The organism is Nocardia sp. NPDC052001 (assembly GCF_040680615.1).
GTDB lineage: Bacteria > Actinomycetota > Actinomycetes > Mycobacteriales > Mycobacteriaceae > Nocardia.
In genome coordinates this window covers 807,004-864,674 of record NZ_JBFAXC010000003.1, presented here as the reverse complement: position 1 = coordinate 864,674, position 57,671 = coordinate 807,004, and the positions used below count along the sequence as shown (strand labels likewise).

Sequence of the window (57,671 nt, the reverse complement as noted above, 5' to 3'; positions counted from 1 at the left end):
GGCGAGCGCTCATACCGTATTCGGTGACCATGGCACGGGCGATCTTGGTGGCCTGGTCGATATCGGAGGAGGCGCCGGTGGTCGGCTCGTGGAACACCAGTTCCTCGGCCGCGCGACCACCCATGGCCATCACCAGGCGGGCGATCATCTCCGACCGGGTCATCAGGCCCTTGTCGTCCTCGGGCACCGTCATGGCATGACCGCCGGTGCGGCCGCGGGCCAGGATGGTGACCTTGTAGACGGGCTCGATATCCGGCATCGCCCACGCGGCCAGGGTGTGCCCGGCCTCGTGGTAGGCGGTGATCTTCTTCTCGTGCTCGCTGATGATGCGGGACTTGCGGCGCGGGCCGCCGATCACGCGATCGACCGATTCCTCCAGGGACGCACCGGTGATCACGGTGCCGTTCTCACGCGCGGTGAGCAGTGCGGCCTCGTTGATCACGTTGGCCAGGTCCGCGCCGGACATGCCGACGGTGCGCTTGGCCAGACCCTCGAGGTCGGCATCGGTCGCGATCGGCTTGCCCTGCGAGTGCACCCGCAGGATCTCGCGACGACCCGCGAGATCCGGATTGCTCACCGGGATCTGCCGGTCGAAACGACCCGGGCGCAAGAGCGCCGGATCCAGGATGTCCGGGCGGTTGGTAGCCGCGATGATGATGACGCCGGTGCGCTCACCGAAACCGTCCATCTCCACCAGCAGCTGATTCAGCGTCTGCTCACGCTCGTCGTGGCCACCGCCGAGGCCGGCGCCGCGCTGGCGGCCGACCGCGTCGATCTCGTCGACGAAAATGATGCAGGGGCTGTTCTGCTTGGCCTGATCGAACAGATCACGCACGCGGGAGGCGCCGACACCGACGAACATCTCCACGAAGTCCGAACCGGAGATGGTGAAGAACGGGACGCCCGCCTCACCCGCGACCGCGCGGGCCAGCAGCGTCTTACCGGTACCGGGCGGGCCGTACAGCAGTACGCCCTTGGGGATCTTCGCGCCGAGGGCCTGATAGCGGGCCGGGGCCTGCAGGAAGTCCTTGATCTCGTACAGCTCTTCGACGGCCTCGTCGGCACCTGCCACATCGGCGAAGGTGGTCTTGGGCATATCCTTCGACAGCTGTTTGGCCTTGGATTTGCCGAAGCCCATCATGCCGCCGCGGCCACCGCCCTGCATGCGGGACATCACGAAGATGAACAAGCCCAGCAGAATCACCATGGGCAGCATGAAGAGCAGGATCTGGCTGAGCCAGGAATCCTGTTTCACCGAGGTGTTGACCTTGGCGCCGGAATTCTGCGCGGCCTGGAAGATCTGCTGCGAGATCTCGCCACCGCCCGGATATTTGGCGATGATCTTCTTCTCGCCGCTGGTCGCATCATTGCCGTTCTTCAGCGTGATGCGCAGCTGCTGTTCTTTGTCGTCGATCTGAACGTTGTCGACATTGTCTTTGTTCTGCAGCTGGGAAAGCGCCACCGACGTGTCGACCTTCTGCCAGCCGCGCGTGTCATCACTGAAGATGCTGACCAGATAGATCACGAGCAGGAAGCCCGCGACTATGGCCAGGTTGCGGAACACATTCTTGCGGGTCATAGAGCGTCGGCCGGCGGCCAGTCCTTTCCGGGGGGTGTATCCGGTTTGCCTGCGATGCTTGTGGCGCGCCCGTTCCAGCGAACGGATGCGGACATGCCACGTTACCCCGTAGGGTCGAGTCGTTACATCGCGCAGTTCGGCAGCTAATGCAGTTCAACAGGTAAACGGCTAAAGAACGCGGGTGGTTCCCCGACCATCTGCGGCAACACGTCGGGACGGTCACCCCCTGGTGTCGGACCGAGTGGTCACAATGATGGCATGGTCGTCCCATCGTGAGCGACGACACAACAGAGCGCAGGGGGTATGGACATAGTCGAGCTACGGACACCCACAGCGATTGTGCGGCACGGCAACGGGCGACTGACGGTGCTGCGGCCGGGAACGGACGGCGAGCGCGTGCTCGACGTACCGGTCGCCGAACTCCTCAAGGTGCGGTTGAACCGGCGCGCGGATGACGCCGTCGTCATCGAGATCTATCTCCGCTATCCCACCCCCGTGCTCACCGGCGTGCCCGCCGACCGCACTCCCCTGCCGGTGCTCATCGCCGAACACGATGTGCCCGCCGCCACCGTCATCGTCGAGCGGATCAACAATCAGATCCTGGCCACCCAGCGCCTGGATGTGGCTTCCCCCGACCTGAATCCGCCCGCACCGTCCTGGGGCCGCACCGGTCCCGCCCGCGCCGATGTGGATCGCGCGGTACGCCGGATGGCGCCCAAGCGCGATGCCAAACCGGCCGTCGCCGCGCTGCACCGCTATGTCACCGCCGATGAGTATCTGCTGGAGGCCGCGCTCGTGAACGCGCAGCCGCCCGCCGCGAAAGGCGCTGGGCTGCTTGCGGTCAGCACCACCCGGCTGATGTTCATCTCGCTCGGCGCCGGTAAGCGGTTCGCGCATGAGCTACCCATCGCGGCCCTGCTGTGGGCGCGCACCACCGATGACAGCGCGGGCTCGGGCACCACGCCGGGCGAGTACGGCGTCGAGGTGAATGACGGCAATCTGTCCTGGCATTTCACCGGGACCGATCGCGCCGATACCGAAAGGGTCACCGGCGCACTGAATTTCGCGATCCAGCGGGAATCCGCCGACGGGGCAGCCGGTCCCGCCGATCCGGGCGTGCACAAGCTCTACTCCGAATGGGAGCTGCTCGTCGAGCGGCACTCGCTCGCCATGGTCGACGACGCGCAATTCCAGCGCTACGGCCGCGGCATCCTGCGGTCCCTGCCCGACTGAGAAGAATCCGGCCGAGGAAAAAGAGAACTGACCCGCCGTGCGGCGGGTCAGTCGATGGGCCTAATCCTCCGGCTGTTCCGGTTCCGCCTCGGGCTGGAGTTCGATGCGCCGCCACGGACTGGTCGGGCGCATCCACAGGCGCAGCAGTTCCATGCGCCGGTCCACCCCGCCGGATTTGAGTTCGGCGAGATCCTCACACGCCTGCCAGTAGGTCCACCCCGCGAGATAGGCATCGCCGAATTGCCGCCAGTTGCGGTATTTGCGCTGGGCCAGCGGCAGGGCGCGCATGAGGTAGTCCCAGGCCACATCGGCCTCGAAATAGCCTGCGGTGTAAGCCATCCGGCTGACCGCGACCACGCGGGCCAGATCCCACGCCTGGATATCGGTGGGCAGCGGGCGCACCAGATGTTCGGTCAGGCCGAGTTTGATGGCCTGGGACCAGATGTCGTAATCGCGTACCAGCGCTTCGGGATTCTCCATCCCGCGGAACGAGCCGACCTGGCGCAGGAACGCGCGATGCCGGTCGGCGCGCTCGCCGAAGCGGTCGCGTTCGGGGGAATTGATGCCCGCCATCACCAGTGGATGCACGAGCGCGTAGAGCGGTGAATGCATGCCTTCCAGGAGTTGCTCCATGGATGCCATGGCCTCGGTGCCGTCGGTGATGCCCCAGGCTCCGGTGAGGGTGTCGATGGCGAGTTCGCGGCGATCGCCGAGCGGATGCTCGCGTTCGGGTCCGAGCAGCAGTGCGTCGTGGAAGGCGTCCCAGCGGGCGGAGTAGAAACCGCCGAGCGCCAGAGCGCGAAGTTCGTCGTCGGAGACCTGTGCGCCGGACCAGTGGTCTTCCTCGCGCTGGTCGAGCTCCGGGTAGGGGAAAGTCGTCAGCGTTGGCACGTCGCGGGCGGGCATACCTCGATTCTTACTCATCGGTGTTGGAGTGGCCGAGTATTCGCCGATCGCGTGTGGCGGCTTTCTCGAGCCCGTCGGAGTGTGATTCCGGCGCAAGCCCCGGATTCTTCACCTGTCATGCTTTTAATTCCGGCATTACTCTCTCGGGCATGTGTAGAAATATCACCATCCTGCGCGGGCTGGAGCCCCCCGCGACGGACCAGGAAATCTACGCGGCCGCGCAGCAATTCGTCCGCAAGATCAGCGGCGTCTCGGGCTTGACGACCGCTACGAAACCGGCCGTGGACAAGGCGGTGGAGGCCATCGCGGCCGCCACCACGCAGCTGCTGGCGGAACTGCCGGATCGGCGGGTGCCGGTGGCGGCGGACAATGAGCCGCCGTTGCGCCGCATCGCCGCTCGTGAGGCCGCCGCCCGCGATGAGGACGCGAGCTAGAGCGGGCGGAGGGCGTCCGGTTCAGACGCCGTAGACGGCCACGCAGTCGAGCGCGATCTCCAGGCGCGGGCCGCGCCGGTCGATGGAGTGATCGAGTAGTTCTTCTATGCGCTGAATTCGGTAGCGCACGGTGTTCTTGTGTACGCCCAGTATTTTCGCGGCCGCGTCCGGACTGCGGCGGGCGCGTAAATAGGCGTGCAGCGTTTCGCGCAGGCGCGCCGATTGTGCGTCGGGTGCCGCGAGCGCGCCCAATTCCCTGTCGATGAGTGCCCGCATGGCGGTCTCGTCGGCTCCGGCCAGATAGGCCACCTCGACATCGGGATAGCGCACCACGGCAGGTAGCCCGGGCCGGGCGCGTTCGGCGACCTGCCGGGCGGCGATGGCCTCGCGGTGTCCGCCGCGGAATCCGGCGACCCCGGCGGCGGGCACCCCGGCGGCCACCCGGACGGCCGTTTCGACCGGCCAGGCGGCTCGTGCGGAGTCCGGGAGCTCATCGTCCAGGCCGATCCACGCCCACAGCGCCGCGGCCCCGGAGGGGACGGTCAGGACGCTGCCGTTGCCGAGGGCGCTGGCGCAGCGGGCGGCGACGCGGTCCAGCAGTCCGGCGATATCGTCCGAGCCGTCGGGCGGGGTGAGCGTGGTGTCCTCATCGGTCCACAGGACGAGGGCCAGATGTCGTTGGGCGAGCCGGTAGCCGAGCCGGGCGGAGGCGAGTTCGATATCGAGTTCGCCGCCGTCGAGCAGGGCGCGCACGATTTCGGCGCGCTGGTTGAGCGCGGCGCGCAGACCGCTCTCGCGCTCCTGCATATAGGTGTCGGTGAGCGCTTCGACCGAGGTGCTGATCCAGCGTGTGGAACGGTCGAAAAGCCTTAGCAGGACATCTCTTTCGATGTCCCGGGGCAGCTGTCCCTGACCGACGATCTCGGTCATGTAGTCGAGCAGCGCCTCCTGGCCGACGTGGTAGACGCGCAGCAGCAGCCGCACATCGTGGCCGCGCCGGGCGACGGTGCGAGCGAAGGCGTGCGCCTGTTCGGGCACCGGATAGTCGAACCGGTCCTGGGTGAGTCCGCTGAGCACCTCGTAGGCGTGCGCGCGGGTGCTGGCGGACAGATCGCGGCGCATATCCCGGTCGCGGAGTTCGGGAACGCGGGCGATGATCGCGCTGTCCAGGCGGGTAAGCACCTGTTCCAGGTTCTCGGTGCGCAGGTTTTCCGCGACGAAATCGGCGATCCACTGCCGGGTGGCCTCGCTGGTCTCGATAATTGCCACGGGTGGACCTTCCCCTTTGGTTCCAGAGCACAAATACGACCGGAATCCTTGAGCCCAGAAGCCAAGAATGTCCCGGCGAAATTGTGTCACGATCATAGTTCAGTGAGCTGTCGCACAGCTCACGGAGCCGAACCGGTTCGCAATGCAGCGCACGTGGGAGAGCACACCGTGACCAATACCGAGCCCGCCGCGGGTTCCGCCCGTAAGACCGCACCCCGTAAGGCCGCCGCCAACGGCACCGCCAAGAAGGCGGCCGCGAAACCGGCGGCCAAGGCCGAGCCCGCCGTCCCGGCGGAGCCCGCGGCCGTGGTCGCCGCCGCTCCGGAAGCCGCCGCGGCGGCGGAACCGGCTGCCGCACAGGTGATTCCGACCGAGCTCGAGGTGCGCAATCCCGCCACCGGCGAGGTCGCGGGCACGGTGCCGATCGATTCGGCGGCGACGGTGGCGGCCAAGGTGGCCGAACTGCGCCTGCATCAGCCCGAATGGGAGGCCATCGGCCCGGACGGGCGGAAGGAATGGCTGCTCAAACTCCAGGACTGGCTGGTCGACAATACCGACGCGCTCGCCGACATCCTGCAGTCCGAGACCGGTAAGGCGCGCATCGACGCGCTCATCGATCCCGCCTTCTCCATCGACCTGACCGGGTACTACGCCCGCCGGGCCGCGAAATTCCTTGCGGACGAACATCCTTCACCACACAGCCCGCTGGCCCGGGTGAAGTCGCTGACCCGGGTGTTCCGGCCGTATCCGGTGGTCGGTGTCATCACGCCGTGGAACTTCCCGCTCGCGATGCCGGTGATCGATGTGATTCCGGCGCTGGCCGCGGGTGCCGCCGTCATTCTGAAACCCTCCGAGGTGACGCCGCTTTCGGCGGTCGCGCTGGTGCGCGGCTGGCGTGAGATCGGTGCGCCGCCGGTGCTCGATATCGTCACGGGCGCGGGCGAGACCGGTGCGGCCGTCGTCGGCCATGTCGACTACGTGCAGTTCACCGGTTCCACCCCGACCGGCCGCAAGATCGCCGCGGCCTGCACCGAGCGGATGATTCCGTACAGCCTGGAGCTGGGCGGTAAGGATCCGGCCATCGTGCTCGCCGACGCCGATCTGGATCGCGCCGCGCACGGTATCGCCTTCGGCGGCCTGTTCAATGCCGGGCAGGTCTGCATCTCGGTCGAGCGCGTCTACGTGGAAGCGCCGGTCTACGACGAATTCCTGCAGAAGCTGACCGCCGCCGTCAAGGAGGTCCGGCAGGGCGTGGACGGCCGCGAACCCAAGTACGACATCGGCGCACTGGCCAACGAGGCGCAGGCCGGGATCGTGCAGCGGCATGTCGACGAGGCCGTGAAGGCGGGCGCGCGGGTGCTCACCGGCGGTCAGCGCACCGGTGTCGGCACGCTGTTCGAGCCGACCGTGCTCGCCGATGTCGATCACTCCATGAGCTGTATGACCGAGGAAACCTTCGGCCCGACGGTGCCGGTCATGAAGGTGGCCGATGAGGCGGAAGCCATTCGGCTGGCCAATGATTCGATCTACGGCCTGTCCGCGTCGGTGTGGAGCGGTGACAAGGATCGCGCGGAACGCATTGCGCGCCAGCTGAATGCGGGCGCGGTCAATATCAACGACGTATTCGCGAACATGTTCAGTTTCGCGCTGCCCATGGGCGGCTGGGGGCTGTCCGGCGTGGGTGCGCGCTGGGGTGGGGCGAACGGGGTGCGCAAGTACTGCCGGCAGCAGGCCATCACCAAGCCGATCCTGCCGACGCAGACCAAAGAGCTGCTGTGGTTCCCGTATTCGCCGACCAAGCTGGCGTTCTCGCTGGCCGCCATGCGGGCCGCGGGTGCGCGCGGACTGCGCCGGTTGAGCGTGCAGGCCGTGTTCGACACCGTGAAGGGGACCGGTAAATGACCGACTTCAGTGGGATCTCCGGCAAGGTCGTGGTGATCACCGGTGGTGCGCGCGGTATCGGGCTGGCCACCGCGACGGCGTTGCGGGCGCTCGGCGCGAAGATCGCCATCGGCGATATCGACGAGGTGAGCGTCAAGGAGTCCGGCGCCGCACGGGGTTTCGAGGTGTACGGGCGGCTCGATGTCACCGATCAGCAGTCGTTCGAGACCTTCCTCGATGACGTCGAGCGGGAGCTCGGGCCGATCGATGTGCTGATCAACAATGCCGGGATCATGCCCACCGGGCGACTGGTGGACGAGCCGGACGCGATCACCCGCCGCATTCTGGATATCAATGTGTACGGCGTGATCCTGGGTTCCAAGCTGGCGGTGGCGCGCATGCTGCCGCGCGGCAGGGGCCACGTCATCAATATCGCGTCGCTGGCCGGGGAGACCCATATTCCGGGTCTGGCCACCTACAACGCGAGCAAGCACGCGGTGCTCGGGTTCACCGACACCCTGCGCGAGGAGTACCGGGGCACCGGGGTGCGGTTCTCGTCGGTGCTGCCGACGCTCACCAAAACCGAACTGGGGTCCGGGGTTTCGACGCCGGCGCTGCTGCGCCCGGCCGAACCGGAGGAGATCGCGGACGCCATCACCCGGTTGATCGTGGAGCCGAAATCCAAGGTGCGGGTGACCACGGTGGCGGGTCTCATCTCGCAGGTGGTCGGGCTGCTGCCGGAGGCGCTGGGTGATGCGCTGGGGCGGGCGCTGGGTGCGCAGAGCGCGTTCCTGGACGATGTCGATTCCGGTGCGCGCAAGGCGTACGAATCACGGGTACGCGGTTAGTTTCACCGCGTGATGGAACTGAAACGGGTTGTGGCCGAGAGCAATTCGGCCGCAACCCGTTACCGTTTCCGCGTCGTGATCAGTGCACGGTGGCCAGCACGAAACGTTTTCCGGGATCGATCATCTTGGAAACCGTTGCGCCGTCGCCGTATTCGCCGAGCGCGGTCATATTCCAGCCCTGCGATGCGCGGGTCAGCATGCACATGAAAAGTCCGGTGCGGCGATCACCGCGGGAGAGTTCGAAACGCACCAGTTCCGCGCCGGAGAAATCGTCGACCAAACGGCAGAAGGCGCGCGCGATTTCGTCGAATTTCTGGCCCGAGTAGGAATTCACGGTGAAGAGCAGGGCGTACACGTCGGGGGGCAGCGCGGGCAGGTCGACCGTGATCACCTCGTCATCGCCCTCGCCCGCACCGGTGAGATTGTCGCCGGAATGCTTTATCGCGCCCTTGAACGCGGACAGCTTCACGAACCAGACCTTGCCCAATTCCTTGGCCTGCCGGTTGTAGGCGACCACCGAGGCGTCGAGGTCGATATCCTTGCCGCGCTTGGCCGGATCCCAGCCGAGCGCCATTTTCACGCGGGTGAGCGAGGGCGCGCCGGTCTTGGTGAGCGAGACGGTCTCGTTCTTGCTCAGGGACACTCGGCCCTTGTCGAGGCTGACGGTCGCCTCGCCGAATCTGGGCTGCGGCGGGGGTGTGAAGGACTGCGGCTGCGGCGCGTACGGCTGCTGCGGCGCACCCTGCTGGTACGGCGGCGGAGACTGATACGGATTCTGCTGCGACGGTGGGTAATACGACGGTGGCGGCGGATAGTTCGGCACGGGTGGCGGGTAATTCACCGTCGTCGGCGCGGGCGGCGGATAGTTGACCGGTGGTGGCGGGTACGCCTGCTGTGGTGCGGGCGCGTCATCGACGGTGATGCCGAAATCGGTGGCGATTCCGGCGAGCCCGTTCGCGTAGCCCTGGCCGACGGCGCGCACCTTCCAACTCCCCTGCCGCCGATAGATTTCCACGCCGATCAGCGCGGTCTCGGTGCTCAGATCGGTGGGTGTGAAACTGGCCAGGGTTCGCCCGGTCGGATCGGCGACGGTGATGGTGAGTCGTCCGGCGCGCCCCCAGTTGGGCGGTCCGGAACCGTCCAGGCTGGCGGTGACCACGATCCGGTCGATCTCGGCGGGCACCTGCCGGGTGGCGATCCGAATGCGGTTGGGCGGTTGGGCGGTGACGCCGGGACCGACCGGCTGGTTGTAGAAGATGAAATCGCTGTCGGATCGGACCTTGCCGGTGCCGGTGAGCAGCAGGGCCGCCACATCCACCGCGGTTGCCGCGCTGACCTCGACGACCACTTCGTCCGCGTTGATCGGCGCGTTCGCGCCCTTGGTCAATTCCATTGCCTGCCTTACCTCCCCGTTTCCACCACGGTAGCGCCGTATCGTCACCTGATGGACGACAACGGAGCGGTATTCATCGGACTGTCCACCCTGGACCTGGCGTACGCGGTGGACCGATATCCCGCCGAGGACAGCAAGACCCAGGCCGATGAATTGTTCCTGGGCGCGGGCGGTCCGGCCGCCAATGCCGCGATCGCCTACGCGCACCTGTCCGGCCGGGTGCCGACGCTGGTCACTGCGCTGGGCAAACATCCACTGGCGGAGCTCATCCGGGGCGATCTGCAACAGCACGGGGTCGGTGTCACCGATCTGACGCCGGACAGCGCGCAGCAGCCGCCGGTGTCCTCGATCATCGTGGCGACCGCGACGGCGACGCGAACCATCGTGTCGCTGGACGGTTCCCGCGTATACGCGCCATTCGACAGCGAGGCCGCGGAGCACCTGCACCGGGTATCGGTGGTACTGGTGGACGGGCACTATGCCGAACCGTCCCTGCGGATCGCGGCGGCGGCGCGCGAGCGGGGCATCCCGGTGGTGCTGGACGCGGGGCGCTGGCGGCCGGTGCACACCGAACTGCTGCCGCTGATCGATATCGCCATCTGTTCGGCGGCCTTCGCTCCGCCGGGCGTCGCTCCCGCCGAGCTCTTCGACCGGCTGCACGCGATCGGCCCGGCGTGGGTGGCCGTCACGCACGGCGCACACCCCATCACCTATTCCATGCCCGGGGAGCGCGGTGAAATCCCCATCGGCACAACGCATGCCGTGGATACCCTGGGCGCGGGCGATATCCTGCACGGCGCGTTCTGCCATTTCCATCAGCTCGGCGAACCGTTCCCGGCGGCACTGCGGCATGCGGCCGAGGTCGCCTCGCGCTCGTGCGTTTCCGTCGGTACCCGGGCCTGGATGGATCAGACGATGCGGTAGGCGCGGCCGAATTTGCGCAGCACCAGATCGGCGCTGGGGCGGGTGCCCTCGACCAGGCGGGCATTGAGCAGATCGCTCTCGGCGACCTTGGTGCGCGCGGCCTCGGGACTGCGGCCGCCGCGAATATGCCTGCGCACCAGGCGTTGTTCGATGACCGGGCGCGGGACGTCGAGGTACCAGGTGGCATCGAGCAGCGGCCGCACCGCGGACCAGCCGGGTGCGCCGTGATCGTTCAGCAGCAGGTAGTTGCCCTCGGTGACGATGATGCGCTGCCGGTCGAACACGACGCCGCCGGGTACCGGTTCGTGGATCTCGCGATCGTAGGTCGGCCACGGAACCGGTTGTCCGAGTGGGGTTTCGCGCAGTTCGCGCAGCCGGGCCACATATCCGGCGGCGTCGAAGGTATCGGGTTCGCCCTTGCGCGCGAGTTCGCCGAGCGCCCGCAATTGCGCATTGGTGAGGTGGAACCCGTCCATCGGCGCGACCTCCGCGATGGCGGTCCCCGCGGCCAGATTCAATTCATCGCGGACACCGCGCGCGAGGGTGGATTTGCCCGCACCGGGCGGTCCGGCTATCCCCAGGACGAACCGACCGGACTGTCCATCAGCGCGCTGCCTGATACGCGACGCCAGCTCCGCCAGGGAAGTTTCGACACTGCCGCGGGTCACGCCGCCAACCCTACGGAATCGACCCGAAAATCGTTGCCGCCTCGCCAGGTCGGCGGGCCGATCGATATCCGCCGCGTCCGCGATCGTTCGCGACGACCGTGCCGGATCCCCGGTTACCCGTCGCGCCCGGAATCGCCCGGCGCTCGGCCGCCCTTCGGAATCGCGCGCACCAGCGCCTGTAAATCGGCCTCGAGCAGCCGGAACAGCCAGTAGCTGAGCGCGAAGGCGAGCACGCCGCCCACACTCAGCCAGCGCACCGGGACGATCACCAATTCCAGGTCCTCGCGCGAGACGAAAGTGGCGGTCACGACACCGAGCAGCGGCACCGACGCGGCCGCCGCCAGATACACATTGCTGCGCCGCGCCAAACCGAGCAGCTGTCGCCGATCGGCCGGTCCCACCGCGCCCCGCACCAGCAACTGCGGATACAGCGCCCGCACCGAATACCCGGCGATCAGGAAAAACGGATACGCGAGAGCGATTGCGGCACACACCACCTGGGCCGTGAAGAAATGCAGGAAGGTATGCGGTGGCAGCCGCGCCCCGGACGCGGACAGCGCCAGCGGCCAGGCCACGCCCGCGATCACCCACATCAGGAACGGTATCCACACCGCGCGCTCACCGAGCAGCAGTGTGTCCGCGCGGGCGCGGGCCAGCGCCGCGGGCGAATACCGATGCCCGCGGGCGAGCCGATAGGTGACCGTCAGCGGCCGCCGCGCCAGCCACAGCAGCAGCAGCGCCGCGAGCGGGAACGCGATGGCATTGTTGACCAGCGCGACCGTGCCGAACCGCTGCTGATCGACCGCGGACAGCCGATCCACGATCAGGCTCTGATTCAGCCGGATGTTGTAGACGCTGGCCAGCGCGTTCGGCACGCCGACGCACAGCGCCGCGATCGGCACCGGCCAACTCCTGGCCCGCGACCGCCAGCTCCTCGGCGGCGGATCGACCAGGTCCCGGGCGCGCGCGTCCAGGCAGAGATCCAATTGCCCGGCCAGCTCGACGCCGTTCTGCCAGCGCCGATCCGGATCCGGGTCCAGGCATTCCAGCAGGACGCGGCGCAGCGTAGCCGGGGTGTCCGGGGGCAGTGTGGCCAATGCGGCGGGTTGCACGCCTGCGCGCCGCCGCGCCAGCATGGCCGTCACGACCTCGTGCCCGGGTATGCCGTCCGCCGCAGGATCATCGAATGGCGCGGCGCCGGTGAGCATTTCCCACAGCAGCACGCCGAGGGAGAAGATATCGCTGCGCGCGTCCGGCATCGGCGCGGCCGGATCCAGCCGTGCGGCAAGGGCTTCCGGTGATCGCCAGCGCAGACCCTCGGGCGAATCCGACGCCACCCCACCGGAACCCGGGATACCGGCGTTCCAATACAGCGGCCCCAGTGCGAAATCCGCGAGTTTGGGCACGCCCTCGGCCGTGAACAGCACGTTCTCCGGCCGAATATCGTGATGCAGCACCCCGTGCCGCTCGGCGTAGTCGAGCGCCGCCGCCAGCCGCCGCCCCACCCATGCCACGGTCTCCGGCCAGCTCAACGCCGAAATCTCGCGCCGCACACTGGAATCCGCGGGCCGAATCTCCCCGCGCGCCTCCATCGCGGCGTCGACCGCCCGCAACAGCAGCTCACCACCGGCCGCAGGACCGGGTTGCGCACGGAGCAGGCTGAGCACCCCCGCGGCATTGCCGCCCGGCAGGTACTGCATGTACAGCAGGCGCAGCGGATTGCCGTTGCCCGCGATGAGGCGCTGATCGTAGACGCGGACGATGTAGTGGTGGTCGAGTTGGGCGACGGTGGGGCTGTCGCTGTTCGCGCCGGACTCCACCCGCACCGCGACCAGTCGCTGCATGGAGCGCTGGCGGGCCAGGAACATGCGGCTGTGCGTCACCCCGCCGAGATCGGTGAGCAGATCGAAATCGTCCAGGCGGCGGCCGGTTTCGATGCCCGCGGGCAGTTCGGGCGGCGGGGCGGGGGCGATGCCGTCCGAGAAGCGGCGGCGGATCTCCCCCGCCACCTCCGGATATTCGGCGCTGAAGGTGTCGACGTCCAGCGGCCGGTACCGGCTGCGGACCAGGTATTCCTCGCACACCAGATCCGCGAATTCGGCGCTGCGCGTGACAGCCGGGAATTCGCTGCGATAGTCGGCGATGCGCTTCTCCATACCGGCGCGCCGCCAGCGCTGCCGCATATCCACCCGCACCAGCGCGGTGAGCACATCGAGTTGCAGTGCCTCACCGTCGGGAACGTAGCCGTCCAATTCCGGCGGTTCGAGGCGGTCGCCGCGCAAGGTGGATTCCCATTCGGCGGTGAAGCGGGAAACCGCCTGCGCCGGATGCTCGTTCACGATCCGGTACCCACGGGCTCCCCGGTATCGTGAACTCGGCGACCGGGCGCCACCACACGTTCCAGGGCTTGCAGATCCGCCTCCAGCGCACGAAACATGATGTATACGGCCACGAAGGCCAGGATGCCGCCCACGCTCAGCACCCGCACCGCGACGATGACGCGCGGAATGTCCTCGGGCGGCAGGAATGTCACACCCGCCACGGCCAACAGCGGCACCGACGCCGCCACCGCCAGATACGTGGTGCAGCGGTGCCCGAGCCGATGCAGCCATACCGCGTCCTCGCCGCTGATATCCCCGTGCCGCAGGAACATCGGATATATACAGCGCACCAGGAAGAAGGTCACCAGGAAGAACGGGTACGCGACCGCGATGGCCCCGCACACCACCAGCGACACCACGAAATGCACCATGCCGCGCGTCGGTATCTCACCGGTGGACAGGCGCAGCGCGACCGGGAAGGTGATCGCGCTGATCAGCCACAGCGAGAACACGATGAGCGAAATGCGTTCTCCGGCAAGGAGTACATCGGCTCTGGCGCTGCGCAGCGTGTCCGCGTCGTAGGTCTTGCCTTTGCGCAGGCCCCGCGGCACCCGGATCACTCTCCGGCACCGATAGATGATCAGCGCCGCCCCGAGCGGGAAGAACAGCACGTTCACCAGCGCGGTGATGAGGGTGAAGGTGTGCATGGCGGCATCGGACATGCTGCTGATGATCAGCGTGTTGTTGTGCACGATGTTGTACAGCGAGGACAGCACATTGGGGATCGCGATCGCCAGGACGACGATCGGGATCAGCCAGGGCCGCAGCCGCATGCGCCAGCTGTGCGGCGGCGGATCGACCAGATCCCGCGCGCGCTGATCCAGGCACATCTCCAATTGGCTTGCCAGTATCGTCCCGCTGCTCCAGCGGTCCTCGCGGTCGGGGGCCAGACAGGTGAGCAGCACGCGGCGCAGTGCGGCCGGGCAGTCGGCGGGCACGCGTTCCAGGGCAACCTGTTCCACACCGCCGCGCCGCCGGTCCAGCATGGCCTCCAGGGTGGTGTGGTCGCCGTGGCCGCCGGGTCCGGCGGTCGAGTCATCGAATGGTTTCGCACCGGTGAGCAATTCCCACAGCACCACGCCGAGCGAGAAGATATCGGCGCGGGTGTCGAGTTCGGCGGCCGAGCGGGCGCGGCCGGGATGGCACGCCTCCAGCTGTTCGGGCGACATGTACGACAGTGAGCCGCCGAAGTAGGCGACCGGGCTGGCGTCATCGAGATTGCGGCTGAAACTGATGTTGAAGTCGGCCAGTTTCGGCACGGCCTCGGCGGTGAGCAGCACGTTCGCGGGCTTCACATCCCGGTGCAGCACCCCGTGGCTGTCCGCGTAGTCGAGCGCCTCGGCGAGTCTGCGGCCGAGCCAGGCAACGGTTTCCGGCCAGCTCAGTCCGGCGAGCTCGTCGCGCACACTGGAATCGGTGGGCCGGATCTCGCCCTTCTCCTCCATGGCCGCGTCCACGGCGTCGAGCAGCAATTGCCCGCTGCGTTCGGCGACCGGGGTGGCGCGCACCCAGCGCAGCACCCCGAGCAGGGTGCCGCCCGGCAGGAACTGCATGTAGAGCAGCCGCATGCGCCGCCCGCTGCTGGTCCGGATGCCGGAAATGAGCCGCTGGTCGAAGACCCGCACGATGTAGTCGTGGTCCAGTTGCGCCAGGGTCTGCGGTTCGGTGCCGTGATCGGCGGATACCTTGACCGCGACCAGGCGTTGCAGGGAGCGCTGCCGGGCCAGGAATACGCGCGCGAACGCACCGCTGCCGAGGCTGGTGAGCAGATCGAAATCGTCTATGCGCTGGCCGATTTCGAGCCGGTCCAGCAGTTCACCGGTTTCGGGGGCGCTGAGTCCGCCGCCGGTGGCGCGGGTGCCGTCCATCGCCGCGGCCAGGGCGGACGGGTCCTGCTGGGTGAGTTCGCCCTGCTCGGGGACCCGGGTGGAATCACCGTCCAGCAGGCCGCCCGCGCGGGTGGAGTCGATATCGAGCGGTATGCCCGGATGTGTGGAATCGCTGTCGTCGAAGGGTGCGGCCCGGGTGGCGTCATCGCCATCGCGAATGAAGGTGGACTCACCGAAAGAGTCTGCGCCCCTGGTGAATTCGCCGAGGATGTCGGCGGCCCGGGTGAACTCGGCCGAGGGCACGTGGGTGGTGCCGCCGCGGGTGGAGTCGTCCCGGGCGGCCCGCCGGGTGCTCTGATCCTCGTCATCGGCATTGAGCAGTTCGCGCAACTCGTCGGCCTGGTGCGGATACTCACGCAGGCAGTCGCGCGGATCCACGCGTTCCCCGCTGTGCCTGCGGATGACGAACTCCTCGTACACCAGCCCGGCGGGCAGATCGGGCTCGGTGAGTTCGGGGAATTCGGCGCAGTACTCGGTGAGGCGTTTGCGCCGTTCCTGCGCCGGGACCGGCCCGCCGGGGCGGCGCAGCCAGCGATGACGCATATCGACCCGGATCAACTCCAGCAGCGCGTCCCGTCGCAGCGTGCTTGCGTCAGGCAGGAAAGCTGCGATATCCGGCGGCGTGGCAGCACTGCCCCACGCCGCGGTGAACGCCGCGACCACGGTGAATTCCGTTCCGGCCGAGTGACGGCCGGAGCGGCGCTCGGAACTTGAAACCATGTCCGCACCCATCTGGCTCGGCACGGATACCGTTCGAATCCGTACTGACGATCCATAGATGGGCGGTTTTCCGATACCGGAAAAATCCGCCACACCAGACACCATCATCCCTGAGCAATAGCCGGAATGATAACTTGCGGCTGAACAGCGGATCACCCGATTTCGAACTCGAAGCGACGGGGGAACACCAGCATGTACGACGAGGGAGCCGCGCTAGCGGTTGACGCAGCGGTGAACGAGGCAGTGGTGAACGACGATAAAGCCGATATGAAGCCGGAGCCGCACATCTGCGCGGCAGAACCCGAAACTCCCGAAATCCTTCCACCCTTGGATCTGACCACCGCGACCGGGATCGCCTCCGCCGTCCAGAACGGATCGGTGACGGCCGAGCAGATGGTGGACGATGTACTCGCGCGGATTCGCGCACAAGATCGAAAAGTGAACGCGTTCAGCGAGGTTCGCTTCGACGCCGCCCGTGCCGAAGCGCGCGCGCTGGCCGAGCGGCCCGATCTGGACGTATTGCCGCTGGCCGGGGTTCCGGTCGCGGTGAAGAACAATATCGACGTCACCGGCGAGGTCACCCGCGCCGGATCGCTGGCCGGGGACAATCGGCCCGCGACCGCGGACCATCCGGTGGTGCGCCGACTACGCTCGGCCGGCGCGGTCATCGTCGGCCTGACCACGGTTCCGGAGTTCGGACTCTGGGGCGTCACCGACACCCCCGAGCGCATTACCCGCAGTCCCTGGAATCCACGCTTCAGCGCGGGCGGCTCGTCCGGCGGTTCGGGCGCGGCGGTCGGCGCGGGCATGGTGACCATCGCGCACGGCAATGACGGCTTGGGCTCGGTGCGCATTCCGGCCGCCTGCTCCGGCGTGGTCGGCGTCAAACCCGGGCGCGGCCTGGTGCCCGCCGAGGTAGGACTCGATTCCTGGGGCGGCATGACCGAGAACGGCGTGCTGGCAACCACTGTCGCGGACGCGGCGCTCATGCTGTCGGTGCTCGCCGATCGGCCCGCGCTCGCCGAACTGGATCCGCCCAAGACACTGCGCATCGGCCTGGCCACCGCCGCGCCGACCCCGCTGTCCCGGGTGGATCGGGCCTGGGCGGGCGCCGCCGATATGGCCGCGGCCGCCGCCTCCACCGCCGGGCACACCATCGGGGTGTCCGAACTCCCCTATCAGGGCGCTACTTTCGCGCTCGCCCTGCGCTGGGTGGCCAATGCCGCGCGCGAGGCGGGCACGGTTCCGCATCCGGAACTGCTGCAGCGCCGCACCCGCACGCATATCGCGCTCGGCCGCTTCGTACTGAAATCGGGTCTGCTGCGCGCGTCCCAGGTGGATCGCATCGAGGCGCGCCTGCTCGACTACTTCGAACGCTATGACGTCGCCATCACCCCGACCCTGGCCACCCCGCCGCCCCGCGCACGCCGCTGGCATTCGCGGCCGTGGCTCGCCAATATCGTTGCCAGCGCCCGGTTCTCACCGTTCACACCGCTGTGGAATCTGGTCGGCTGGCCCGCCATCTCGGTGCCGATGGGGGTGCATCAGCGCACCGGCACCCCGCTGGCCGCGCAACTCATCGGCCCGCCGGGCAGCGAGAGCACACTGCTGAAACTGGCAGCGCAGCTCGAGGCCGCCTGCCCGTGGGAGCGCACCGCGCCGGGCAAGGAGTAGGCATAGGGGCGGATACGAAAAGGGCGGTCCCGGTGCGGGACCGCCCTTTTCGATATCGCTGCTCAGCGGCGGCGGCAATGCCTCCGACCCACTACCGCCGTCTGATACGAGCTATTGCGCGGCGACCGGTTCCCGGTCCGCGAATCCGCCTTCGAGCACGCGGGCGGCGAACTCGAGGATGGTCGGGCGGTCATCGTCGGCGCGCCAGGCCACGGCCAGTTCGCACGGCGCGAGTCCGGCGACGGGTCGCGCGGTCAGGCCGGGCCAGCGGTACATGGGCACATTGTTCTCGGCGAGCAGGCAGACACCGAGTCCGAGCGAGACCGCCTCCAGGCGCTCCTCGGCGGTGGCCGCTTCCGCGCCGATCTTGGCCTGGCGGCCGCCGCGGGCGTCCGCGCCGAGCCAGAAATCGCGTGCCGCACCGGCTTCGGCGGGCATGGCGATGAAGGATTCATCGGCGAGCGCGGCGAATTCGATGGTGTCCTGTCCGGCCAGCGGATGGTTCTCCGGCAGCAGTACCCAGCGTGGCTCGGTGCGCAGCACCTGCCATCGGTAGCGACCGGTGTCGGGTACGGGCAGCCACATGAGCGCCAGGTCCGCCTGTCGCCCGGCCAGGCCACTGGACGGGTCGGTCCAGGATGCGGAGTGCAGGGCGAGGCGATGCCCGCTGGCGCTCTCCAGATCGGTGATCAGGCCGCGGCCGATGGAGGATTGGATGCCGACGCGCAGCACCTCACCCGCCTCCTGCAACGCGACATTGGTGACTTCCCAGAGCTCGAGGATGCGGCGCGCACCCTCCAGCAGTTCCTTGCCCGCGACAGTCAGTGCGACACTGCGCTGATTGCGGTCGAACAGGACCACGTCGAGTTGACGCTCCAGCTGTCGAATCTGCCGGGACAGCGTGGGCTGCGCGATGTGCAGCCGCTGGGCGGCGTTGGTGAAATGCAGTTCCTCAGCGACGGCGACGAAATACCGCAGGTCGCGCAAATGCGGGTCCATAGCCCCTTGCTATCAGAATCGGTCTTGAATATCCAGCCGTATCCGACCCAAAAGTTTGAAACTGAGTCAGAAAACAGCCGTCAGGTTTGTTAAAGACAGCATAGGGCGCGCCCGAAACTTTCCGGTAACCGGCACCGCGAATTCCTGGCCATTCCCCCCGACACGCATGTCCGAAATTGATACAGACATGTGACCAGCAGTAACACGCACCACGCTACACACCCCCGCCGACCGGCGCGACTCGAGAGCTGACCCTCGGCAACAAGCCCCGGCAACCCGGCTCACCGCGTCCACGGTTCTAACGTGAGTTTCATCACAGAAGCAGCAAGACCGCCCGCCGAATCCGGCGAACGGTCTCCGTGCGAAGGCTCGTGTGACGCGGTTTACCCGCCGTAGACCTTCGGGTCCAGGGTGCCGATGTACGGCAAATCGCGGTACCGCTCGGCGTAATCCAGCCCGTAGCCGACCACGAACTCGTTCGGGATATCGAAACCGACCGCCATCACATCCACCTGGGTGCGCAACGCGTCCGGCTTGCGCAGCAGCGTCACCACCTCCAGCGAGGCCGGATTGCGGCTGGACAGATTGCGCAGCAGCCAGGACAGCGTCAGACCGGAGTCGATGATGTCCTCGACGATCAGCACATTGCGCCCGGCGATGTCCTTGTCCAGATCCTTCATGATCCGGACCACGCCCGAGGAGGAGGTGGAGGAGCCGTAGGAGGACACCGCCATGAACTCCATCTGGGTGGGCACGGTCAGCCGCTTGGCCAGATCCGTCATGAAGAAGATCGCGCCCTTGAGCACGCCCACCAGCAGCAGATCACCCTCGGGGGCACCGGCGGGATAACGTTTGGCGACCAATTCGGCGAGCTCTTGAACCTTGTCCGCGATCTCGTCTTCGCTGATCAGCACCGACGCGATGTCGTCCCCGTACACGTCCGCTGGTTTCCCTTCAGAGATGATGTCGACCCCGATCGGGTCCGCTGTGGGCCGAGCCCAGTATGAGCCTGCCACGTTCACGCGCGGCAACCAACCTGGTCCCGGTGACCGAACCACCGACCGCCACCCCGCCCTGACCGCGCCAGTCGGTGATCAGCGCCTCGACCGCTCGTAAATTGCTGTCCGTCAATGATTTTGCGCCGCCCGCGAGCAACCAGGCGCGAATGACGCGCCGCCGCAGCGCGGGGGCGACAGTGGCGAGCGTCTCGAGCCGCAACCCGTCGCCATCAATCTCGGATTTCAGCAACTCTTTGGCAATCGCATCCAGGGCGGTGCCGTCCTCCCGCAGCTGCGCCGCGGTCCGGGCCAGCGCGGGGGCGACTCCCCCGCCCAGCACCTCCTCCAGCAGCGGCAGCACCTCGGTGCGCAGCCGCACCCGGGTGAACTCGGGCGAGCTGTTGTGCGGGTCCTCCCAGGGCTCCAGCCCGAGATCCGCGCACAACTGCCGGGTGACGGCCCGCCGCACCCCGAGCAGCGGCCGCCCCCACGGTTCGGCGTACTCCGTCATCCCCTGAATCGACCGGCCACCGGACCCGCGAGCCAAACCCAGCAAGACCGTTTCAGCCTGATCATCGAGGGTGTGCCCGAGTAACACCGGCACACCCGGTCGGGCGTCGAACAGTCTCGCCTCGCCGAGCGCGGCGTAGCGGGCGCTGCGGGCCGCGGCTTCCAATCCGCCCTCGGTCCCCACCTCGACCGTCAGCACCCGTGCCGATCGGCACCCCAGATCCAATGCCACTGCCGCAGCCCCGGCCGCGACCTCGGCCGAACCATCCTGTAATCCGTGATCGACCACGTAGGCGTCCACGACATCCGCCTCGACGGCCGCGGCGGCGGTCAGCGCCAATGAGTCCGCGCCACCGGACAATCCGACCGCGACCACCCCGTCCGGGGCGTATGTCCCGAGCCAGTCCCGTACCGCATGACGCATTTCCAGCGCCGCACGCGTCTCGGGTAGCCGTGGATTCACGCCCCGATCGTCGCATGCGCGCGGGATCACCCGACCCGTCGCGGTCGAGGTCGCCGATCGGTCGGTGCGACCGGCTCAGCCCAGAACGCGGGTGACCCAGCGCTGCGGGTCACCGATCTCCTCGGTGCGCGGCAGCGTGTCGGCATCGGTCCAGATGTGGTTGAACCGATCCATGCCGACGGTGTTCACCACTTCGTCGACGAAGGCCTTGCCCCGAACATACTGCGCCACTTTGGCATCCATGCCCAGCAGCGCGCGGAGTAGTCGCTGCAGCGGATTGGCGGGCCGCTTGCGGCGCTGATCGAAGGCCGCGCGAATGCGCGCCACCGACGGGACCACGGCCGGGCCGACGGCGTCCATCACGTGGTCGGCGTGGCCCTCCAGCAGCGTGCCCAGCATGAGCAACCGGTCCAGGGCCTCGCGCTGCGGTTCGGCCTGGGTGGCGCGCAGCAGCCCGACCATGCCGCCCGCCGGATCCTCGATCCCGCGGCGGCGTTCCTTCACGGCCTCCACCAGGCGGCCGAGCATATCCGCCATCGGCTCCTCCCCGGCATCGCCGAGGATCTCCACATTGCGCTGCATGTATTCGGCGAGCCACGGCGCGGAGGAGAACTGCACCCGGTGCGTGACCTCGTGCAGGCACACCCAGAGCCGGAAGTCGCTGGGCGGCACGCCCAATGCGCGTTCCACCGCCATGATGTTCGGCGCGACCAGCAGCAGCGTGCCGTCCGGACCGCTGAACGGGTCGTACTGCCCCAGGATCGCGGTGGACAGGAACGCCAGCATGGCACCGGCCTGCACGCCCGCGGGCTTGCCGACGAATTTGCCCCTACCCCCGGCCTCGACGCCGGTTCCGGTGAGCTGTCCCATGGATTCGGCGGCGGCCGCGATCCAGCCCTTGCGGTCGACCACGCGCGCGTCCGGCACCGCCCGCCCGTCGATGAGCCCGCTCACCTCGCGCACCGGCCCCTCGGCCCGTTTGGAGGCCTCGGCGAGCTCGCGCACGGCCTGTTCGGCCGAATACCGGGAGGTGCGCGGCCCGGACGGCACCAGCGCGGCCCCGGTGCGGGCGGCCAGGCTCCAATCGACCGAACCGGTCAGCGTGGATTTGAGCCGTGACGGCTCTCGGGTGTCGATGCTCACCGGTGCCTGCCCATCGTCACGGCCGTCCGCGAATTCGATACGCGTGACGGCCTTCTCATCGGTACGACCTGTCTCTGCGCCCGGCCGATCGGCGGGGTGTTCGGGTCCGGTCATAGTCATCCACCCGTCAGGAGCAGCCACAGTTGCGCAGTGCGGCGGCGATGGCGTCCAAGGCGGGGCGACTCTGTTCGGGCAGCCGCTGATTGGACATCAGCGCGAAGGTCAGTACGCGCCCATCGCGATCCAGCACATATCCGACCAACGCGCTCGCGACGTCCAGAGTTCCGGTCTTGGCCCGCACCCAGCCCGCTCCGGCCCGGTCACGGCTGGTGTAGCGGTCGGCGAGCGAGCCGGTGGCCCCGGCCACGGGCAGATAGTCGAGCAGACCCGCGAGGGGATGGTCCGTGGTGTTCGCGGTCGCGGTGACGCCCGAATTGCCTTGTCCCTCGCCGCTACCCGGCAGTGCGGCCACGGTGACGATGCGGTCCAGCAGGCGCGGCGGAATGAGATCGTCCACCGACAGGCCGCTGGCATCGAGCAGGGTCAGGCCGCTGGTATCGAATCCGGCGGCGCGCAGGGTGGTGGCCATGGCGGTGACGGTGCCGGTGAACGACGCCTCCGAGCCCGCGGCGACCGCGATTTCGCGCCCGATGGTCTCGGCCAGCACGTCGTCGGAGTGAACCATCATGTCGCGCAGTCGATCTCGCAGCGGCGCGGACTGCACCGAGGCGACCTTGGTGGCTCCGGCGGCCGCCTTGCCCAGGCGCACCTTGCCCGGGTCGAGTCCCAGATCGCTCGCCAGCCTGCGACCCGCGTCCAGCGCGGGGGTCGCGGTGCGCGGCGAATACTCGACCAGCGGATTGAGCCGGCCGCCATCGATCATCACCGGATCGATGGGTGCGATGGAGCCGCCACCGATATCGGCCGGATCCCAGCCCTGCGCCATGGCCGACCCGGCGTACGCGGAGGTGTCCACCACGATGGTGTCCGGCTTCTGCCCGGACGACTTGATCTGTGCCACCAGATCCGAGAGCTTCGGCCCATTCGGGTAGTAGCCCTTGCCATCCGGCTGCGCGGTCAGCGTGGGATCGCCGCCGCCGACCAGCACCAGCTCATTGGCGGCCGCGCCCGTCACCACCTGCGTGGTCACCCGATGGTCCAGCGGCAGCGCCAGCAGTGCGGCGGCCGTGGTCAGCACCTTGGCGGTGGAGGCGGGAATCATCGGCTTGCCGGGATCGGTCGTCCACAGCACTTTGCCGCTGTCCGCGTCCGAGACCGAGGCCGCGAAAATCCCCAGATCCGGATTGCCGACCACGGGTGCGAGCGCGGCGGCCAAACCGTTCGCGCTCGGTGCCGGTGCGTCCGCCGGAGCGGGCGCCACCTGCGGTAGCGGCTGCACCGGTGACGGCGGGTCCGCGATCGTCAAGCCTCCGTGCCGGAATTCCTCCGTCCACGGTTTCAGCGTCAACACCACACCCGTGGCGATGCCGAGCACCACCACCAAGACCGATGCCACCAGGATCCAGGTCTTCCGACGCCGCTTGGCTTCCAGCCCACCGATGTTCTGCTTGTTCCGAGCCACCTGCCGCCGTCTCCCTGATACCCGTCCCTGCCGAACCCACGCCTCCGCGCATCACACTATCCTCGTTGCGCAGTCGTTCCCCCGAACGAGCTGGCGAGTCGGCAGCCATACCCGCACCGAAGAAGGAGATGACGTGGAGTTCGACGTCACCATCGAGATCCCCCGGGGTCAGCGCAACAAGTACGAGGTAGACCATGAGACCGGCCGGGTGCGGCTGGACCGCTACCTGTACACGCCGATGATGTACCCGGCCGACTACGGCTACATCGAGAACACCCTCGGCGGCGACGGCGATCCGCTGGATTGCATGGTGCTGCTGCCCGAGCCCGTGTTCCCGGGTGTGCTGGTCGAGGCCCGTCCGGTCGGCGTGCTCATCATGAGCGATGAGGCCGGCACCGACGAGAAGCTGGTCGCGGTCCCGAACAAGGACAAGCGCTGGGATCACATCCAGGACGTCGAGGACATCCCGGAGTTCCAGCGCAAGGAGATCGCGCACTTCTTCGAGCGCTACAAGGACCTGGAGCCCGGCAAGTGGGTCAAGGTCGAGGGCTGGGACAACCGCGCCAAGGCCGAAACCCTCGTCACCGAGGCGTACGCGCGCCTGAAGGAACAGGGCGGCCACTGATCTCGGTGCCGAATCATGCGGTGGGCGGTGCGGTTTCCGTGCCGCCCACCGTCATTCGCGGCGGGACTTCCCTCCCGTTCGGTTACGAGAGTTGTTATTTCCCTTGGAACTTCGGGGCGCGCTTCTCGAAGACGGCCTGAATCGCCTCGGTGAGATCGTGCGAGGGCAGGAACGCGGAGTTCCACGCCGAGACGTAGCGCAGTCCGTCGGCGACCTTGCCCGCCTTGGGCTGATCCAGCACATCCTTGATGCCCTGCACCACCAGCGGCGGGTTCTCGGCGATCTCGCGAGCCAGCGCGTACGCCGCGTCCAGCACCGCTTCCTGATCGGCGTAGACGTCGTTGATCAGCCCGATCTTCTCCGCCCGGGCCGCGTCGATGTCCTTACCGGTGTAGGCGAGTTCGCGCAGATGCCCCTCACCGATGATTCCGGGCAGCCGGTGCAGCGATCCGATATCCGCGACGATGGCGACCTTCGCCTCGCGCAGACTGAACTTGGCCTCCGCGCTGGCGAGCCGGATATCGGCCGCCGCGATCAGATCCAGCCCGCCGCCGATGCACCAGCCCGAGACGGCCGCGATGACCGGCTTGCGGCAGTCCGCCACCGCGGTGACCGAGGCCTGCATCTCGCGCACGTGGCGCAGGAAGTCGGTGCGCGGTCCCGCGAGCGCCTTATCGGCGAGCAGCGGCCCGAACAGCGGGCTCATGGCGGGCAGGTCCAGCCCGTAGGAGAAATGCTTACCCGACCCGGTGAGCACGACGGCCCGCACTTCCGGATCCGCGTCGAGCTCGCGGAAGATGAGCGGCAGTTCACGCCAGAAGTCCGGGCCCATGGCATTGCCTTTGCCGGGACCGGTCAGGGTGACGGTCGCGATGTGGTCCTTGCTTTCGACCTCGAAAGCCTTCCAGTCGGTCATCGGTCCAGCGTATCGGGGGTGCGGAGGGTCCGGGCGGGCGGTGTAAATCCTGTGCTAAATCTGCTGTCCCGCACTGGTTTCCGGGGGCTCGCGGACGGGACGATTAGCAGGGTCCGCAAGCCACACTCCGGGCTGGGAGTTTCCCGTGTTGATGCATCATGGAATCGGCCTCGACCGCTTCAATTCCTGTTCCCGCCAGCGCGCCGTACACGCCCTGTACGAATGCTGCAGCTGTGTCAGCTGGGCCGAGAAGATCGCCGACGGCCGCCCCTACCCCGGCTACGACGCTTTGCACACCGCCGTCGCGACGGGATTGCGCGCGCTCTCCGCGGCCGAATTGGAGCACGCCTTCGATTCGTGTGCGCGCGAAACGATTTCGGAGCACAGCGTCGCCGAGCTCCAGCGCGTCACCCGAGCACGCATCGAGCGAATGCTCGGCCCGGAAGAGGGCTATCCCGAATACTGATCCCCCGCACATCCACCGCAATCGCTCTACTCTGGTGCCATGCGCAGGTCCCTGCCACCGGTCGCTTCCAAAGTTTCCGACACACTGATTGCTCGCGGTCATCACGGGGTCATCCTCACCCAGCCGCAACCCACCCACACCGCGGCCGAGGCCGCCCAGGCGCTCGGCGTGGAGCTCGGCGCGATCACCAAATCGCTGCTGTTCCTGCTCGACGACGATCCGGTGCTGCTGCTGGTCTCCGGCGCGCACACGGTCGATCTGGATCGCACCGGGGAACGCCTGGAAGGCACGCTGACCCGGGCCCCGGCGGCCATGGTGCAGCAGGTGACGGGTCAGCCGGTGGGCGGGGTCGCCCCGGTCGGGCATCCGATCAACCTGCCCACGTACATCGATACCGCGCTCGCGCGGCACTCGGAATTATGGGCGGCGGGCGGGCATCCGAACACGGTATTCCGCACCACTTTTGGTGAGCTGGTTCGAATAACCGCTGGTCTGGCGATTGACGTCGATTGAGTGCCGGCGAATTTCCGCACCGGATGGAATATCCGGCGGGTCGTGGACGTAGGTTCGGAAGGTGACCGATTCTCCGACGCCTGGCGCCGAGCTCCATGTGCCCGACGACCTGAGCGGCATCACCGCCCAGCAGTATCGCGCCGCCATGCGCCACTATCCGGCCGGCGTCACCATCGTCACGCTGAAATCTCCGGACGGGCCGGTCGGTTTCACCGCGACCTCGTTCGCATCGCTGTCCGCGCAGCCGCCGCTCATCTCGTTCAATATCGCCGAGACCTCGTCCAGCATCGCGGCCATGTCGCAGGCGGAATCGGTGGTGGTGCACTTTCTGGGCGAGCATCAGAAGCATCTGGCGCAGCGGTTCAGTCGCAGCGCCGAGGAGCGATTCACCGACCGGTCGCTATGGACCACTCTCGAATCCGGCGAACCGGTATTGCACGGCACCCCGATCTGGGTGCGCGCGACCGTGCACCAGCTGATTCCGATCGGCGATCACACCCTGGTGATCGGCCTGGTCACGCGGGTGCACGACAACACCGAGGACGCGCCCGCCGTCGGCCCGCTGGTCTACTACAACGGCGTCTACCACCGCGCCGAGATCGCCGACTGACTCACGCCGCCGCGGAGGCGACGGTTCCGATCCCCAGCGCCGCCAGAATTCCGGCGCTCGCCTGCTCCAGCCGATCCCGCACCTTGGGCTTGCGCAGCAGTTCCACCGCGCGCGAGGCCGCCACCGCCAGCAGCACCATTTCGATTGCGGCGATGGATGATTCGATCGCGCCCAGGGTGAGCGTATTCGCGAACGTCACATGGGTGAGGAACTGCGGCAGCACCGCGAGATAGAAAAGCCCGACCTTCGGGTTGAAAATACAGGACAGCAACCCCGCGGCGAATGCCGAGCGAATCGATGACGCCCGTTCCTGCGACCCCCGCGCGGCCAGCTCCGACTCCGCGTCCGCGAGCCCCTTACGATGCGCCATGAGCGCCCGAATCCCCAAGTACAACAGGTAGATTCCGCCGATCACCTTCAGGCTGCGATAGGCCGTGGCCGACTGCTCCAGCAGCGCCGCCACCCCCGCCGCGACCACCACCGCCCAGACGATCCCGCCGAACGCCGAGCCGGCCGCCGCCGCGATCCCCGGACGCGGCCCGGCCATCGAAAAACGCAGCACCAGAAAGGTATCCGGGCCGGGGGTCAGGGCCAGCAGCACGCACAACCCGAGAAAGCTCAGCAGCAGGGGAATACTCACCCGTTCATGGCAACCCACCACGGGCCATGGCGCAAGTGTTTTCACCGCGCATGAGAAAGCCGCCGACGTTCCGGAGGAGAAACGTGCGGCGGCCCTCGGAGCGGCAGAGATTCAGTTCCGCGCGCTGAATTCCGCGCCCAGTTCGCGGAACACATCGGTGTTCATCGTGAACGCGAGGCGGGCCTCATCGAGCACGCGCTCGACATCGGCGCCCTCGATGGGCAGTCCGTCCAGGTTCTCCCGGTACTCGCGCTTGAACGCGGCCGGATTCGAGATGTCGTCGAAGACATAGAAGCGCACGCCATCGCCCTTCTTGGGCAGGTTCCACAGCTTCTCGGCGGTACCGCGAATGACCTGGCCGCCGGACAGATCACCCAGGTAGCGGGTGTAGTGATGCACCACGTAGCCGGCGGACCATTCGGTCGCGCACTCCTCGATGCGGGCGGCGTAGGCGGCGGTCGAGGGCAGCGGGGTCAGCTCATCGCGCCAGTTCGCGCCGCCGAGGTAGGCCAGATCGGCTTCGAGGGCGGCCAGGCGGGCCAGCCCCGGCTGTACGAACGGTCCCGCGACTGGATCGGAAGCCAGTGCGGCGGAATGCTTTTCGAGTGCTTCGTAGACGAACCAGAGCTGCGAGGTGTAGCGGTAGAAGGCTTCCACACCGAGCTCACCGGTGAGCAGATCGCGCATGAAGGTGGAGTGCTCGGCCTCGGCGTGCTGCTGTTCGGTCGCGCTGCGGATGAGCGTCGAGAACGGCGCGGCGGTGCTGGTGTCCAACATGGTCGAGCTCCTCGTTCGGTCGAAATCTACGTCTCGGGGCGCCCACCTTTGGATACCCTAACTTTCTCTCCGACCATACGCTTCAGCAACGATCTCGCGATTCGACCTTTTCGGCCCTCCCGATCCAACTTTCGGATGATTTTCTCGATGGGGTTGACAAGAACCGCGATCTTCTGCAAGCTCTTCAACCAGGTCATGAGTACCAGCGTCAAGCCCTGGCTAGCTGGTCGGCAACCCTCCTCCGCGGTGGGGTGCTCCAGGTGACGACCGGGCCGCCGCCCGACCGGGCGCGGCAAGCGCGGACTCTCGATCACTGTCTTCTTTGATCGCGTGTCCCTTGCCCGATGGGATTTCGTGATGACTGCTTTCGCCGACCAGACCTGTGCCGCCCTCGCCACCGTGTCCGGTTGTGAGCTCCAGGTGCCGCTCGTACAGGGCGGAACGATTCGCTACGCCAACTTCGACTATGCCGCCAGCGCACCGGCTTTGGCGCAGGTCACCGCCCGCGTACAGGATCTGCTGCCGTTCTACGCCAGCGTGCACCGGGGCGCGGGTTACGCCTCGCGCGTCTCCACCGACTGCTACGAATCCGCCCGCGGTTCGGTCGCCCACTTCCTCAACGCGGCCGACGATCAGGTCGTGGTCTTCACCCGCAACACCACCGATTCACTGAACCTGCTGGCCTCCTGCGTACCCGGTGACACCGTGGTGCTCGATTCCGAACACCACGCCAATTTCCTGCCGTGGACCCGCAACGGCCGCCGCGTGGTACCGATCGCGGACACCATCGAGGAGACCATTCAGCGCGTGGTCGCCGAACTGTGCACCAAACCCGCTGCGCTGCTTGCCATTACCGGTGCGTCCAATGTGACCGGGGAACTGCTTCCGCTGGAGCGGCTGGCCTGGATCGCGCACCAGTGCGGGACCCGGGTACTGGTGGACGCCGCCCAGCTGGCCCCGCACCGTCGCATCGATCTGGCGACCAGCGGTATCGACTACCTGGCCTTCTCCGGCCACAAGGCGTACGCCCCGTTCGGCGCGGGCGTGCTGGTCGGCCGCCGCGACTGGCTCGACGCCGCCGAGCCGTACCTCGCGGGGGGCGGCGCTGTCCGCTCGGTCACCGCCGACAGCGTGGAGTGGGCCCCCGCCCCGCAGCGCCACGAGGCCGGTTCCCCCAATGTGCTGGGCGTGGCCGCCCTGGCCGCCGCCTGTGACGCGCTGGCCGAACTCGACGAGACCACCCTGCTCGAGCATGAGCAGTACCTCACCCACCGCCTGCGCTACGGCCTGAAAACCGTTCCGGGCGTGCACTTCCTGCGCATCTGGCGGGACAGCACCGATGCCGTCGGCATCGTCGCCTTCACCGTCGACGGATTCGAACCCGGGCAGGTCGCGGCCTACCTTTCGGCCGAACACGGCATCGGCGTCCGCGACGGCCGCTTCTGTGCCCACCCCCTGCTGTCCCGCCTCGGCGTGGACGCCGCCGTGCGGGCCAGCATCGGCCTGGGCACCACCGCCGCCGATGTGGACCGCCTCGTCAATGCCATCGCCACGCTGGTCGAGAACGGTCCCGCCTGGGATTACGCCAAGACCGAAGGCCACTGGAACCCCACCCCGGAGACCCGTCCCTTCGGCAGTTCGGCCGACGGCGCGGCTCCCTGCGCGATCTAGAACACCAGGTAGCGCCGGGCGAGTTCTTCCACGAAGGGGTCGTCGTCGGCGACGGCCTCCAGGATGTCGAGATCGTCCCGCACCGAAACCTGGCGTCCGTCTTCCTGATCCGGGTCCGGCGGCCCGTCCTCATCGAGCTGCCGGATCAGTTTCGCGCGCACGCGCTCCTTCAGTGAATCACTCATAGCCAGAGCATGCCCGGTTTGCCCGAGGTAATTCGGCCAGGCACGCCGACCGATCACACCGGCGCGAGCCAGCTGCCCCACGGCGTATTGCGGACGACCGTATATAGGACAAGGAAAGCCAGCGTCACCCACAGGGCCACCCTGGGCAGCACCCGCGGTAGCGGCGGCGGACTCGTCCGCCCGCGGAACCCGCTCACCAGCCAGGTTCCCCACCACACCAGGAACCCCAGCAGCAATGGCACCAGCAGGATATTGCTGTGAATGGCGTCGAGCACCCGGCCGTCGGTGAGGTTGTGCAGCCCGCGCAACCCGCCGCAGCCGGGGCACCAGTACCCCGTCAATTCCTTGAACGGGCACAGCCCGTAGGACCCGGACTCATGCGGATCACGAAAGTGCAGTAGCGCCAGGCCGCCCGCCACCACGGCACCGCCGAGCAGCGGCAATCCGGCACTCAGCCACCTGGGGTGAGCAGCGGATTCGGCGTCGCGCGCCTGCACGGTTTCCACCAGACAACCGTAACCGGGCCCGCCCCAACCCGCCATATTCCGCACGACTTCGCACTCCCGGACAGCAGGATTCGCAATCCGGACCCGTGGGTATGCTTCCCCTGCAACGGTTTTCGATTCACGGGAGGTATGTCACATGCGCCAGCGCCAGGCCGACAGTGGCAGAATCGCCCGCGCGGCCGCCTCCGCGGGCATGCTCGCGCTCATCATCGTCGCCAAAGCGGGCAGCATGACCTTCGGCTACTCATTCCCCAACAGCCTGCTGATTCTGCTGGTGGTCGCGGCGATGGTCGGCGCATACCTGCTGTTCCAGCGCCGCGAGCGCCCCGGCTCATCGGGCACGAGCATCACTCCGTCTGCCACCCGGCACGCGGACAACCCGCATCCGGCCGCGGTTCCGCCTGGCACCCAACGGGTCACCGGCCCGGCCGCGACTCAGCAGGCTGCCGACCCCGCCGCCGCGGTGGCCACCGTCTCCGCACAGGCGCTGTTCCCGAATCATCGAGAGCCGCCCACCATGCCGGTGCACTACAGCGTCGCCACGCCGGATGATCCACCGACCGTCGGCATCGTCGGCACCCACGATGATCCGCCGACCGTGGGCCTCAGCGAATCGGTGCCCGTTCGCTGACCGGTGCGGTGAGCGCGCCCGCGAGCATATCGATGATCTCCGCCCAGGCATTCGCATCGCCCGCCGCGACCCGGCCCGATTCCACCGCCCGCTCATGATCGGCCAGCAGCGCGAACAGCATGGTCGGCAGCGCGCGCAGCCGGTGCACCCGCAATCGCGGTGCGAGCGTGGTCATTTCATCACCGAGCCGCTGCATGATCACCCGCACCGAGGTGCGCCGATCGCTCTCCAGGTTCGAGGCGTCGGTGACCGCGGGATGGGTGTGGATCTGTTCCAGGAAGCGGGCGTAATGATGGCTGCCCTCGCTCGCCCCGAGTTCGAACATCGGTACCACCAGCGCCTCCAATAGCGCGTGCACGCCCGCGCCCGCGCCGACCTGTTCCGCGAGCATTTCCAATCGCCGGACCTCGAGCGCGCCGAGTCGCAATTCCACGACGGCCTCGATGAGTCCGTCCCGCGAGCCGAAGTGGTACTGGATCGCCGAATTGTTCCGCTGCCCCGCGGCCGCCGCGATATCGCGCAGCGGTACCGCCTGCCCGCGCTCGGCGATCAATCGCTCGGCCGCGAAGATGATCCGCTCCCGCGCCTCGTTCACTCCCACAGGTGCAGAATAGCCGCCCACCAGCCGATAAAGAACTCATCCTTGACAGTTAAGCACTTGTTCTTAAAGCTCTGAGTGACTGCCATCACTCGATAGGACTGCACCCGATGATCCTGGACACCTTCCGACTGGACGGCCGCGTCGCCGTCGTCACCGGCGCCGGCCGCGGAATCGGCGCCGCGACCGCGCTCGCGCTGGCCGAAGCGGGCGCCGACGTCGCGCTCGCCGCCCGCACCCCCGCGCAACTCGAGGAAGTCGCCGGCAAGATCCGCGCCCTGGGCCGCCAGGCGGTGATCGTCCCCTGCGATCTGAACGATCTCGACACCGTCACCGCCTTCGCCGATACCGCCGCCGCCGAACTCGGCCGCCTCGATATCGTCGTCAACAATGTCGGCGGCACCATGCCGAACACCTTCGCCACCACCTCCCCGCAATTCCTGGAGGACGCCTTCCACTTCAATGTGTCCACCGCGCACGCCCTCACCCAGGCCGCGCTGCCGCACATGCTGAAGAACGACGGCGGTTCGGTGGTCAGCATCTCCTCGATGATGGGGCGCGCGCCCGGCCGCGGCTTCCTCGCCTACGGCACCGCCAAAGCCGCACTCGCGCACTGGACCCGGATGGCCGCCTCGGACCTGTCCCCGCGCGTGCGCGTGAACGCCATCGCCGTCGGCTCGGTCCTCACCTCCGCACTGGAAGTCGTTGCGCAGCAACCGGAAATCAAAGCCAAGATGGAGGGTGCGACCCCGCTGCGCCGCCTGGGTGAGCCCTGGGAGATCGCCGCCGCCATCGTCTTCCTCAGCTCACGGGCGGGCGGCTACATCACCGGCAAGATCCTCGAGGTCGACGGCGGTATCGAAGCCCCCAACCTCGAACTCGGCCTCCCCGACCTGTGAACCGGAGTCAGCCATGAAATACCGTGTCGTGCAATGGAGTACCGGCAATGTCGGCCGCCGCACGCTCCGCAATATCATCGCCCGCCCCGAACTCGATCTGGTCGGCGTATGGGTGTCCAGCGACGCCAAAGCCGGTAGGGACGCGGGCGAACTCGCGGGCCTGGACACCGAAACCGGTGTCCTCGCGACCACCGACGCGCAGGCTCTTATCGCCCTGAAACCGGACTGCATCGTGCACACCGCCATGGCCGACGACCGGCTCATGGAAGCGGTCGAGGACCTGAAGATGTTTCTGCGCGCGGGCATCAACGTGGTCTCCAGCAGCCCCGTCTTCCTCCAATTCCCTTACGGCACACTGCCGGACGAGGCCATCGACCCGATCATCGCCGCCGCGAACGAGGGCAATGCCTCGTTGTGGGTGAACGGCATCGATCCGGGCTGGGCCAATGACTGGCTCCCACTCCTGCTCTCCAGCGGTTCCGAGCGCATCGACGCCGTCATCTGCTCGGAGATCATGGACTACTCCACCTACGACAACCCCAAAGTCCTGTTCGACATCATGGGCTTCGGCAGCGCCCTCGACGATCTGCCCCTGCTGCTGCAACCCGGCGTCCTCACCCTCGCCTGGGGCAGCGTCATCCGCCAGCTCGCCTCCGCCCTCGACGTCGAATTGGATTCCGTCACACAGCATTACGAACGCCTCCCCGCCACCGACGAACTCCTCGTGGGCAAACGCGTCATCGCCCCCGGCACCGCCGCCGCCCTGCGCTTCCAAATCCACGGCGTCCGCGCGGGCCGCGAAATCCTCACCCTCGAACACGTCACCCGCCTGCACCCCGACCTGGCACCCGACTGGCCGCAACCGGCCGGAAAAGGCTGCTACCGAGTGGAAATCAAAGGCGACCCCGACTACCTCCTGGACCTGCAGCTCTACAGCAACGGCGACCACGCCGAAGCGGGCGTCGTCGGCACCGCCGCCCGCCTGGTCAGCGCCATCCCCGCCCTGATCAGCGCCCGCCCCGGCCTCCTCACCGCCATGGACCTCCCCCTGACCACCGGCCGCGGCCTGGTCTCCTGACCAACGCTCGGGCCCCTGACGCATCCGGTGCGTCCGGGGCCCGAGTGCGTCTAGCTGTACAAAGTCGCGATCCACGCACCCCGGCATCCGCGCGATGAGTTCCGGCCCTGCTCGAACGCCCACACCACGGCGACAACCCCTGCCAAAATCATGCGCTTCATACCTACCCCCGGATAGTTCGACTTCCGGACCCGCCAGACCGCGAATCCGAACACCGACGACGCTAACGACCCCGCACCCACCCGGCTCATACGCGATCCTTGAACCCGCAGCTCGAGGGCCGAAAACCGTTGTCCGGTTCGGACATTGCGCCACCCCGGCACACAGAAAAAGCCCCCGGCGCATATGCGTCGAGGGCTTTTTTTCGAGCCGCCTGGGGGAATCGAACCCCCGACCTTTTCATTACGAGTGAAGCGCTCTACCGACTGAGCTAAGGCGGCGTGCCTTCCGGCGGTGCGAGTCTATCGTCTGATGGCCGGAATCCGAAAATCGGTGGTCACGGTCACGCGGAGCGGGCGGCTATCAGGCCCGCGACCATGGCGGCTACGGCGAAGCGGGGCTTCACATTGGTTTCCAGGGCGTCGCGGCAATCCAGGACGGCTTGGATGGACAGGAGCAGGCCCTCGGGGCGGACGTCGGCGGCGAGGGCGCGGATCTGGTCGGCCATATCGGGATGTGTCAGCGTGACACCGGTTTTCGCGGTGGCGTTCGCCGCACCGAAGCGGACGGCGAGGGCGTCGCGGTACATACCGGCGACATCGATGAGCGCACGATCCAGGGCATCACGACCGGTTCGGGTGGCACGGGACTTCTGGCGCTTCTCCAGATCCTTGAGCGCGCCCGCGGAACCTCGGGTCGCCGAGGCCGCACCCTTACCGGTGCCGCCCGCACCCATCGCGGTCGCGAGGGCATCGCGTTCCTTCTCATCGCGGGCCGCGCTGACCTGCTTCGCCTCATCATCGGCGGACTTCACCAATTCATCGGCGGCGGTATAGGCCACACCGGGCCGCGCGGTGGCGGCGACCAGGGCCAGAGCCCGTTTGCGCCGGGCGCGCGCCTCCTCATCGGTGGCCAAACGCCGGGCCCGGCCGACATGACCGCCGCTGACCGAGGCGGCCCAGGCGGCGGCCTCGGGTGAGAGACCGTCCTGATCCCGCAGCACCACGGCGATGGAATCTACGGACGGCGTCGCCAAATGCACGTGGCGGCAGCGCGAACGCAGCGTGATGGAGATGTCCTCCGGATCCACCGACGGCGCGCACAACAGGAAGACCGTCCGCGCGGGCGGCTCTTCCACCACCTTGAGCAGCACGTTTCCGGCGGCCTCGGTCAAACGATCGGCATCCTCGACCACCACGACCTGCCAGCGACCGGTACTCGGCCGCCGCGAGGCGACCTGCACGATCTCGCGCATCTCCTTGGTGCCGATGCTCAAACCCTCCGGCACCACGCGCCGCACATCACCGTGCGTTCCGGCCATGGTGGTGGTGCAGGCATGACACCGCCCGCAACCCGGCGACTCCGGATCGGTGCACTGCAGGGCAGCCGCGAAACACAGCGCCGCCACCGACCGACCCGAACCGGGCGGACCGGTGAACAGCCACGAATGCGTCATGGCCGAGGCGGAAACGACCTGCCCGCCGCGAGCCGCCACCGCGGCGGTCCGCAGATCGGACTCGACCGCGTCCTGTCCCACCAGTCGATCGAAGACTCCTGCCACGCCGTACAGACTACTGTCGACCGCCGACAGCTCAGACCGCGCGCTGGTAGGTGGTGTTCGCACCGTCGAGCGCCTCGCGAATGATGTCGGCGTGCCCGGAATGCTGCGAGATCTCACGCAGAATGTGCAGCAGGATGTACCGGACCGTCAGCCAGACCCGCTCCGGAGCCCAAGGCGCGGTCGGGGTGGGGACCGAATCCTCGAGATTGGGTAGTTCGCGGATCAGCTTCGCGGTCTGCTCGGCCACCACATCCCATTCGGCGAGCAAGCCCTCGACCGTCTCGTCCGGACCCAGCTTGTACTCGGAATCCATTCCGGAGACATCGAATTCGGATTCCGGATCGCGCTCGACCAGGATCGTCGTCCAGTGCCGCTCGGTATTGATGATGTGGTGCAGCAGACCACCGAGCGTCAGCTCACTGACCGTACTGCGCTCGCGCGCCTGATCGTCCGCGAGACCCCGCAGGGTGATTCGGAACAGTTCGCGCTGACTCGCCAATACGGTGATCAGCTCTTCGCGCTCGTGATCGACTGCCATCGAATGCCCTTCCGCCGGTGCGTGTTCGAACCACACGCTACGGCAGCGCACCGACAGGAAACAGCCCCGGAAATAATGACTCCGCCCCAGCTCAGAGCCGGGGCGGAGGATCATTTTCAGGACTTGGTCGCCGCAGCTTTCTTGGCCGCCGCAGCCTTTTTGGTAGTGACCCCGTCGGCGGTCTTGGCCGCGGCCTTCTTCGCCGCCGCCTTCTTCACCACGGTGGTCTTGGACGCGACCGCCTTCTTCGCGGCGGTCTTCTTCGCCGCCGCCTTCTTGGCCGGAGCCTTCTTCGCCGCGGTCTTCTTGGCCGTCTTCTTCACCGGCCCGCGCGCCCGCCGATCCGCCAGCAGTTCCGAGGCGCGCGCATCGGTGATGGACTCCACCTCATCACCCTTGCGCAGGCTCGCATTGGTCTCACCGTCGGTGACATACGGCCCGAACCGGCCGTCCTTGATCACCATCGGCTTCTCCGACACCGGATCCACACCCAGCTCACGCAGCGGCGGCGCACTCGCGGACTGCCCACCGCGCCGCTTGGGCTCGGCATAGATCTTGAGCGCGTCTTCCAAAGTGACAGTGAAGATCTGGTCCTCACCGGTGAGCGACCGCGAATCGGTGCCCTTCTTCAGATACGGCCCGTAGCGCCCGTTCTGCGCGGTGATCTCATCACCCGACGTCGGATCCGCGCCGACAACACGCGGCAGCGACAACAGCTTCAACGCGTCATCGAGCGTGATGCTCTCCAAATCCATTGACTTGAACAGCGATCCGGTACGCGGCTTCGGCGCTTCGGCCTTCTTCGCGCCCTTCTTGGGCTCGGCCTCTTCCGGCGGCGCGGGCAGCACCTCGGTCACGTACGGACCGAAACGTCCTTCCTTGGCGACGATTTCGTGCCCGCTCTCGGGATCCACACCGAGTGAGCGCCCCTCCTGCGGCGTCGAGAACAGCTTCTCGGCGACCTCGGCGGTCAGCTCGTCCGGCGGCAGCTCATCGGGCAGGTTCGCCCGCTGCGAGATCGGATCCCCTTGCGGGTCATCGGGATTGACGATCATGCGCTCGAGATACGGACCGAACTTGCCGACCCGCACGACCACATCGCGGCCCTCGTCATCGACGAACAGCTTGATCGAATTGACCTCGCGCGCATCGATTCCGTCGAGCCGCTCGCCGACCATCTTCTTCAGGCCGCCCTCGCGCGCCACCGAACCCTCGGCGCCGTGCTCACCGCCGAAGTAGAAGCTGGACAACCAGTTTCCGCGCTGCTCGCGCCCACCGGCGATGGCGTCGAGATCGTCCTCCATGGCCGCGGTGAAATCGAAATCCACCAGCCGCCCGAAATGCGCCTCCAGCAGACCGACCACGGCGAACGCCACCCACGACGGCACCAGCGCATTACCGCGCTTGTACACGTACCCGCGATCGAGAATCGTCTTGATGATCGACGCGTAGGTGGAAGGACGCCCGATACCGAGGTCTTCCAAGGTCTTGATCAGCGAGGCTTCATTGAACCGCGCGGGCGGATTGGTGGTGTGCCCGTCCGGCAGCAGTTCGACGGCCGTCACGCCCTGGCCCTCGGTCAGCACCGGCAGTCGCGATTCGGCGTCATCGGACTGACCGCCCGCGTCCTCGTCGACACTCTCCACATACGCCTTGAGGAAGCCCGCGAAGGTGATGGTCCGGCCGGACGACGAGAACACGCACTCCTCACCGGTATTCGCGATACCGGTGATGCGCACCGTCATGGTGGTGCCGCGCGCGTCCTGCATCTGCGAGGCCACGGTGCGCTGCCAGATCAGCTCGTACAACCGGAACTCGTCATTGTCGACCCGCGAATGAATCTGCCCCGGGGTGATGAACACATCACCCGACGGGCGGATCGCCTCGTGTGCCTCCTGCGCGTTCTTGACCTTGCGGGTGTACTGGCGCGGCGTCGGGCTCACATACTCCGCACCGTACAACTGCGTCGCCTGCGCCCGCGCGGCCTGAATCGCGGTGTCCGACAACGTGGTCGAGTCGGTACGCATATAGGTGATGTAGCCGTTTTCATACAGCCGCTGCGCGACCCGCATGGTGCGCTCGGAGGTGAAACGCAGCTTGCGCGCCGCCTCCTGCTGCAACGTCGAGGTCATGAACGGCGCGTACGGCTTACGCGTGTACGGCTTGGACTCGACCGAGGTGACATTGAGATCGACCCCGGTGAGCGATTCCGCGAGCCGCTGCGCGTAACCGGCGTCCAGCACGGTGACACCCGAGGACTTCAACTGCCCGTCGGATCCGAAATCACGACCGGCCGCCACGCGAGCGCCGTCGACACTCACCAACCGCGAACCGAAGACCCGCGGATTGCCCTCGCCCTGATCGCCCGCGTCCAGCTTGGCCGCGATATCCCAGTACTCGGCGGACCGGAACGCCATGCGCTCCCGCTCGCGCTGCACGATGACGCGCGTCGCCACCGACTGCACGCGGCCCGCCGACAAACGCGGCATGACCTTCTTCCACAGCACCGGCGAGACTTCATAGCCGTAGAGCCGGTCGAGGATGCGCCGGGTCTCCTGCGCGTCGACCAAATCCTTGTCGAGCTCGCGCGTGTCGGCGGCCGCCGCGAGGATGGCGGGCTCGGTGATCTCGTGGAACACCATGCGCCGGACCGGGACCTTGGGCTTCAGCGTCTCCAGCAGATGCCACGCGATGGCTTCGCCCTCGCGGTCGGGGTCGGTGGCGAGATAAAGTTCGTCGGCGTCGGCCAACAGGCTCTTGAGCTCGGCGACCTTGGCCTTCTTATCGGGGCTCACCACATAGATGGCCTCGAAGTCATTGTCGACGTCGACGCCGAGTCTGGCCCACTGCTGTCCCTTGTATTTGGCGGGTACATCGGCGGCGCCTCTGGGCAGATCCCGAATATGGCCCACCGACGCCTCGACCACATAGCCGCGGCCCAGGTAGGGGGCGATTTTTCGGGCCTTCGTCGGTGACTCGACAATCACGAGACGACGCAGGGGGCGGCCCTGGTCGGGCGCTGCCTTGGAGTTCGGCGCTGCACCGCGGTCTCGTGTTGCCACCGGCGAACACACCTTTCCTGTCGATCCGCGCCGCTCATATTTCAGCGGCGCGGCCGCGCCGATACGCGGGTGGGGCAAGCGGCTGCGACTCGTTATATCGCTGCCAGCAACGTTTATACCGTGTTCAGAGGCTTAGCCTCGGTCGCAGCGACGATATGGCCCCGGGTTGTGATCGAGTGTAATGGGTGCAGATATGGGTCGTCCCCCACCGCCATGTGGCGATGGGGGACGGGTACCTGGGGGTTGGCCCGCTCAGCTGAGCGCGCGAACACCGGTGGCCTGCGGGCCCTTGGTGCCCTGACCGACCTCGAACTCGACCTTCTGGTTCTCCTCGAGGGTGCGGAAGCCCGAACCCTGGATCTCGGAGTAGTGGACGAAGACGTCAGCGGAGCCGTCCTCGGGCGCGATGAAGCCGAACCCCTTCTCCGCGTTGAACCACTTCACAGTTCCCTGTGCCATTCTGTTCCTTCTCTTTCCATACCGGAACGGTAGACAAGTAGGTTCGTCCACCGGGTCCGTTGAGACCGCTGTACTCTGTTCCCCCTGCAGGAAAGCCATCAGTACACCGTTCGCAACATCGATCCTGCTTGATGGTTTGGACTTTGGATCCGTTCCCTCGAACACAGAAGCTTGCGACCAGGAACCAGTGAACCATGTCCGCGAGCAATTCAACAGCTGAGTTACCCACAATTTGCAAAAAAGTTGATCTTGCGAATGCGCAGGTGAGGGGCGTAATGCCCAAATCCGTACTCGAAGTAGGTTTGCTTCCGGATAACAGAGCGAGCATCCGGCAAACCCCCTGTGAGACAGGCCGCTACTCTGTAGTGAAATGGCAGGTAGAGGACCAGACATACACACGTTTCGCACCGCACTCGCCCCGCAGGACCCCGCGATCGTGAATATCGCGGACGCCGCGGAGCGCGCGGACGGTGACAACTCCCCCAGCTATGGTCGATCGTTGCTGAATCGTGTCCTTACCGGGGCGGTGGGTGGTGACCCGCGTCTCACTCATGTCGCGGAGCTACCGCCACGTGCGGCTCAGGTAACGGAATGGCCCGAATGGACCTCCCCCGACGTGGTTGCCGCGATGTGCGCGACCGGGGTGGAACAGCCCTGGATACATCAGGTGCGGGCCGCCGACCTGGCCGCGCAGGGACGGCACGTGGTGGTTTCCACCGGGACGGCGTCAGGTAAGTCGATGGCATATCAATTGCCGGTGCTCACCGCCCTGCAGCAGGATCCGCGGGCCACGGCCTTATATCTGTCGCCGACCAAGGCACTCGGGGCCGATCAGCTGCGCATGGTCAATGAACTCACCGGTCAGGACCCGCTTCGAGGAATCCACCCCGCTCCTTATGACGGGGATACGCCGGTCGAGATCCGGCAGTGGGTGCGGGCCAACGCGCGCTGGGTCTTCACCAATCCGGACATGCTGCACGTCGGCATGCTGCGATCGCATCAGCGGTGGGCGCGGCTGCTGCGGCAGCTGAAGTACGTGGTGGTCGACGAATGCCATACCTATCGCGGGGTTTTCGGGTCGCATGTGGCGCTGGTACTGCGCCGATTGCGGCGGCTCGCCCAGAGATACGGGGCGGATCCGGTTTTCGTGCTCTGCTCGGCGACCACCGCCGACCCGGCCGAGGCGGCCTCGCGGCTCATCGGAGCGCCCTGCGTCGCGGTCACCGAGGACGGGTCGCCGCAGGGGGCGCGAACCGTGGCGCTCTGGGAGCCGCCGCTGCTCGGGGCGGGCGTGACCGGGGAAAATGGTGCGGCCGTGCGACGTTCGGCCGGCGCCGAGGCGGCCAAAGTGATGGCCGACCTGGTGACCGAGGGGGCGCGCACCCTCACCTTCGTAAGGTCCCGGGTCGGGGCCGAGGCCATCGCCATGGATACGAGAAGGCTGCTCGCCGACGTCGACCCCGCGCTGCCGAGCCGGATCGCCGCCTATCGGGCCGGATATCTGGCCGAGGACCGGCGAGCGTTGGAGACAGCCCTGTCCGAGGGGTCCCTGCTGGGCGCTGCCACCACCAATGCCCTGGAACTGGGCGTGGACATCGCCGGACTGGACGCGGTCGTGGTGGCGGGGTATCCGGGCACGGTGGCCTCCTTCTGGCAGCAGGCCGGGCGGGCGGGGCGGCGCACGCAGGGGTCATTGGTGCTGCTCATCGCACGCGACGACCCGCTGGACACGTATTTGGTGCATCACCCGGAGGCGCTGCTCGGGCGGCCGGTGGAGGCCACCATCACCGATCCGCACAATCCCTATGTATTAGGCCCGCATCTGCTCTGCGCGGCCATGGAACAACCGCTCACCGATGCCGAGGTCCTGGACTATCGAGCCTGGGAACTGCTGTCCGACCTGGCGAAACAGGGTTTGATCCGGCGGCGGGCGGGGGCCGGGAAGGATGGGTCGGCGCGCTGGTTCAGCACCGTGGACTCGCATCCGCACGATGCCGTCGACGTGCGCGGGGGCATCGGCACGGCCATCGCGGTGGTGGATGTCGAAAGCGGGCGCATGCTGGGCACCACCGATGCCGGGCGAGCGCCGGCGACCCTGCACGAAGGGGCCGTTCACCTGCATCAAGGCGAGAGTTTCGTGGTGGACGAGCTGGATTTGGAGGAGGGCGTCGCGCTCGTGCGCGCAGAGACGCCGGGCTGGTCCACCAGTGCGCGGGCAGTGACCTCGATCGAGGTCGAGGAAGTACTGCATGAACACGTGCACGGGGAGGTGACCATCGCGCTGGGACGCGTGCTGGTGACCCGTCAGGTCATCGGCTACCTGCGCAAACTCCCCAGCGGCGAGGTGCTGGACATGGTGCCGCTGGACCTGCCCGCACAGCTGCTGCCCACCCGGGCGGTGTTCTACACCGTCACCCCGGATCTGCTGGCACGCGCCGGAATCGATGCGAAACGGGCGCCTGGAGCGCTGCACGCCGCCGAACACGCCGCCATCGGCATGTTGCCCCTGGTCGCGACCTGCGATCGATGGGATATCGGCGGGGTATCGACCGCCGAACACGCCGATACCGGACTGCCCACCGTCTTCGTCTACGACGGGCATCCGGGCGGTGCCGGCTTCGCCGAGCGCGGGTTCGCGCGACTGCGGCAGTGGCTCGGGGCGACCCTCGCGGCCATCGAATCCTGCGGTTGCGCGAGCGGGTGCCCGTCCTGCGTACAGTCTCCGAAGTGCGGAAATGGCAATAATCCGCTGGATAAGGCTGGGGCGGCGCGGCTGCTGGCGGCGGTATTGGGCGAGCTCGGCGAAGGTGACGGCGCTCACACCGTTTCGTGATCAGCTCGAAGCCGGAGCGAGGCCGGACCGCCATCGCGCCGACCGGCCGGAATCCGGCAACTGGGAGGTGTCCGGCGGGCGCACGGGCGGCCCGGGGCCGGTCTCGCGACACGTGGCCGATAGCCGAATAAAAAGGGAAGTGATCCTGTTAACTGGAGGATTGCTCCGTTCGATATTGTCGATCACGCATTTACCAGTGCATTCATTCGATTCCGACTTCTGGAACGAATAGGAAAGCGATCGAGATCCAAACAATTCGCTTACCACTTTCATCCAATATCGACATTGATCGACACGCGGTGTGGTGCGCGCCATCCATTCTCTAACCAACCGCTCGGTACGAGATAGTCGCCATTAGTCGCTATGTCCCATCGGTCCCGCCCTTGCCTTCGCACTGATCGATCGAGTGCCGAGTGGACCCAGCGCCATTCGCGACTCGACGGTGACGGTCACATCCCACTCGCGCACCGCGCAATCGATCACGCGCATACCCATTCGCATACCGATCTCCCGTGCGCGCACACATCCCGATTCGGCACCGGCGGCCAATCCGGCGGCCGCCGCCAGCGCCGCCAGATCGGCCGCGGACTGCGCACGATGCCTGCCCACCACGGCGACACCGACCTGCGCCAGCAGCACCGTGAGGCTCAATAGAGCGACCAACGCCACACCTGCGAGTACCGTCACTCCCCCTGATTCGCTTCGCCGATCCGGCCGAAAACCGGCGATTCCCCGGATCCGACCGCACGCGCCTCGCCGAATCACCGCGGATCTCCCGGGCTCGCGGCATCGGTTCCGGCGGATCACCGCGGATCTCCCGGGCTCGCGGCATCGGTCCCGGCGGATCACGGTGACTCCCCCGGCTCCCTGGCCGCCACCGCCTCCGCGCGCAGGGTGAGCGGTAGCAAGGGCGCGCGGACGGTCACCACCGCCACCACCAGGTCGCCCTCGGAGCGGACGGTGATCGAGGCATGGGGTGGCGCGACCCGCTGCCCGGCGGGGACAGCCTTGGCGGCCTCTCCTCGGGCGGTCAGGCGCGCCGCCTCCCTGGCGGCGTCCACGCACCGCACCTGCGCGGAAACGGCCAGCAGCGCGCCAATACACAGCACCAGGACGGTGACCAGCGCCGCCAGGGCGATGGCGGCCTCGACGGTCGCCATGCCCAGCTCGTCACCGGCACGATCGGGGAGGCGGCGCGGCGGCTGCCGCGCCGGGATCAGTTGACGGAGGTCTTCAACGCCCTGTCGATGATCCCGGTCAGCGCGCTGACGATGCTGTCCCCCGTCACCACCCCGTACAGGACGGCGCCGAACGCCGCCGCCGCGATGGTGCCGATGGCGTATTCGGCGGTGCTCATGCCGTCCTCGCGAACCGCGACCAGCAGCAACCGGTTTCGCAGGTCCCACTCCGGGCCTCGAATGGATGTGCGCACGATCTCTCCTCTCCTCACTCCGATGCGGCGATTCCGCGTCGGCACAGTCGTTTCCGTTCACAGCAGACCCCCGCCCAGTACATGACTCGCCAGTCCGATCACCACGGGCACGATGCCCAGGCAGACGAAGGCGGGCAGGAAGCACAGTCCGAGCGGTCCCCCGATCAACACTCCGGCCCGCTCCGCCCGCGCCGCCGCCGCGTCCTCGACCGCACCGCGCCGCTGCTCCGCCAATTCACCCACCGCCGTGGCCAATCCGGCCCCCGAGCGCGCCGACCGCCGCGCCATCCGAGCCAGCGCCATCACACCGTCGTCCGAGCACCCGGCGGCCGCCTGCTCCCACGCGGTCACCGGATCCGCCCCCAGCGCAAGCAGTTCCGCCGCCCGCCGCAATACCGAACCCAGTGGTTCACCCGCCCCCGCGGCGACGGCCCCGGCAGCCGCCGCCGCAGGCAGCCCGGCGCGCAGACAGGCCGCGAAGAGATCCAACGTCCCCGAAGTCCCCAGCGGATCGGCAACCTGACGCGTCGGGCGCGCTCGCGGTTCATACCTCCCGGCACCGGAGCACAGCCGCGCCCACCGCCGCCGTGCCGCAATCCGGCCCGGCTCGAACAGTAGGGCCAGCGCCGCGAACACCCCGGCCAGCGAAAGCACGTTCACGACAACACCTCCCGCGCGAGACACGGCACCGCGCGAGACACCGGCGGGCCAGTAGACCGAGGCCGCCTCCTATCCCTGTGCCGTGTAGTCATTGCAAGACCCTTCTCGTGATGGCGTCCGTCCAGAGCAGACCGGCGCAGCTAAGGGCGGCCCCGAGCGGAAGCAGATAGGCACCCGCCGACGAGACGAAGAGCACGTGCAGGGGCGCGGCCCCCATGAGCTGCCCCAGCGCTATCCCGAGGAGCGGAAGTAGTGCCAGTACCGCCGCGGTGGCACGCGCTCCGGCCAGAGCAGCCGCGGTTCGATCGCGAAAACGCTTGCGGCCCAGCAGGTCCAGCCGGGTCGCCGCGAGCAATTCGGCCAGCGCCAGACCATGCCGATCCGCGACCTGCCACGCATCCGCGACCCGGGACAGCTCCTCCGGTACAGCGGTCACGGTGCGCCGGTACGCATCCGCGCCGGATCCGCCGAGCCGACTCCGCGCGGCACTGACCGCGAAAACCCGCGCTGTCGGTCCGGTGGTCTCGACCGCCGCGACCTCCGCCGCCGCACTGGGATGCGCGCCGATGCGCAGCTCCCCGATCACGGCCTCCAATCCCTCCAACAGCTGCGCACTCTCGGCCTCCCGCTCCCGATCCGATCGAGTCCGTCGCCAGCGCAATACCAGCGTCCCCAGCACCAAGACCCCGGCAACCAAAGGCCCCACCCCGACGAGAAACACCACCGGGGACGCCGCGACCGCGGCCAGCCGACCACCCGTGACGTGCCGAGGCAGGCGAAACCGGCCGTCGTGCCGGAATATTCGCGCGAACCGCCGCCGCGCGGCGGACTTCGGAGCGACAACCAGTGCCAGCGCGATACAGCCGAGAATCGAAGCAGGATGCCCCACAACCGAAGTCATCGACCACCTCCGGGACCTGAGAACGACGCGCCGACGCGGCGGCAGACATCACCGCCGGCGCTGCCGATCCGCGACGCGGTAGCCCGGCCCTGCGACCGTCCGAACCACCCCGATCCCCCGCCACTCGAACCGGACTCCAGCGCCACCGGTACGGATTCGGCGCGATCCACGAGCGCGGTGGCATGGCGTTCATATGGAATCACCTGTTCCCGCCGTCGCGTTCGGTCGCCACGTGAGGCACGCGAAACAGCTTGGTGCCCGGTGGCGGTCATTGATCATCACCACCCGCGGCGTGCGGAGGCGAGGCTCGGTGGTTGGTGCAGCGGATTCGCCGGCCGGAGCGTAGGCCGGGCGGCTGGCTGTGGCGCCAGTGAAAGAGCTTGCCGCAGCGCTGATCTCGCATGGGACAGTGCTCGTCGGTGCAGCAGTCGGGGTGCGATTGTGGCGGAACGGAAGGGTGCCGATCCGGGCCGTTCGATGCGGCGGTCATAGCTCGTCCTTTCGCTGCGGAGCTGAATAGGCTTGGAGTAGAGAGCTTTTGGATGGTTCCGCGCCACGGTCATGAGCTGCGTGGACGCGGAGGTCGGAAGAGAGGGCCTTCACCGAGACCGGAGGGGCCGGGTAGCGTTCCCGGTTTCGTCAGCGACTCGATCAGGCGCCAGACGCCCGGGCTATAGCGCGGTTCTGTCGTCCAGTAGGGCGTTGAGGGTTGCGGCGGCGGGGGTGGGGCGGGGGTCGGCGGACCAGGCGGGGGTTATGTCGATTCGGGTGGGAGTGGGGGTGACCAGGCCGATTTCGCGGAGGGTGCGGGTGCCGTCGGGGTGGCGGTGGACGTGCAGGATTATTTGGATGGCGGCCGCCAGTTGGCTGTGCAGGGTGTCGCGGGACATGCCGCCCAGGGCGGCGAGGGCTTCCAGGCGGGCGGGGACTTCGCGCGGGGAGTTGGCGTGGACGGTGCCCGCGCCGCCGTCGTGGCCGGTGTTGAGGGCGGTGAGGAGGTCTACCACTTCCGCGCCGCGGACTTCGCCGACCACTATGCGGTCGGGGCGCATGCGCAGGGCCTGGCGGACCAGGTCGCGGACCGTCACCTCGCCCGCACCCTCGACATTGGCGGGGCGGGCCACCAGGCGGACCACGTGCGGGTGGGGTGGGGCGAGTTCGGCCGCGTCCTCGACGCAGATGATGCGTTCGGACGGGTCGACTTTTGCGAGCAAACCGGACAGCAAAGTGGTCTTTCCGCTTCCGGTCCCGCCGATCACCAGGAAGGCGAGGCGGGCTCGAATTATCTTCTCCAGCAGCACTTTCGCGTCAGGGTGGATCGCACCGGAGGCGGCGAGGGCATCAAGACCCTGCGAGGCGGGGCGCAGCACGCGCAGGGACAGGCAGGTCCCGCCGTGCGCTATGGGCGACAGGACCGCGTGCAGGCGAACGCCGAATGAATTACCCAGGGCCGCTTCGGTTCCCGAGAGTCGGCCGTCCACCCACGGTTGCGCGTCGTCGAGCCGGCGGCCGGCGGACAGGGCCAAGCGTTGAGCCAGCCTGCGCACGGACGCCTCGTCTTCGAAGCGCACCGGCGCTCGGCACAGGCCGCGACCACGATCCACCCATACCGCATTCGGGGCGGTGACCAGCACATCGGTGACATCGGGGTCATGCAGCAGCGGGTCCAGTACACCCACGCCCGTCATCTCGGTCTGCAACAGCCGCAATGCCCGCAGTAGATCGGTATCGCCGAGCACGCCACCGGCCTCGGCCCGAATGGCGGCCGCCACCCGTGCCGGATCCGGATCGCCCGCGCCATCGGCCAGGCGCTCGCGCACCCGATCCAGCAGTTCGGGCGTGACCAGGGCGCTCATCCCCGAGCTCCCGCCAATGCCGATCCAATTCGACTGGCCCGCACAGCACTACGGTGTCCCAGCTCGGTGAGCACCAGATCGGCCGCCGTGCGCAATGGGCCACGCCGCTTGATGGTGAGACCGCCGCGCTCGAGACGTTCGGCCAGACCCGGCTGAGGTGGCAACGCGGCGAGCAGCGGCAGGCCCAGGGTTTCGGAAATCTCGCACCCGCGCAGCCCTCCCGGTGACGGTCCGCGAACCAGCAAGCGCACGTGCGGATTTCGCCGCGCCAGGTAGGCGGCGGCGGATTCGGCCGCGGCGATGGCGCGCAACCGCGCGGGCACCACGAGCACCACCAGATCCGCCGCATCGAGCACTTCCTCGGCATGCGGGCCGCGTTCGGCGGATACATCGCAGACCACCAGATCCCCCGCACCCCGGCCGGCGTCCAGCACCGCCCGCACCGCCGAGGGCGCGAGTTCCGTTGTGGAGAGCCCTCTTCCACAGGACAGCACCGCCGCGCCACCGATACTCGGAAGCGCATCGTGCAATGCGGACGCGGACACCCGCCCGTCTTCGATCACCAGATCCGGCCACCGCAGACCCGGCACTCCCTCGAGGCCGAGCAACAGATCGATCCCACCACCGAAAGGAGCCGCATCCACCAGCAAGGTATGTGCGGGTTCTCGACCGGCCACGAAATCGCCACGCCCCCGGACCGAACCACTGCGCGTCGAAGCCGAACCACCCTGTCCTGCAAACACATCACCCCGCACACCGGATATCTCGCCACGGGTGGATGCCGATCGAGCGGGTGATCCGGACACACCGCCCCGCACCTCAGGCGCATCGCCGCGCATCGCACCCGAGCCTCCGTCTGATCCGAACGCATCGCCCGGTGCGCCAGGCGCGTTCCCGCGGGCGCCGCTCGAACCGACCCGTGATTCGAACGTGTCACCTTGTGCGCCAGTCGCATTGCCACGCGCACCGCTCGAACCGCCCCGCGAGCCGGAGGTGCCGCCCCGCGAGCCGGTCTCTCCCGCGTGTGTGACCAGCTCATCGCGACCGGGAGCGTGGGGTGATGCGGAGATCCGGCGGGGATGGGTGGTGCCGACTCGGGGATGGCTGGTGTGGCGGGTGCGGGCGGCGGCGGCCAGGGCGATGGCGGCGGCGAGGGTTGAGGCGCCGGAGCCACCGGCCGCTCCGGCCACGGCGACTATCGCTCCGTCGGCGGAGCCGGGCTGGTTGCCGGTGGTAAAGGCGGTGATGAGGATGGGGGCGGCGGTGGGGAGCGGGAGGACGTTTTCGGCGCCGAGTTCGGTGGCTGTTTGCCAGTCGAGCAAACCCGGTTCACCGTCGGTCACCAGGAGGATTCCGGGGCGGCGGGTGGATCCGGCGGATATGCAGCAACGGGCGGCGGGAGTGTCCAGGACTATGACGGGTGCGGCGGCCCAGGGGTGACGGGCGACCGGTGCGGTGCGTTCGTCGAGGGGGCGGTCGGCGGCGGCCGCTATGCGGCGGACCTCTTCGCGCAGGCGCGGGTCGGACAGCAGGGCGAGGGCTCGTGGCGAGTCATCGATATGAGAGTCCATGCAGGTCAGCGTCGCCCAGCGCGGAGCGCGCCGAAAGAGGGAAGATAGCGATTGTGGATAACACGCGGGCTGTGGATAAATCCCGGGTAACCAAGTGGGACATAACAGTCCGTAAATAGAGGACGACCCCAGCCGGGGGGGGAGGAGGCTGGGGTCGTCGGGTTCAGCCCCGGGGGGTCGGGCTGAACGCGCCTGGAACAAGTCCAGGTACTTGCGATACTACACCCAAGCCCCGCCGGGTTTGCAAGTCCGCCGGGCGAGTCTTTTTCCCGCGGACCCGGCTCCGCTTCCCGCTGGCTAACCCGGGCAAACAGGGAAATATCCGGCATCGAGCACACCGCGACACGCGGCCGTCACTCGCGAAACATATCCTGGACGCCGTGACAGCCGAACGTGGACGAGTGGCCGCATTCTTCGATCTCGACAAGACGGTGATCGCGAGGTCGAGCGCCTTCGTCTTCAGCAAGCCGTTCCTGGACCAGGGCCTGCTCAGTCGCCGGGCCGTCCTGGAGAGCAGCTACGCGCATTTCCTGTTCCTGCTGTCGGGCGCGGACCACGATCAGATGGAGCGCATGCGCGAACATCTGACCCGCATGGTCGCGGGCTGGGATGTGGATCAGGTGCGCTCGGTGGTCGCCGAGACGCTGCACGACATCGTGGATCCGCTCATCTACGCCGAGGCCGCGGATCTCATTGCGGACCACCGGATTCGGGGGCACGACGTGATCATCGTCTCGGCGTCCGGCGAGGAGATGGTGGCCCCGATCGCGCAGGCGCTGGGCGCGGATCATTTCGCCGCCACCCGAATGGTGGTCCAGGACAACAAGTACACCGGCGACGTCGAGTTCTACTGCTATGGCGAGGGCAAGGTGGAGGCCATCGAAAAGCTCTCCGCCGCAAACGGTTACGACCTCAGCAAGTGTTACGCGTACTCCGATTCGGTGACCGATCTGCCGATGCTGAGCGCGGTCGGGCATCCCACCGCGGTGAATCCGGATCGCGCGCTGCGCCGGGAGGCGGTCGCGCACGGCTGGCCGGTGCTGACCTTCGAGAACCCGGTATCGCTGTGGGCGCGCATCCCGCAACCCTCCACCACGACCGTCGCCGCGAGTGCGGTGGTGGCGTTGAGCGCGCTGGCCGCGGGCGCGGTGAGCTACCGGCTGCTGCGCCGCCGGCGGTAGTCGGCCGCACCGCCGGGCCGAATAGAAACGCCAATGCACAAAAATGCCCGACACGCCGACTTTTCGAATGTTTCCCCAGCTCTTGATGTGAGGGCGGTCACAGGGTAACAATGGACGCACGGAAGGACGGAAGGCCAAGATCGGATCGGAAGAGAAGATCCGGTTTCCCGACCCACCCTTCCCAGCACGGACACCAGGCACCCACGCGGAGCACGCCGCGACAAGGGCACGAGTAGTTGTGGGCCTGCGTTATCCGAGGATTCGGCGGTAATGCCTCGCAACTGTGCGGGGACGATCCGCACCGGACCCGGAGAGCTCGCCGAGGCCGTAAACACAACCCGAGAAGCACGCTTGGTAACCAGGCGATCCGTGCTACGCGGGCGGTGAGATCGCGAGAGCGATTACGCCGCCCGCTTTGATGTCCGGACTCAGCCCGCCGCCGCGTCGGCGATCGAACGGGCTTCGCGCGCACCATCTTCCAGCGCGCCACTGGTGAAGATCACCCAGCCGCCGACGCCTTCCGCGGTGCCCATGCCGAATCCGGCGGCCGCGTCCAGATACGCCTGGCGACGCCGCAACCAGAACACTTCGGGCACACCGAGGCTGTGCGGGTCCAGGCCACTGGACACCGCGACCAGCCTCGAGGCCGCGCGCGCGACGATGCCGTCACCGGTTCCGAAGGGCCGCAGCGCGAGCAGTTCGCCGTGCACGATGGCCGCGATCACAGGGGCCGGGGCCTTGGTGGCCTGCACGGTCTGCGCGAGCAGATCCAGCCGTTCGGCCACACCGGGCACATTGCGCGGCCGGCCCAGCAACTCCTTGTCCTCGACCATGTCGGCCGCCGCCAGCAGGTGTAAGCGGGCTAACGCCTGCAAAGGAGCTCGCCCCCACACGCCGACCAAGGTGCGCAGGGCATCGCCGTCCAGGGCCTGGCCGACCCGCAGTGCGCCCGCGAGGATCGGATCCTCGACATTGCCGTCGGCGGGCAGGTCGATGGTCCCGCCCTCGATGGCCGCCGAGGATCGGGCCGCGCGCACCGCGGCCTCGGCCGCGGTGGTCGGCCAACCTCGGCGATTCGCCTTGTGCCGGTGCACTTCAGCGAGCGCGTCGCGCGCTTTGTCGGCGGCCTCGACCACACCGGGCAGTTCGACGAGTGGCTGTAGCGGATCGGTCACGAGATACGAGGCTACTGGCAGGTCACATATCAGCTGACGAGCAGGTCCCGGCCCGGGATGGCATCCAGCAGTCGTTGGGTATACGGGGATTGCGGGTTGTCGAACACGTCGGTGGTGGGTGCGGCCTCGACCACTTTGCCGGATTGCATGACGACCACGTTGTCCGCGATCTGGCGGACTACGGCCAGGTCGTGGGTGATGAAGAGGTAGGACAGGCCGAGTTCGGCCTGCAGTTCGTTGAGCAGTTGCAGGATTTGGGCCTGGACCAGCACGTCCAGGGCGGAGACGGCTTCGTCGCAGACGACGACCTCCGGGGACAGGGCCAGGGCGCGGGCGATGGCGACGCGCTGACGCTGGCCACCGGAGAGTTCATTGGGGTAGCGGCGCATGACCGAGGCGGGCAGGGAGACCTTGTCGATAAGGTCGCGGACGGTGGCTTCGCGTTCCTTGGCGGTACCGATGCCGTGCGTCCGCAGCGGTTCCTCGATAGTGCGGTAGATGGAGTACATGGGGTCGAGGGAACCGTAGGGGTCCTGGAAGACGGGTTGGACGCGACGGCGGAAAGCCAAGGCGGCCTTGGTGTTCAGTGTCGCGACCTCGCGGCCGTCGAAGGTGACCCGGCCGGAGGTCGGTTCGAGCAGGCCAAGCACCATCTGCGCCACGGTGGATTTTCCGGAGCCGGATTCGCCGACGATGGCGGTGGTGGTGCCGCGTTGCAACCGGAACGAGACATCATCCGCCGCAACGAGTTCGGTGGACTTCCAGGGCGTGCTGCCGCGAATCTTGTAGACCTTGGTGAGGTTCTCCACCGTCAGCACGTCGTCCGGTGCGGCGGCGAATTCGGCGTCGGCCTCGGCGAGCTGACCCGCCACCTGCACGGCCTGGGCCCGCACTTCGGCGCGCTGCCGCACCGAGGACAGCCGCTGTGAGGCCAGCGACGGCGCGGAGTTCACCAGTTTCTTGGTGTACAGATGCTGGGGTTCACGCAGAATCTGTTGTGCCGGACCCGATTCCACCACCCGGCCGCGATACATGACCACCAGATGTTCGGCGCGCTCGGCGGCCAATCCGAGGTCGTGCGTGATGAGCAGGACGGCCGTGCCGAGTTCACCGGTGAGGGTGTCGAGATGATCCAGAATCTGCCGCTGCACGGTCACGTCCAGCGCGGACGTGGGCTCATCGGCGATGAGAAGCTCTGGGCGGCAGGACAATCCGATGGCGATGAGCGCGCGTTGGCGCATACCGCCGGAGAATTCGTGCGGATACTGATTGACCCGGTGTTCGGCATCGGGCATCCCGGCCTCGGTGAGCAGTTCCACCGCCCGCTGCTTGGCGGCCTTACCTTTGGCGATACCGTTGGCCTCCAGGGTTTCCCGAATCTGGGATCCAACTTTCCACACCGGATTCAGATTCGACATGGGGTCCTGCGGCACGAACCCGATCCCCCGGCCGCGTACGCCGACGATCTCGCGTTTGGACGCCTTGGCCAGATCCTTGCCGCCGAACATGATGGAGCCGTCGGTGATTCGCCCGGTGCCGGGCAGCAGATCGATGATGGCGTGCGCGGTGGTCGATTTCCCGGAGCCGGATTCGCCGACGATGGCGACGGTTTGGCCCGGATAGACGGTCAGGTTCACCCCGCGCACGGCCGGGATCTGCTTACCGTCGGAGGTGAAGCTCACGTTCAGGTCGCGGACTTCGAGCAGTGGTTTGTCCATATCGGTCACCTCTTCCGGGCCTTGGGATCGAGGGCATCGCGGACCGCGTCACCGAGCATGATGAAGCTGAGCACGGTCAGCGCGAGCGCGGTCGCCGGATAGAACAGGATCGCGGAGGTGCGAATCTCCTTCTGGTCCACCGCGATATCGGAGCCCCAGGACACGATCTGCCGGGACAGTCCGACGCCGAGGTAGGACAGCGTCGCCTCGGTGACGATGAAGACGCCGAGCGAGATGGTGCTGACCACGATCATCGGCCCGGCCGAGTTGGGCAGTACGTGCCGCAGCAGCGTCCGGAATCTGGAGACGCCCAATGCCTTTGCCGCCGTGACGTATTCGCTGTTCTTGGCCTCGATGACCGCGCCCCGGGTGATGCGGGCGGCCTGCGGCCAGGAGAACGAGGCCAGGGTGATCATGACGGTCCAGATGGTGCGCGAGGACAGCATCTGCATGAGCACGATGGCGGCGAGCATGAGCGGCAGCGCGTAGAAGATCTCCGCGATCCGGGAGATGATCGAATCGAACAGTCCGCCATAGTATCCGGCGATCGCGCCCAGGGCCCCGCCGATGAGCACGAACAGCGCGGTGGAGCCGATACCGGTCAGCACCGACGCCCGCGCGCCGTAGACGGTGCGGGCGTAGATATCGCAGCCCTGTTTGTCGAAGCCGAAGGGGTGTCCGCTGCCCGGCTTGTGCATGCTGAAATCGCCGTTGCAGTATCGCGGATCCTGATTCGTGAACAGTTCCGGCCAGGCCGCGACCAGCACCACGAAGATCAGCAGCAGTGCGGCGATGACGAAGATCGGATTGCGCCGCAGCTGCCGCCAGGCATCGCGCCAGACGCTGGTGGGCGCGCCGGATTCGTCGAGCCGGTCGGTGGCCAGCACTTCGACCTCGTCCGGCGGGGCCACGAAATGTTCTTGTCCCGCACGAGTTTTCGCGATCTCAGGCATAGCGGATCCTCGGGTCGAGGGCGGCGTAGAGCAGATCGACGAGCAGGTTCGCCAGCAGCAGTATCACGATGAGCACGGTCACGAAGGCCACCACGGTGGGTGGTTCGCCGCGCACGATCGCCTGGTACAGCGTGCCGCCCACGCCCGGAATATTGAAGATGCCCTCGGTGACGACCGCGCCGCCCATCAGGTAGCCGAGATCGGTGCCGAGGAAGGTGACCACCGGGATCATCGAATTGCGCAGAATGTGCACCACGATGACGCGTCTGCGGCTCAGCCCCTTGGCGGTGGCGGTGCGCACGTAGTCGGCGGACATGTTCTCCGCCACCGAGTTCCGCGTCAGCCGCAGCACATAGGCGAAGGACAGCGATCCGAGCACGAAGGCGGGCACCAGCAGATCGGTGAATCCGGCCTTCGCGCCGACCGTCACCGGTGCGATACCCCATTTCACGCCGAGCAGATACTGCGCCAGGAAGCCGACCACGAAGATCGGCACCGCGATGATGACCAGGCTCAGCACCAGCATGGTGGAGTCGAACAGTTTGCCCTTGCGCAGTCCGGCGACCAGGCCGAAAGTTATGCCGAAAATGGCCTCGATGCAAACGGCCATGATGGCCAGCCGGAAGGTGATCGGGAAGGCGCGGGCCAGCTCATCGCGCACCGGGCGTCCGGAGAACGAGGTGCCGAAGTCAAGGGTGACAATACCTTTCAGATATTCCAGGTATTGAATGAAGAACGGCTGATCCAGGTGGTATCGGGCGCGCAACGCCGCCTCCACCGCCGGGGTCATCTGACGGTCACCGGCCAGCGCCTGAATGGGGTCGCCGGGGATCAGGAAGACCATCGAATAGATGAGCAGCGTGGCCCCGAGGAAGACCGGGATCATCTGGAGCAGCCGCCGCACGATATACCAAGCCATGGTTCACTCCATCGAATGGCGGGAGTGGTTGCGGCACGGTGATTTACACCGTGCCGCAACCCGTTTCCCTAGCAGCGGTTTACTTTTCGATGTTCTCGAAGTCGAACAGTCCCGACCAGGAGACGTCGGCCTTCTTCACCTTGTCCGAGCGGCCCGCCGCGACGTTGTAGTCGAACACGGGGATATCGGCCATATCCCGGAACAGCACGGCCTGCGCCTGCGCGATGATGTCGTACGCCGCCTCGGGCGTCGGCGCGGCCAGCGCCTTGCTCAGCAGTCCGTCGAATTCCGGGCTGTTGTATCCCGCGTTATTGGTCTCCGACGTGCTCAGATACAGCGCGGTGAGGAATTCGAACATGGACGGGTAGTCACCCTGCCAGCCGTACCGGAACGCCTTGCCGATGGTCTTGGCCTGGATCTCGTCGCGAATGCTCTTGAACGTCGGGTAGGGCGCGCCCACCGCGTCGATGCCGAGGGTGTTCTTGACGCTGTTGGCCACGGCCTCGATCCACGCCTGATGGCCGCCGTCGGAGTTGTAGGCGATCTGATAGGTCCCCGACCACGGTGAGATGGCATCGGCCTGCGCCCACAGCTTCTTGGCCTCGTCCGGGTTGAATTTCAGCACCTCGGAGCCGGGCAGCCCGTCACGGAAGCCGGGCAGGGTGAAGGCGGTGAAGTCCTTGGTGGGGACGCGGGTGCCGTGGAAGATGTTGGTGGCGATCTGTTCCCGGTTGATGGCCATCGAGATGGCCTTGCGGCGCAGCACACCTTCGGGGCCGGAGAAGTGCGCGAGATTCGGCTGACTGCCGATGTGCTGGCTGTACGCGATCGGCTTGTGGATGGCGCGGTCGCCGAGATCCTGTTCGTAGGTGGCCAGCGCGGTATCCGGAATCACGTCCAGCGCATCGAGATTGCCCTGCAGCAGGTCCGCGTACGCGGTATCCATATTGGCGTACATCTTGAACCGCAGGCCCTTGTTCTTGGCCGGGCGGCCGCCCGGGTAGTCAGGGTTGGGGACCAGTTCGATCTGCACATTGTGTTGCCAGGCACCGGTATTGGCGAATTTGTACGGCCCGTTGCCGATCGGGTTCTCGCCGTACGCCTTCATATCCTTGTACGCGGCCTCGGGCAGCGGATAGAACGGCGCGAAGCCGAGCTCGAGTTCGAAGTCGATGGACGGCTGCTTCAGATCGACGGTGAAGGTGTGGTCGTCGACGACCTTCAGCCCGGACAGGGTTTGCGCCTTGGGCGGGCTGGCGGAGACGTCCTCGTAGCCGAGGATGGGGGTGAAGGCCCAGTTCTGCAGCTGGGCGTTGGTGCCGAGGGCGCCGTAATTCCAGGCGTCGACAAAGGATTTCGCGGTGACGGCGGTGCCGTCGGTGAATTTCCAGTCCGGCTTGATGGTGATCTTGTAATGCTGCCGGTCGGTGGTCTCGATGGACTGCGCCATCTCGTTGTGCGGGGTGCCGCCGCCGTCGTAGTACTTGAGTCCGGCCCACAGCCGGTCCACCACGCGGCCGCCCATGTTCTCATTGGTGTTGGTGGGCACCAGGGGGTTCTGCGGTTCGGCCGCGTTCACGCTCACGAGGTCGTCACCGCTGCTGCTGTCCGAGGAGCAGCCGGTCAGCGCGAAGCTCGTGGCCATCAACGCTGCGGCCGCCACCGCGGTTATCGTCTTGATTCTCAACGCATTTCTCCCGGTGTCCGGAAATGGCGAGGGGAAGGTGACGCGCGCCGGAGGTCCTTCAGCGCTCAACCACGATCCGCCTTGGGTGAAACGGACAGTAACCGTCCGGACAGCGGGTGTCAGCGGATCGAAACGGGATTGTTCGCCTTGTTAGCAATCCGGCAACATGAGCGACTCGCGCGGGGGGCCGTACCTGACACATTGCACAATGCCCGGTCCGGGTGGTTCACGGTTCGGTCACGCGCCGGGTGGGAATGTCGCGAATGCACAGAGTGGGACCGAAGGCGACAGCCGGGCACGACGCAGATCACACTCGGTTAGGGTCGAACGTGGCCGCGGTCACCCCGTGGCCGGCACGCGCGAGAGAAGAAGAGAGAGATGACCGAAAGCACCGCCGATCACCTGGATGCCTATCCACCGAGCGCTGAGTTCGCCGCCTCCGCCAACGCCGACGCCGCGCTGTACGAGCGGGCCGCGGCCGATCGCGAAGGGTTCTGGGCCGAACAGGCGCGGCGCCTGCACTGGGCGCAGCCGTGGACCCGCGTCCTGGACTGGGATGACGCGCCCTTCGCCAAATGGTTCGTTGACGGCAAGCTGAACGTCGCCTACAACTGCGTCGACCGGCATGTGCTGGACGGGCACGGCGATCAGGTCGCCATCCACTGGGAGGGCGAGCCCGGCGATTCCCGCGCCATCACCTATGCCGAGCTGCTGGCCGAGGTGTCGCGCGCCGCGAACTATCTGACCTCGATCGGCCTCGTCGCCGGGGATCGCGTCGCCATCTACATGCCGATGCTGCCCGAGGCCGTCGCCGCCATGCTGGCCTGCGCGCGGCTGGGCCTGCCGCATTCGGTGGTCTTCGCCGGATTCTCGCCAAGCGCGCTGCGCCAGCGCATCGACGACACCGGGGCGCGGCTGGTCATCACCACCGACGGGCAGTGGCGGCGCGGTAAGCCCGCCCCGCTCAAGGAGGCGGTGGACGAGGCTCTCGCGGACGGGAATTCGACCGTCGAGCAGGTGCTGGTGGTCAACCGCACCGGGATCGATACGCCCATGACCGAGGGCCGCGACGTGTGGTGGCACGAGACCGTCGCCGACGCGTCGCCCGAGCACGAGGCGCAGCCGTTCGATGCCGAGCATCCGCTGTTCATCCTCTACACCTCCGGCACCACCGGGAAGCCCAAGGGCATCCTGCACACCTCCGGCGGCTATCTGACCCAGGCGTCGTACACGCACAACTACGTGTTCGATCACAAGCCCGGCCAGGACGTGTACTGGTGCACCGCCGATATCGGCTGGGTGACCGGACATTCGTACATCGTGTACGGACCGCTCGCCAATCGCGCGACCTCCGTGCTGTACGAGGGCACCCCGAATTTCCCTGACGAGCACCGGCA

At 67.4% G+C, this 57,671-nt stretch carries 51 protein-coding genes, 1 tRNA gene and 1 riboswitch (2 of these 53 only partly in view); of the genes, 17 read left to right on the top strand and 35 right to left on the bottom strand.

Annotation, left to right across the window (positions count from 1 at the left end):
• Window positions 1–1,579, bottom strand: partial view of an ATP-dependent zinc metalloprotease FtsH gene (gene ftsH / locus AB0L82_RS19330; RefSeq protein ID WP_364637613.1) — the 5' portion only. Its footprint begins 782 nt before the window's first position; the window shows 1,579 of its 2,361 coding nt (coding positions 1–1,579); the start codon lies at window positions 1,577–1,579; its stop codon lies beyond the left edge, outside the window.
• 303 nt (window positions 1,580–1,882) lie between these two features.
• Here ftsH and AB0L82_RS19325 point away from each other — a divergent pair, with 303 nt between their 5' ends.
• Window positions 1,883–2,812, top strand: coding sequence for a hypothetical protein (locus tag AB0L82_RS19325; protein WP_364637611.1), 930 nt, complete (start codon window positions 1,883–1,885; stop codon window positions 2,810–2,812).
• Between the two features lie 60 nt (window positions 2,813–2,872).
• On the opposite strand, the gene AB0L82_RS19320 is transcribed toward AB0L82_RS19325, so the two are convergent.
• Window positions 2,873–3,736 (bottom strand): DUF1266 domain-containing protein, encoded by an 864-nt coding sequence (locus AB0L82_RS19320; protein ID WP_364637609.1) that lies wholly within the window; start codon window positions 3,734–3,736, stop codon window positions 2,873–2,875.
• A 131-nt stretch (window positions 3,737–3,867) separates the two neighbouring features.
• On the opposite strand from AB0L82_RS19320, the gene AB0L82_RS19315 reads away from it, so the two are divergent.
• Window positions 3,868–4,152 (top strand): DUF2277 domain-containing protein, encoded by a 285-nt coding sequence (locus tag AB0L82_RS19315; RefSeq protein WP_364637607.1) that lies wholly within the window; start codon window positions 3,868–3,870, stop codon window positions 4,150–4,152.
• A gap of 21 nt (window positions 4,153–4,173) precedes the next feature.
• Here the strand turns inward: AB0L82_RS19315 and AB0L82_RS19310 are convergent, their stop codons facing one another.
• Window positions 4,174–5,421, bottom strand: coding sequence for a helix-turn-helix domain-containing protein (locus AB0L82_RS19310; RefSeq protein WP_364637605.1), 1,248 nt, complete (start codon window positions 5,419–5,421; stop codon window positions 4,174–4,176).
• A 360-nt stretch (window positions 5,422–5,781) separates the two neighbouring features.
• Between AB0L82_RS19310 and AB0L82_RS19305 the strand changes: the two genes are divergently transcribed.
• Window positions 5,782–7,323 (top strand): aldehyde dehydrogenase family protein, encoded by a 1,542-nt coding sequence (locus tag AB0L82_RS19305; protein ID WP_364638006.1) that lies wholly within the window; start codon window positions 5,782–5,784, stop codon window positions 7,321–7,323.
• A complete protein-coding gene (locus tag AB0L82_RS19300) occupies window positions 7,320–8,150 on the top strand; it encodes an SDR family oxidoreductase (RefSeq protein WP_364637603.1) in 831 nt (276 codons plus the stop codon). The genes AB0L82_RS19305 and AB0L82_RS19300 overlap by 4 nt, the downstream gene beginning before the upstream one ends.
• Window positions 8,151–8,229: 79 nt before the next feature.
• Here the strand turns inward: AB0L82_RS19300 and AB0L82_RS19295 are convergent, their stop codons facing one another.
• Window positions 8,230–9,543 (bottom strand): TerD family protein, encoded by a 1,314-nt coding sequence (locus AB0L82_RS19295; RefSeq protein WP_364637601.1) that lies wholly within the window; start codon window positions 9,541–9,543, stop codon window positions 8,230–8,232.
• A gap of 51 nt (window positions 9,544–9,594) precedes the next feature.
• Between AB0L82_RS19295 and AB0L82_RS19290 the strand changes: the two genes are divergently transcribed.
• Window positions 9,595–10,467, top strand: coding sequence for a PfkB family carbohydrate kinase (locus AB0L82_RS19290; RefSeq protein ID WP_364637599.1), 873 nt, complete (start codon window positions 9,595–9,597; stop codon window positions 10,465–10,467).
• Here the strand turns inward: AB0L82_RS19290 and AB0L82_RS19285 are convergent.
• The 3 genes from AB0L82_RS19285 to AB0L82_RS19275 form a co-directional block, all read right to left on the bottom strand.
• A complete protein-coding gene (locus AB0L82_RS19285; protein ID WP_364637597.1) occupies window positions 10,452–11,135 on the bottom strand; it encodes a nucleoside/nucleotide kinase family protein in 684 nt (227 codons plus the stop codon). The two genes, AB0L82_RS19290 and AB0L82_RS19285, sit on opposite strands and share 16 nt — an antisense overlap.
• A gap of 113 nt (window positions 11,136–11,248) precedes the next feature.
• Window positions 11,249–13,474, bottom strand: coding sequence for a protein kinase (locus AB0L82_RS19280; RefSeq protein WP_364637595.1), 2,226 nt, complete (start codon window positions 13,472–13,474; stop codon window positions 11,249–11,251).
• Window positions 13,471–16,125, bottom strand: coding sequence for a serine/threonine-protein kinase (locus AB0L82_RS19275; RefSeq protein WP_364637593.1), 2,655 nt, complete (start codon window positions 16,123–16,125; stop codon window positions 13,471–13,473). Before AB0L82_RS19275 ends, AB0L82_RS19280 begins: the two co-directional genes overlap by 4 nt.
• 246 nt (window positions 16,126–16,371) lie before the next feature.
• On the opposite strand from AB0L82_RS19275, the gene AB0L82_RS19270 reads away from it, so the two are divergent.
• Window positions 16,372–17,799 carry an amidase family protein gene (locus AB0L82_RS19270; RefSeq protein WP_364637591.1) on the top strand — a complete coding sequence of 476 codons (1,428 nt, stop codon included), beginning with the start codon at window positions 16,372–16,374 and terminating at the stop codon, window positions 17,797–17,799.
• A gap of 111 nt (window positions 17,800–17,910) precedes the next feature.
• Here the strand turns inward: AB0L82_RS19270 and AB0L82_RS19265 are convergent, their stop codons facing one another.
• From AB0L82_RS19265 to dacB, 5 genes are all read right to left on the bottom strand, one after another.
• Window positions 17,911–18,798 (bottom strand): LysR substrate-binding domain-containing protein, encoded by an 888-nt coding sequence (locus tag AB0L82_RS19265; protein ID WP_364637589.1) that lies wholly within the window; start codon window positions 18,796–18,798, stop codon window positions 17,911–17,913.
• Between the two features lie 383 nt (window positions 18,799–19,181).
• Window positions 19,182–19,736, bottom strand: coding sequence for a hypoxanthine phosphoribosyltransferase (gene hpt, locus AB0L82_RS19260; RefSeq protein WP_364637587.1), 555 nt, complete (start codon window positions 19,734–19,736; stop codon window positions 19,182–19,184).
• A 16-nt stretch (window positions 19,737–19,752) separates the two neighbouring features.
• Window positions 19,753–20,730 carry a tRNA lysidine(34) synthetase TilS gene (gene tilS, locus AB0L82_RS19255; protein WP_364638004.1) on the bottom strand — a complete coding sequence of 326 codons (978 nt, stop codon included), beginning with the start codon at window positions 20,728–20,730 and terminating at the stop codon, window positions 19,753–19,755.
• Window positions 20,731–20,844: 114 nt separating this feature from the next.
• On the bottom strand, window positions 20,845–22,026 hold the full coding sequence (locus AB0L82_RS19250; RefSeq protein ID WP_364637585.1) for a zinc-dependent metalloprotease: 1,182 nt from the start codon (window positions 22,024–22,026) through the stop codon (window positions 20,845–20,847).
• A gap of 13 nt (window positions 22,027–22,039) precedes the next feature.
• A complete protein-coding gene (gene dacB, locus AB0L82_RS19245; protein ID WP_364637583.1) occupies window positions 22,040–23,494 on the bottom strand; it encodes a D-alanyl-D-alanine carboxypeptidase/D-alanyl-D-alanine-endopeptidase in 1,455 nt (484 codons plus the stop codon).
• A gap of 133 nt (window positions 23,495–23,627) precedes the next feature.
• Between dacB and ppa the strand changes: the two genes are divergently transcribed.
• Window positions 23,628–24,119: an inorganic diphosphatase gene (gene ppa / locus AB0L82_RS19240; protein ID WP_364637581.1), complete on the top strand. Its 492-nt coding sequence runs from the start codon at window positions 23,628–23,630 to the stop codon at window positions 24,117–24,119.
• A 94-nt stretch (window positions 24,120–24,213) separates the two neighbouring features.
• On the opposite strand, the gene AB0L82_RS19235 is transcribed toward ppa, so the two are convergent.
• Window positions 24,214–25,035, bottom strand: coding sequence for a crotonase/enoyl-CoA hydratase family protein (locus AB0L82_RS19235; RefSeq protein WP_364637579.1), 822 nt, complete (start codon window positions 25,033–25,035; stop codon window positions 24,214–24,216).
• 151 nt (window positions 25,036–25,186) lie between these two features.
• Between AB0L82_RS19235 and AB0L82_RS19230 the strand changes: the two genes are divergently transcribed.
• The 3 genes from AB0L82_RS19230 to AB0L82_RS19220 all read left to right on the top strand — a co-directional run bounded on the left by AB0L82_RS19230 (window position 25,187) and on the right by AB0L82_RS19220 (window position 26,624).
• Window positions 25,187–25,501: a 2-oxo-4-hydroxy-4-carboxy-5-ureidoimidazoline decarboxylase gene (locus AB0L82_RS19230; RefSeq protein ID WP_364638002.1), complete on the top strand. Its 315-nt coding sequence runs from the start codon at window positions 25,187–25,189 to the stop codon at window positions 25,499–25,501.
• Between the two features lie 39 nt (window positions 25,502–25,540).
• Entirely contained in the window at window positions 25,541–26,014 is a 474-nt protein-coding gene (locus tag AB0L82_RS19225; protein ID WP_364637577.1) for a YbaK/EbsC family protein, read from the top strand.
• Between the two features lie 61 nt (window positions 26,015–26,075).
• Window positions 26,076–26,624 (top strand): flavin reductase family protein, encoded by a 549-nt coding sequence (locus AB0L82_RS19220; RefSeq protein ID WP_364637575.1) that lies wholly within the window; start codon window positions 26,076–26,078, stop codon window positions 26,622–26,624.
• Window position 26,625: 1 nt separating this feature from the next.
• Here the strand turns inward: AB0L82_RS19220 and AB0L82_RS19215 are convergent, their stop codons facing one another.
• Window positions 26,626–27,264: a LysE family translocator gene (locus AB0L82_RS19215; protein WP_364637573.1), complete on the bottom strand. Its 639-nt coding sequence runs from the start codon at window positions 27,262–27,264 to the stop codon at window positions 26,626–26,628.
• 111 nt (window positions 27,265–27,375) lie between these two features.
• Window positions 27,376–28,041, bottom strand: a complete 666-nt coding sequence (locus tag AB0L82_RS19210) for a biliverdin-producing heme oxygenase (RefSeq protein WP_364637571.1) — start codon at window positions 28,039–28,041, stop codon at window positions 27,376–27,378.
• A gap of 191 nt (window positions 28,042–28,232) precedes the next feature.
• Window positions 28,233–28,346, top strand: a riboswitch (SAM riboswitch).
• A 52-nt stretch (window positions 28,347–28,398) separates the two neighbouring features.
• On the opposite strand from AB0L82_RS19210, the gene AB0L82_RS19205 reads away from it, so the two are divergent.
• Window positions 28,399–29,712: an aminotransferase class V-fold PLP-dependent enzyme gene (locus AB0L82_RS19205; protein ID WP_364637569.1), complete on the top strand. Its 1,314-nt coding sequence runs from the start codon at window positions 28,399–28,401 to the stop codon at window positions 29,710–29,712.
• Here the strand turns inward: AB0L82_RS19205 and AB0L82_RS19200 are convergent.
• Together AB0L82_RS19200 and AB0L82_RS19195 are read right to left on the bottom strand one after the other, a co-directional pair.
• Window positions 29,709–29,897, bottom strand: a complete 189-nt coding sequence (locus AB0L82_RS19200) for a hypothetical protein (RefSeq protein ID WP_364637567.1) — start codon at window positions 29,895–29,897, stop codon at window positions 29,709–29,711. The genes AB0L82_RS19205 and AB0L82_RS19200 overlap by 4 nt on opposite strands.
• A gap of 53 nt (window positions 29,898–29,950) precedes the next feature.
• Window positions 29,951–30,403, bottom strand: a complete 453-nt coding sequence (locus AB0L82_RS19195) for a DUF2752 domain-containing protein (RefSeq protein ID WP_364637565.1) — start codon at window positions 30,401–30,403, stop codon at window positions 29,951–29,953.
• A 136-nt stretch (window positions 30,404–30,539) separates the two neighbouring features.
• Between AB0L82_RS19195 and AB0L82_RS19190 the strand changes: the two genes are divergently transcribed.
• The gene (locus tag AB0L82_RS19190) at window positions 30,540–31,034 is read left to right on the top strand and encodes a hypothetical protein (protein WP_364637563.1); all 495 of its coding nucleotides are present in this window, start codon (window positions 30,540–30,542) and stop codon (window positions 31,032–31,034) included.
• On the opposite strand, the gene AB0L82_RS19185 is transcribed toward AB0L82_RS19190, so the two are convergent.
• A complete protein-coding gene (locus AB0L82_RS19185) occupies window positions 31,009–31,635 on the bottom strand; it encodes a TetR family transcriptional regulator (protein WP_364637561.1) in 627 nt (208 codons plus the stop codon). The two genes, AB0L82_RS19190 and AB0L82_RS19185, sit on opposite strands and share 26 nt — an antisense overlap.
• 107 nt (window positions 31,636–31,742) lie before the next feature.
• Between AB0L82_RS19185 and AB0L82_RS19180 the strand changes: the two genes are divergently transcribed.
• Together AB0L82_RS19180 and AB0L82_RS19175 are read left to right on the top strand one after the other, a co-directional pair.
• Window positions 31,743–32,531, top strand: coding sequence for an SDR family oxidoreductase (locus AB0L82_RS19180; protein ID WP_364637559.1), 789 nt, complete (start codon window positions 31,743–31,745; stop codon window positions 32,529–32,531).
• A gap of 13 nt (window positions 32,532–32,544) precedes the next feature.
• On the top strand, window positions 32,545–33,609 hold the full coding sequence (locus AB0L82_RS19175) for a diacylglycerol kinase (protein WP_364637557.1): 1,065 nt from the start codon (window positions 32,545–32,547) through the stop codon (window positions 33,607–33,609).
• A 367-nt stretch (window positions 33,610–33,976) separates the two neighbouring features.
• On the opposite strand, the gene AB0L82_RS19170 is transcribed toward AB0L82_RS19175, so the two are convergent.
• The 5 genes from AB0L82_RS19170 to AB0L82_RS19150 form a co-directional block, all read right to left on the bottom strand.
• A tRNA-Thr gene (locus tag AB0L82_RS19170) sits at window positions 33,977–34,049 on the bottom strand.
• 62 nt (window positions 34,050–34,111) lie between these two features.
• Window positions 34,112–35,329 carry a DNA polymerase III subunit delta' gene (locus tag AB0L82_RS19165; protein WP_364637555.1) on the bottom strand — a complete coding sequence of 406 codons (1,218 nt, stop codon included), beginning with the start codon at window positions 35,327–35,329 and terminating at the stop codon, window positions 34,112–34,114.
• A gap of 31 nt (window positions 35,330–35,360) precedes the next feature.
• A complete protein-coding gene (locus tag AB0L82_RS19160; RefSeq protein WP_364637553.1) occupies window positions 35,361–35,867 on the bottom strand; it encodes a DinB family protein in 507 nt (168 codons plus the stop codon).
• Window positions 35,868–35,983: 116 nt separating this feature from the next.
• A complete protein-coding gene (gene topA, locus AB0L82_RS19155) occupies window positions 35,984–38,854 on the bottom strand; it encodes a type I DNA topoisomerase (protein ID WP_364638000.1) in 2,871 nt (956 codons plus the stop codon).
• 327 nt (window positions 38,855–39,181) lie between these two features.
• Complete coding sequence (locus tag AB0L82_RS19150) at window positions 39,182–39,388, bottom strand: cold-shock protein (protein WP_011206895.1); 207 nt, start codon at window positions 39,386–39,388, stop codon at window positions 39,182–39,184.
• A 499-nt stretch (window positions 39,389–39,887) separates the two neighbouring features.
• On the opposite strand from AB0L82_RS19150, the gene AB0L82_RS19145 reads away from it, so the two are divergent.
• Window positions 39,888–42,221 (top strand): DEAD/DEAH box helicase, encoded by a 2,334-nt coding sequence (locus AB0L82_RS19145; RefSeq protein ID WP_364637551.1) that lies wholly within the window; start codon window positions 39,888–39,890, stop codon window positions 42,219–42,221.
• A 354-nt stretch (window positions 42,222–42,575) separates the two neighbouring features.
• Here AB0L82_RS19145 and AB0L82_RS19140 read toward each other — a convergent pair whose 3' ends face one another.
• The 7 genes from AB0L82_RS19140 to ssd form a co-directional block, all read right to left on the bottom strand.
• Complete coding sequence (locus AB0L82_RS19140) at window positions 42,576–42,908, bottom strand: Rv3654c family TadE-like protein (protein ID WP_364637549.1); 333 nt, start codon at window positions 42,906–42,908, stop codon at window positions 42,576–42,578.
• Window positions 42,909–43,066: 158 nt separating this feature from the next.
• Complete coding sequence (locus tag AB0L82_RS19135) at window positions 43,067–43,381, bottom strand: TadE family type IV pilus minor pilin (protein ID WP_364637547.1); 315 nt, start codon at window positions 43,379–43,381, stop codon at window positions 43,067–43,069.
• A 56-nt stretch (window positions 43,382–43,437) separates the two neighbouring features.
• Window positions 43,438–43,641: a DUF4244 domain-containing protein gene (locus AB0L82_RS19130; RefSeq protein ID WP_364637998.1), complete on the bottom strand. Its 204-nt coding sequence runs from the start codon at window positions 43,639–43,641 to the stop codon at window positions 43,438–43,440.
• 69 nt (window positions 43,642–43,710) lie between these two features.
• Window positions 43,711–44,313: a type II secretion system F family protein gene (locus AB0L82_RS19125; RefSeq protein ID WP_364637545.1), complete on the bottom strand. Its 603-nt coding sequence runs from the start codon at window positions 44,311–44,313 to the stop codon at window positions 43,711–43,713.
• Between the two features lie 88 nt (window positions 44,314–44,401).
• On the bottom strand, window positions 44,402–45,214 hold the full coding sequence (locus AB0L82_RS19120; RefSeq protein WP_364637543.1) for a type II secretion system F family protein: 813 nt from the start codon (window positions 45,212–45,214) through the stop codon (window positions 44,402–44,404).
• A gap of 671 nt (window positions 45,215–45,885) precedes the next feature.
• Window positions 45,886–47,070 (bottom strand): TadA family conjugal transfer-associated ATPase, encoded by a 1,185-nt coding sequence (locus tag AB0L82_RS19115; protein WP_364637541.1) that lies wholly within the window; start codon window positions 47,068–47,070, stop codon window positions 45,886–45,888.
• A complete protein-coding gene (gene ssd / locus AB0L82_RS19110) occupies window positions 47,067–48,641 on the bottom strand; it encodes a septum site-determining protein Ssd (RefSeq protein ID WP_364637540.1) in 1,575 nt (524 codons plus the stop codon). The genes AB0L82_RS19115 and ssd overlap by 4 nt, the downstream gene beginning before the upstream one ends.
• A 371-nt stretch (window positions 48,642–49,012) precedes the next feature.
• Between ssd and AB0L82_RS19105 the strand changes: the two genes are divergently transcribed.
• A complete protein-coding gene (locus tag AB0L82_RS19105) occupies window positions 49,013–49,822 on the top strand; it encodes an HAD-IB family hydrolase (RefSeq protein WP_364637996.1) in 810 nt (269 codons plus the stop codon).
• A gap of 428 nt (window positions 49,823–50,250) precedes the next feature.
• On the opposite strand, the gene AB0L82_RS19100 is transcribed toward AB0L82_RS19105, so the two are convergent.
• From AB0L82_RS19100 to AB0L82_RS19080, 5 genes are all read right to left on the bottom strand, one after another.
• On the bottom strand, window positions 50,251–50,997 hold the full coding sequence (locus AB0L82_RS19100) for an oxidoreductase (protein ID WP_364637538.1): 747 nt from the start codon (window positions 50,995–50,997) through the stop codon (window positions 50,251–50,253).
• Between the two features lie 29 nt (window positions 50,998–51,026).
• Window positions 51,027–52,715 (bottom strand): ABC transporter ATP-binding protein, encoded by a 1,689-nt coding sequence (locus AB0L82_RS19095; RefSeq protein ID WP_364637536.1) that lies wholly within the window; start codon window positions 52,713–52,715, stop codon window positions 51,027–51,029.
• Between the two features lie 5 nt (window positions 52,716–52,720).
• The gene (locus tag AB0L82_RS19090; RefSeq protein WP_364637534.1) at window positions 52,721–53,668 is read right to left on the bottom strand and encodes an ABC transporter permease; all 948 of its coding nucleotides are present in this window, start codon (window positions 53,666–53,668) and stop codon (window positions 52,721–52,723) included.
• A complete protein-coding gene (locus AB0L82_RS19085; protein WP_364637532.1) occupies window positions 53,661–54,587 on the bottom strand; it encodes an ABC transporter permease in 927 nt (308 codons plus the stop codon). The genes AB0L82_RS19090 and AB0L82_RS19085 overlap by 8 nt, the downstream gene beginning before the upstream one ends.
• Window positions 54,588–54,666: 79 nt before the next feature.
• Window positions 54,667–56,274, bottom strand: a complete 1,608-nt coding sequence (locus AB0L82_RS19080) for an ABC transporter substrate-binding protein (protein WP_364637530.1) — start codon at window positions 56,272–56,274, stop codon at window positions 54,667–54,669.
• Window positions 56,275–56,652: 378 nt separating this feature from the next.
• On the opposite strand from AB0L82_RS19080, the gene acs reads away from it, so the two are divergent.
• Window positions 56,653–57,671 carry the 5' portion of an acetate--CoA ligase gene (gene acs, locus AB0L82_RS19075; protein ID WP_364637528.1) on the top strand. The gene runs 928 nt beyond the window's last position, so 1,019 of the gene's 1,947 nt are visible here — the first part of the coding sequence; it begins with the start codon at window positions 56,653–56,655; its stop codon lies off the right edge, out of view.

Bases quoted from the DNA above. Each gene is read 5' to 3' on its own strand.
- AB0L82_RS19325 (WP_364637611.1), top strand. From the start codon at position 1,883: ATGGACATAGTCGAGCTACGGACACCCACAGCGATTGTGCGGCACGGC.
- AB0L82_RS19320 (WP_364637609.1), bottom strand. From the start codon at position 3,736: ATGAGTAAGAATCGAGGTATGCCCGCCCGCGACGTGCCAACGCTGACG.
- AB0L82_RS19315 (WP_364637607.1), top strand. From the start codon at position 3,868: ATGTGTAGAAATATCACCATCCTGCGCGGGCTGGAGCCCCCCGCGACG.
- AB0L82_RS19300 (WP_364637603.1), top strand. From the start codon at position 7,320: ATGACCGACTTCAGTGGGATCTCCGGCAAGGTCGTGGTGATCACCGGT.
- AB0L82_RS19295 (WP_364637601.1), bottom strand. From the start codon at position 9,543: ATGGAATTGACCAAGGGCGCGAACGCGCCGATCAACGCGGACGAAGTG.
- AB0L82_RS19290 (WP_364637599.1), top strand. From the start codon at position 9,595: ATGGACGACAACGGAGCGGTATTCATCGGACTGTCCACCCTGGACCTG.
- AB0L82_RS19275 (WP_364637593.1), bottom strand. From the start codon at position 16,125: ATGGTTTCAAGTTCCGAGCGCCGCTCCGGCCGTCACTCGGCCGGAACG.
- AB0L82_RS19265 (WP_364637589.1), bottom strand. From the start codon at position 18,798: ATGGACCCGCATTTGCGCGACCTGCGGTATTTCGTCGCCGTCGCTGAG.
- tilS (WP_364638004.1), bottom strand. From the start codon at position 20,730: ATGCGTCATGCGGTACGGGACTGGCTCGGGACATACGCCCCGGACGGG.
- AB0L82_RS19250 (WP_364637585.1), bottom strand. From the start codon at position 22,026: ATGACCGGACCCGAACACCCCGCCGATCGGCCGGGCGCAGAGACAGGT.
- AB0L82_RS19235 (WP_364637579.1), bottom strand. From the start codon at position 25,035: ATGACCGACTGGAAGGCTTTCGAGGTCGAAAGCAAGGACCACATCGCG.
- AB0L82_RS19230 (WP_364638002.1), top strand. From the start codon at position 25,187: ATGCATCATGGAATCGGCCTCGACCGCTTCAATTCCTGTTCCCGCCAG.
- AB0L82_RS19225 (WP_364637577.1), top strand. From the start codon at position 25,541: ATGCGCAGGTCCCTGCCACCGGTCGCTTCCAAAGTTTCCGACACACTG.
- AB0L82_RS19210 (WP_364637571.1), bottom strand. From the start codon at position 28,041: ATGTTGGACACCAGCACCGCCGCGCCGTTCTCGACGCTCATCCGCAGC.
- AB0L82_RS19205 (WP_364637569.1), top strand. From the start codon at position 28,399: ATGACTGCTTTCGCCGACCAGACCTGTGCCGCCCTCGCCACCGTGTCC.
- AB0L82_RS19200 (WP_364637567.1), bottom strand. From the start codon at position 29,897: ATGAGTGATTCACTGAAGGAGCGCGTGCGCGCGAAACTGATCCGGCAG.
- AB0L82_RS19190 (WP_364637563.1), top strand. From the start codon at position 30,540: ATGCGCCAGCGCCAGGCCGACAGTGGCAGAATCGCCCGCGCGGCCGCC.
- AB0L82_RS19180 (WP_364637559.1), top strand. From the start codon at position 31,743: ATGATCCTGGACACCTTCCGACTGGACGGCCGCGTCGCCGTCGTCACC.
- AB0L82_RS19175 (WP_364637557.1), top strand. From the start codon at position 32,545: ATGAAATACCGTGTCGTGCAATGGAGTACCGGCAATGTCGGCCGCCGC.
- AB0L82_RS19160 (WP_364637553.1), bottom strand. From the start codon at position 35,867: ATGGCAGTCGATCACGAGCGCGAAGAGCTGATCACCGTATTGGCGAGT.
- AB0L82_RS19150 (WP_011206895.1), bottom strand. From the start codon at position 39,388: ATGGCACAGGGAACTGTGAAGTGGTTCAACGCGGAGAAGGGGTTCGGC.
- AB0L82_RS19135 (WP_364637547.1), bottom strand. From the start codon at position 43,381: ATGGCGACCGTCGAGGCCGCCATCGCCCTGGCGGCGCTGGTCACCGTC.
- AB0L82_RS19120 (WP_364637543.1), bottom strand. From the start codon at position 45,214: ATGACTTCGGTTGTGGGGCATCCTGCTTCGATTCTCGGCTGTATCGCG.
- AB0L82_RS19115 (WP_364637541.1), bottom strand. From the start codon at position 47,070: ATGAGCGCCCTGGTCACGCCCGAACTGCTGGATCGGGTGCGCGAGCGC.
- ssd (WP_364637540.1), bottom strand. From the start codon at position 48,641: ATGGACTCTCATATCGATGACTCGCCACGAGCCCTCGCCCTGCTGTCC.
- AB0L82_RS19095 (WP_364637536.1), bottom strand. From the start codon at position 52,715: ATGGACAAACCACTGCTCGAAGTCCGCGACCTGAACGTGAGCTTCACC.
- AB0L82_RS19090 (WP_364637534.1), bottom strand. From the start codon at position 53,668: ATGCCTGAGATCGCGAAAACTCGTGCGGGACAAGAACATTTCGTGGCC.
- AB0L82_RS19085 (WP_364637532.1), bottom strand. From the start codon at position 54,587: ATGGCTTGGTATATCGTGCGGCGGCTGCTCCAGATGATCCCGGTCTTC.